Here is a 57,671-nt window from a genome sequence, read left to right on the forward strand (position 1 = left end):
ATTTGTCTTTACTTGCCTGATAATGGGAATCTTTCTTTTGTTTAACTATACCTCTAGTTCTACGGTTATTTCGAACCATCTGTTTTGGTTTGCTACTCTGTTCTATTTTATCTTTTTACTTCCGGTGTTCTCTATCCTTCGTGGAGAGAATATGCGGACGATGAGCCGGGGATTAGTATTCGTCATTATAACGAATAATTTTATCTATTTGCTTTCAGGAGCCTTATTCTTGCAGAATATGGGATTGTCTTTCAAAGCAAGCGGCTTGTTGAGCCTGTTTATCGCTCTTGTTAATTTAGGACTGGTTCTTTGGTTGTGGAAGAATAGGAAGGAATATAAATTCCTCGTGCATACCACGTTGGGGCTTGTGCTGACATTTGTCTCCATTACAGTTCCGATTCAACTGGACGGAAACTATATAACCTTGCTTTGGGCATCGGAAATGGTATTGCTGTTGTGGCTCTATGTTAAGTCGAAAATTAGAGTATATGAGTATGCGGCTAAAGTTCTGGTAGGACTCACTTTCGTTTCTTACTTGATGGATGTGTATAGTGTGATGTTTGAACATCATTCCTTAGATACAATTTTTCTGAATAGTTCATTTGCCACCTCTTTGTTTGTGGGATTAGCGACAGGAGCATTTGCTTTATTAATGGAATATTATCATTCCTTCTTCTCTACGGCACGCCGGTTGAAATACAGCTTCTGGAATCCTTTTATGCTTATCGTCTCCGTAATCATACTTTATTATACATTTATGATGGAATTCAATTTGTATTTTGAAGGGGCGACGAGAAGCGGAGCTATGTTCTTGTTTACAGCCATATCCATTTCGAGTGTTTGCTATGCTTTCAGAAAACGATTCCCGATAACGAAACATCTCACTTCTTATATCTTGACTATCGGGGCAAACGTACTTGTATATATTATAAATATATGGGGCGACCAGAGAATATGGACTTCCCCTCCTGTTGTACTACCATGGCTGACAGCTGTGTTCGTAATAGCGAATTTGTATTATGTAGCACGTATGTACTATACATCAATCGGCATAAAATCCCGTTTCACCGTATATCTGAATATTCTTGCCACGCTCCTTTGGCTGACAATGGTACGCTCTTTCCTTTGGCAAGTAGGAGTGGACGATTTCAGTGCCGGGCTGTCACTCTCATTAAGCATTGCCGGGTTCGTCCAAATGGGGTTGGGCATGCGCCTGCATCAGAAACTACTCCGTATGGTGAGCCTTGCGACTTTCGGATTAGTCCTGCTCAAACTCGTCTTTGATGATTTATGGGCTATGCCGACCATTGGCAAGATTATTGTATTTATCATTCTGGGATTGATATTGCTGATACTTTCATTCCTTTATCAGAAATTAAAGGATGTGTTGTTCAAGAATGACGAGGAAGAAACAAACTGAATCTTTGAAAAATATCCGATAAGAAAGGCTGCCTGTTCTACAAAAGAAGGGCAGCCTTTACCTTATAATTATGTTTATTCCCAGACGAAATCTTTTACTCTTGCGAGAAACGTTTCACCTGCTCTTCGATTAATTCCTTATCATCAAAATAATTAATCTTCATCGCCTTCTTCACGTCAGCCAAAGTCTCGGCAGCCGCAGCCCTTGCCACTTCGCAGCCTTGCTGAAGCATCTCGTAGATAGCAGGGATATCCTTGCTGAACTCCTTGCGACGATTGCGAATCGGTTCCAAAGTCTCCTGCATGATGGAATTTAGGAAACGTTTTACTTTCACGTCACCCAATCCGCCGCGTTGATAATGCGCTTTCAGTTCTGCCAGATTCGGATAATCCGGTAAATAACGTTCGAAATGTTCGGGGAGGCAGAAAGCATCTAGGTAAGTAAATACCGTATTACCTTCAATTTTTCCCGGATCTTGTACGCGGAGATGCCCCGGGTCGGTATACATACTCATGATTTTCTTTTGGATTTCTTCCGGTTCTTCCGAAAGGTAGATGCAGTTTCCGAGCGATTTACTCATTTTAGCTTTACCGTCAGTTCCCGGAAGACGCAGACAAGCTGCATTGTCCGGCAACAGGATTTCCGGTTCTACCAATGTCTCACCATATATATAGTTGAAACGGCGAACGATTTCGCGAGCCTGTTCGAGCATCGGTTCCTGGTCTTCACCCACAGGGACAGTCGTTGCGCGGAATGCTGTAATGTCTGCTGCCTGGCTGATGGGATAAGTGAAGAAACCTACGGGAATACTTGCTTCAAAGTTACGCATCTGGATTTCCGATTTCACGGTCGGGTTACGTTGCAGGCGGGATACGCTGACAAGATCCATATAATAGAAACTAAGTTCGCATAGTTCCGGTATTTGCGACTGGATGAAAATCGTAGCTTTAGTCGGATCAATACCACAAGCCAGATAATCAAGAGCAACTTCGATTACATTCTGACGCACCTTTTCCGGATTGTCTATATTGTCTGTCAATGCCTGTGAATCGGCAATGAAGATAAACATCTTACTATAATCACCTGCGTTTTGCAGGTCAACTCTGCGTTTCAACGAACCTACATAGTGACCGATATGAAGTCTTCCGGTAGGACGGTCGCCCGTCAATATGATTTTTTCTTTTCCCATATTTATTACCTTATTATATAATGGCGACAAAGATAAGGATAAAAACTGAAAGAAACATCAAAATGCAGTTACTTCATGATTTGTGCCTGCTTAAGATAAGAATGTAATCATTAAAAGCCAATGGAAAAACGACTGTTTCATTAACGCGGTAAATTATTTCAGTAAAAAAGTGAACATATCTTTTTGTCATGTGCAAAATATGTCGTTACTTTGCACAAATTTTGAAGTCAACAATGAATCAACAGGAAATTAGAAGCAAGTATTATTTACATTCGGATGTTTTTCATCCCGAAACGAAAGTCTTCTTCTCTTATTTCCAAAAACAATATTTTAGTTCTTTGGTAATGCGTTAATCCTTTTTTGAGGGTAACGCATTTTTTTTATGAACGGACTTAGAAATAACAACTTATTATAACAACAAAAGAAATGGAAAAGGAAATCAAGAAAGTTCTCGTTTTGGGTTCTGGAGCACTCAAAATCGGACAAGCCGGAGAGTTCGACTACTCAGGCTCACAAGCACTGAAAGCTTTGAAAGAAGAAGGTATCAGCTCAGTATTGGTAAACCCGAACATCGCAACCATTCAGACTTCTGAAGGTATTGCCGATAAAGTGTATTTCCTTCCCGTGAATACTTATTTCGTAGAAGAAATTATCAAGAAAGAACGTCCCGATGGTATCCTTTTGGCATTCGGCGGACAGACTGCATTGAACTGTGGTGCTGAACTTTACACACAAGGTGTTCTTGATAAATACGGAGTAAAGGTGCTCGGAACTTCAGTAGAAGCTATCATGTATACAGAAGACCGTGACCTGTTTGTGAAGAAACTGGACGAGATAGAAATGAAGACTCCGGTCAGCCAGGCAGTAGAAAACATGGAAGATGCCATTGCTGCTGCACGCAGAATTGGTTATCCTGTCATGGTGCGTTCTGCTTATGCACTGGGTGGTCTTGGTAGCGGTATCTGTGCCAATGAGGAAGAGTTCCTGAAATTGGCAGAGAGCTCATTTGCTTTCTCCAAACAAATTCTGGTAGAAGAGTCTTTGAAAGGCTGGAAAGAAATCGAATTTGAAGTGATCCGTGACGCTAACGACCATTGCTTCACAGTAGCCAGCATGGAAAACTTCGATCCGCTGGGTATTCATACCGGCGAATCAATTGTAGTAGCTCCCACCTGCTCGCTGGATGATAAAGAACTGGCTCTGTTGAAAGAACTTTCTACCAAATGTATCCGTCACCTCGGTATCGTGGGTGAATGTAACATTCAGTATGCTTTCAACTCTGAAACGGATGACTACCGTGTGATTGAAGTAAATGCCCGTTTGAGCCGTTCTTCTGCATTGGCTTCTAAGGCTACCGGTTATCCGTTGGCATTCGTAGCTGCTAAAGTGGCACTTGGTTACACACTCGACCAGATTGGCGAGATGGGAACCCCGAACTCTGCATACGTAGCTCCGCAACTTGACTACTATATCTGTAAAATCCCTCGTTGGGACTTGACGAAGTTTGCCGGTGTATCCCGTGAAATCGGTTCAAGCATGAAATCGGTAGGTGAAATCATGTCTATCGGTCGCTCTTTCGAAGAAATCATCCAGAAAGGCCTTCGTATGATCGGTCAGGGAATGCACGGTTTCGTAGGTAATGACGAACTGCACTTTGATGATCTTGATAAAGAGCTTTCTCGCCCGACTGACTTGCGTGTTTTCGCCATTGCACAAGCAATGGAAGAAGGTTACACCATCGAACGTATCCACGACCTGACAAAGATCGACCCATGGTTCCTTGGCAAACTGAAAAATATCGTAGACTACAAAGCGAAATTGTCTACTTATAATAAGGTAGAAGATATACCTGCCGATGTAATGCGTGAAGCTAAAGTGTTAGGTTTCTCTGACTTCCAGATTGCCCGTTTCGTACTGAATCCAACCGGAAACATGGAGAAAGAAAACCTGGCAGTGCGTGCTCATCGTAAGTCTATGGGTATCCTCCCGGCTGTAAAACGTATTAATACAGTTGCTTCCGAACATCCGGAACTAACTAACTATCTGTATATGACTTATGCAGTGGAAGGTTATGATGTAAACTATTATAAGAATGAAAAATCAGTAGTCGTACTAGGTTCGGGTGCTTACCGTATCGGCAGCTCTGTAGAATTTGACTGGTGCTCGGTGAATGCAGTTCAGACTGCCCGCAAACTGGGTTACAAGTCTATCATGATTAACTACAACCCTGAAACGGTTTCTACTGACTATGATATGTGCGACCGTCTCTACTTCGACGAACTTTCGTTCGAACGTGTACTTGACGTAATCGATCTCGAACAACCTCGTGGTGTGATCGTTTCGGTAGGCGGACAAATCCCGAACAACCTGGCTATGAAACTTTACCGTCAGTCGGTTCCTGTATTGGGTACTTCTCCGATTTCTATCGACCGTGCTGAAAACCGTAACAAGTTCTCTGCTATGCTCGACCAACTGGGTATCGACCAACCGGCTTGGATGGAACTGACCAGTCTTGAAGAAGTGAAGGGATTTGTAGAAAAAGTAGGCTACCCGGTATTGGTTCGTCCTTCTTACGTCCTTTCAGGAGCAGCAATGAATGTTTGCTATGACGATGAAGAATTGGAAAACTTCCTGAAGATGGCTGCCGAAGTTTCTAAAGAATATCCGGTTGTTGTTTCCCAGTTCCTTGAAAATACGAAAGAGATTGAATTTGATGCCGTTGCGCAGAATGGTGAAGTGGTAGAATACGCAATCTCCGAACACGTAGAGTTTGCCGGTGTTCACTCCGGTGATGCTACTTTGGTATTCCCGGCACAGAAGATTTACTTTGCAACAGCTCGTCGCATCAAGAAGATCAGCCGTCAGATTGCTAAAGAACTCAATATCTCCGGTCCGTTCAATATCCAGTTCCTGGCTCGTAACAACGAAGTGAAAGTAATCGAATGTAACTTGCGTGCTTCTCGTAGCTTCCCGTTTGTTTCTAAAGTTCTGAAACGTAACTTTATCGAAACTGCTACCCGCATCATGCTGGATGCTCCATACTCACGTCCGGATAAGTCGGCATTCGATATCGACTGGATTGGTGTAAAAGCTTCTCAATTCTCTTTCTCTCGTCTGCACAAGGCTGACCCGGTATTGGGCGTAGACATGTCTTCTACAGGTGAAGTGGGATGTATCGGTGACGATTTCTCTGAAGCATTGCTGAATTCAATGATTGCTACCGGATTCAAGATTCCTGAAAAAGCAGTGATGTTCTCTTCCGGTGCAATGAAGTCGAAAGTAGATTTGCTGGATGCCAGCCGTATGCTGTTTGCTAAGGGCTATCAGATTTACGCAACTGCCGGAACTGCTGCCTTCTTGAACGCTCACGGTGTAGAAACGACTCCAGTTTACTGGCCGGATGAAAAACCGGGTGCAGAGAACAACGTCATGAAGATGATTGCTGACCATAAGTTTGATTTGATCGTTAACATTCCGAAGAATCACAGCAAGCGTGAGTTGACGAACGGTTATCGTATCCGTCGCGGTGCAATCGATCATAACATTCCGTTGATTACCAATGCTCGTTTGGCAAGTGCCTTTATCGAAGCATTCTGCGAATTGAAACTGAATGATATTCAGATTAAGAGCTGGCAGGAATATAAATAAAAACAGCTTTAGCTGTCTATTAGATAAGGAGAACTCTCTCTTTGGTTTGTCCAAAGGGGGAGTTTCTTTTTTATTAGTAAATATAGCACATCAGAGTGTGTTCTATATAGGGAGTGTTTTGTTATTAATAAATGATTAAAGTTAATTATTGGTTGAAACTAAGTAGAATCTGTCTATCCATCAGCAAGAGAAGCGATTTATTTTTTATTTTTGTTTCTTGAAAAGATAAAATCAGATAAAACAATGTTAGTACTTCTATCTTGTGCCAAGACTATGAGTGAGACTTCAAAGGTGAAAGTACCTTTGACGACAGTTCCACGATTTCAAAAAGAAGCTTCCGGGATTGCTTTGCAGATGTCACAGTTTTCGGTGGATGAACTGGAACGTCTGTTGCGTATAAATGCTAAGATGGCGGTGGAGAATTATAAGCGTTATCAGGCTTTTCATGCAGAAGACACCTCGGAACTGCCCGCTTTGCTGGCTTATACCGGAATTGTATTCAAGCGACTGAATGCAAAAGATTTCTCGAAAGAAGAATTTGAATATGCGCAGGAACATCTGCGGTTGACTTCTTTCTGTTATGGGTTGTTGAGGCCTTTAGATGTCATTCGTTCCTACCGCTTGGAAGGAGATGTAGTGTTGCCGGAACCGGGTAATCAGACCATGTTCTCCTATTGGAAATCCTGTCTGACGGATGTTTTCATCGAAGATATAAAGAAAGCGGGAGGCATACTCTGCAATCTGGCTAGCGACGAGATGAAAAGTTTGTTCGATTGGAAGCGTGTGGAGAGAGAAGTACGTGTCGTTACTCCCGAATTTCAGGTGTGGAAGAACGGGAAATTAGCTTCGATAGTGATCTATATCAAGATGTCCCGTGGTGAAATGACGCGGTTCATTCTGAAGAACAGAATCGAAAATCCGGAGGATTTGAAAAGCTTCTCCTGGGAAGGATTCGAATTTAACGAATCTCTTTCGGATGAAAAGAAGTTTGTATTTACTAACGGTAAAGAAATATAAAGTATGACGGAAGTAGAAAAGATGCGTAGTACCCAGTTGGCTGATATGGCTGCGCCGGAATTGCAGGTGCGTTTTGAACATGCCAAGAAGCTGCTGGCGCGTATGCGGGGAATGAGCACTTATGATGCGGGGTATCGGGAATTATTGGAAGAACTGGTACCGGAGATTCCTGAAACTTCAATAATCTGCCCGCCTTTTCATTGCGATCATGGAGACGGAATCAAATTGGGTGAACATGTATTTGTGAATGCCAATTGCACTTTCCTGGATGGAGGATATATCACGATAGGCGCCCATACGCTGGTTGGACCTTGTGTGCAGATTTATACGCCGCATCATCCGATGGATTATCTGGAAAGAAGAGGCTCTAAGGAATATGCTTATCCGGTGACGATTGGCGAAGACTGCTGGATTGGTGGCGGTGCTATTATCTGTCCCGGCGTGACGATTGGCAATCGCTGTGTGATAGGGGCGGGGAGTGTTGTGACGAAAGATATTCCCGACGACAGTGTGGCAGTCGGGAATCCGGCACGTGTTGTTCGCAAACAGGTAGTTTAACGTTTGACCGGAAAAGTTATTTCCCGGATTTAAGCGTTCCTGCGTTACTATCTTTGTTGGGAATTCGTTTTCCTGCAGATTCTATTTTAATTATTAATGATAGAAAAAGAGGTGCGACTATCTTTATTTTGTTCTGTTTATTAGATGAACCGGAAGAAGTGAAAGTGACAAGAAAAAAGTTTTTATTATTATTTGCTGATAATCAGAGTGTTTCTTTATTTGATAAAAACTTTCTTGAAAAATAATACATGAAATGTTTGCAGAATTCAAAAAATGCCGTACCTTTGCATCGCTTTTGAAACGGAAGTGTACGGGCGTTTAGCTCAGCTGGTTCAGAGCATCTGCCTTACAAGCAGAGGGTCGGCGGTTCGAATCCGTCAACGCCCACACAAAAAATGAAACACTTCCGGCTCATTAACAAGGGCGTTTAGCTCAGCTGGTTCAGAGCATCTGCCTTACAAGCAGAGGGTCGGCGGTTCGAATCCGTCAACGCCCACACCAAAAAGGAAGTCTTACGAAGAAATTCGTGAGACTTTTTTTATTTCTTACCTCTTTTATACAAACTTTCTTTCTCCTTTTATCTTATAACTCAGGAAAAAGAGTTAATTTTGCAGTCTGATAATTATCTAAGAAAACGTATGGAACTTGATGTATTAACGGCCATATCCCCGATTGATGGTCGATATAGAGGCAAAACTAAAGCTTTGGCAGCTTATTTCTCTGAATTTGCACTGATTAAATACCGTGTACAGGTAGAGGTGGAGTATTTTATCACCTTGTGCGAACTTCCTTTGCCGCAATTGAAAGGAATCGATAGTAGCGTGTTTGAAACTTTACGGAATATCTACCGTAACTTCTCTGAAGCAGACGCACAACGCATTAAAGATATCGAAAGTGTAACTAACCACGATGTGAAAGCCGTAGAATACTTCCTGAAAGAAGAGTTTGACAAAATGGGCGGAATGGATGACTATAAAGAGTTTATCCACTTCGGACTGACTTCTCAGGATATTAACAATACGTCTGTTCCTCTTTCTATCAAAGAGGCATTGGAGCAGGTTTATTACCCGTTGATTGAAGAGCTGATTGCACAGTTGAAAACCTATGCGACAGAATGGGCTAACATTCCGATGCTTGCCAAAACTCACGGTCAGCCGGCTTCTCCTACCCGTCTGGGTAAAGAAGTGATGGTATTTGTTTACCGTCTCGAACGTCAGTTGGCTATGTTGAAAGCATGTCCGCTTACCGCTAAGTTTGGCGGTGCTACCGGGAACTACAATGCGCATCACGTGGCTTATCCTCAATATGACTGGAAACAATTCGGCAATCGGTTTGTTGCAGAAAAACTGGGACTGGAACGCGAAGAATATACAACGCAGATTTCGAACTATGATAACCTCTCTGCTGTTTTTGATGCTATGAAGCGTATCAATACCATTATGGTGGATATGAATCGTGACTTCTGGCAGTACATCTCTATGGAGTACTTCAAGCAGAAGATCAAAGCTGGAGAAGTAGGCTCGAGCGCCATGCCGCATAAAGTGAATCCGATTGACTTTGAAAATGCAGAAGGTAACTTGGGCATAGCAACGTCTATTCTGGAACATTTGGCTGTGAAGCTTCCTGTTTCCCGTTTGCAGCGTGACTTGACAGACTCAACAGTGTTGCGTAATGTCGGTGTACCTTTCGGTCATATCGTGATTGCCATCCAAAGTTCTTTGAAGGGATTGCGCAAACTGTTATTGAACGAACCGGCTATTTATCGTGATTTGGATAATTGTTGGAGTGTAGTGGCAGAAGCTATTCAGACCATCCTGCGCCGTGAGGCTTATCCGCATCCGTATGAAGCTTTGAAAGCGTTAACCCGCACCAACCAAGCTATTACAGAAAGTTCTATTAAAGAGTTTATCGAAGAATTGAATGTAAGCGAAGATATTAAAAAAGAGTTAAGAGCAATCACTCCCCATACATATACGGGGCTTTAATTGTTTACTTATATAATAAACGTGTTTTTTTAATAGGCCGTGAGGCCAAAGTCTAATTTTATTCGAATAAAAAAATGAGCACAGAAAACGAAGAATGGCGCGAAAATTCTTTCAATGAAGAGAATACAGGTGCCGGCCGTGATGGTAACAGGTCTTACAACAGAGAAGGTGGAGAACGTCCGTATCGTCCTTCTTACAACCGTGAAGGCGGGGATCGTCCGTATCGCCCGCGATTTAATGCCAACAATGAAGGAGGCGAACGCCCGCAGCGTTCGTACGGTGACCGCTCTTATGGCGACCGTCCCCAACGTCCTTCTTACAATCGTGAAGGTGGAGATCGTCCGTATCGTCCTCGCTTCAATAACAATAATGAAGGAGGTGAACGCCCGCAACGTCCTTACAACCGCGAAGGTGGTTCTTATGACCGTCCTCAACGTCCTTCTTACAACCGTGAAGGTGGTGACCGTCCTTACCGTCCCCGCTTCAATAGCGGCGAAGGTGGTGAGCGTCCGTCTTATGGCGATCGTCCTCAACGTCCTTCTTACAACCGTGAAGGTGGCGACCGTCCTTACCGTCCCCGCTTTAATAACGGCGAAGGTGGCGACCGTCCTCAACGTCCTTCTTACAACCGTGAAGGTGGTGATCGTCCGTATCGTCCCCGTTTCAATAACGGCGAAGGTGGCGGCTATCGCAGCAATAACGGCGGTGGAGGTTATCGTCCGAGATATAATAACGACCGTCAAGGAGGATATCGTCCTCGTCCGCGTACCGGCGATTATGATCCGAACGCTAAGTATAGCGTAAAGAAACAGATCGAGTACAAGGAACAGTTCGTTGATCCGAATGAACCGATTCGTCTGAATAAGTTCCTGGCTAACGCAGGTGTTTGTTCCCGTCGTGAGGCTGATGAATTTATCACAGCAGGTGTGGTTTCTGTAAACGGTGAAGTGGTAACGGAATTGGGTACGAAGATCAAACGTTCGGATGTGGTTAAGTTCCACGACGAACCGGTAAGCATCGAACGCAAGGTATACGTATTGCTGAATAAACCGAAAGATACCGTTACTACATCGGATGATCCGCAGGAACGCCGTACAGTAATGGATTTGGTGAAAGGCGCTTGCAACGAACGTATTTATCCGGTAGGACGTCTGGACCGTAACACGACTGGTGTACTGTTACTGACGAATGACGGTGATCTGGCTTCCAAGCTGACACACCCGAAATTCCTGAAGAAGAAAATTTATCATGTTCATCTGGACAAGAACCTGACTAAAGCAGATATGGAGCAGATTGCAGCTGGTATCCAGTTGGAAGATGGCGAAATCCATGCAGATGCGATCAGCTATACAGATGATTTCAAGAAAGACCAGGTAGGTATCGAAATTCACTCCGGTAAGAACCGTATCGTTCGCCGTATTTTCGAATCACTGGGTTATAAAGTAGTAAAACTCGACCGTGTATTCTTCGCTGGGCTGACCAAAAAAGGTCTGCGTCGCGGAGACTGGCGTTACCTGTCGGAAGCAGAAGTAAACTACCTCCGCATGGGATCTTTTGAATGAAGAATTAAGAATTAAGAACGAAGAATTAAGAATTGAAAATGAGGAATGGAACATGAAGAATTATCAGGGCGTGTTTGCATAGCACAGCCAAATTCTTCATTTTTCATTCTTCATTCTTCATTAATCAAAGTAAGTTAAATGGAAAAGATTGGTAGAACAAAAATTGTTGACCTGTTGAAGCGCACAGACATTGGCGCTATGGTCAATGTGAAAGGATGGGTTCGCACCCGTAGAGGTAGCAAACAAGTAAACTTTATCGCACTGAATGACGGTTCTACAATAAATAATTTGCAGATCGTAGTAGATTTGGCTAATTTCGATGAAGAGATGCTGAAACTGATTACTACCGGCGCTTGTATCAGCGTGAACGGAGAAATGGTAGAATCAGTAGGTTCCGGACAGAAAGTGGAAGTACAGGCTCGTGAAATCGAAGTGCTGGGTACTTGCGATAATACATATCCATTACAGAAGAAAGGCCACTCTATGGAATTCTTGCGCGAGATTGCTCACTTGCGTCCGCGTACCAATACATTCGGTGCAGTGTTCCGCATCCGTCACAACATGGCGATTGCTATTCACAAGTTCTTCCATGAAAAGGGCTTCTTCTATTTCCATACGCCGATCATTACGGCTTCCGATTGTGAAGGTGCCGGACAGATGTTCCAGGTGACTACCATGAACCTGTATGACTTGAAGAAAGACGAGAGAGGTTCTATCTCATATGAAGATGATTTCTTCGGTAAGCAGGCAAGTCTGACTGTTTCCGGTCAGCTGGAAGGTGAGTTGGCGGCTACTGCTTTGGGAGCTATCTACACATTCGGTCCTACGTTCCGTGCCGAAAACTCCAATACTCCCCGCCACTTGGCAGAGTTCTGGATGATTGAGCCGGAAGTGGCTTTCAACGACATTACAGACAACATGGACTTGGCAGAAGAGTTCATCAAATATTGTGTGAAATGGGCGTTGGATAACTGTGCGGATGATGTGAAGTTCCTGAACGATATGTTCGACAAAGGCTTGATTGAACGTCTGCAAGGTGTATTGAAAGATGATTTCGTACGTTTGCCTTATACAGACGGTATCAAGATTCTTGAAGAAGCTGTTGCGAAAGGACATAAGTTCGAATTCCCGGTTTACTGGGGAGTGGACCTGGCTTCCGAACACGAACGTTTCTTAGTGGAAGAACACTTCAAACGTCCGGTGATTCTGACTGACTATCCGAAGGAAATCAAGGCCTTCTATATGAAGCAGAACGAAGACGGTAAGACAGTACGTGCCATGGACGTTCTTTTCCCGAAAATTGGTGAAATTATCGGTGGTTCCGAACGTGAAGCCGACTATAACAAGCTGATGACCCGTATTGAAGAAATGCACATCCCGATGAAGGATATGTGGTGGTATCTGGATACCCGTAAGTTCGGTACTTGTCCTCACTCCGGTTTCGGATTAGGGTTCGAACGTCTGTTATTGTTTGTAACAGGTATGGCGAATATCCGTGACGTGATACCGTTCCCGCGTACACCAAGAAATGCTGATTTCTAATATTTCGGTATATTTATGTAAAACTCGCATAATCTTCAGGTTATGCGAGTTTTTTTATGCTCTGAATTGCTGTATTCTCAAAATAAATCTTTATATTTGGAAATACGCATTCGAGAGTGTTAACTAAAATAATACAACAATGAAAAAGCTCTATTTTTTTACCATGCTTTCAATAATGTTGTTAGCGGTAACAGGTGCGACGGCCCAGAAGAAAACCAAATTCAAAGCGGCTGATTTGAAAGGTATTTGGCAGCTCTGCCATTATGTATCCGAGTCTCCCGATGTTCCGGGAGCGTTGAAACCCAGTAATACATTTAAAGTATTGGGTGATGACGGACAAATCGTTAACTTTACCATTATTCCCGGTGCGGATGCGATTATTACTGGATACGGTACTTATAAACAACTCACGGACGATTCTTATAAGGAAAGTATCGAGAAGAACATTCATCTCCCGATGCTGGACAATCAGGACAATATTTTGGAATTTGAGATTAAGGACAATGATTATCTCCATCTGAAATATTTTATCAAGAATGATTTGAATGGAAATGAGTTGAACACCTGGTATTATGAAACCTGGAAGAGGGTGGAGATGCCGGCTAAATTCCCGGAAGATATTGTGAGATAATTTCCAACGCACATGTGCAGGAAGGGGATAAAACCGATATATAGAGGGGTGGCAGATAGATATTACTATGTAAATATCCACCTGCCACTTATTCTTTTAGTATGTGAGGTATGAGCTATCGGGAAAAAGGGAGGCAGTCCTAAAACCCTGTGGGTATATTAAATTTCTGTTGCTTATTGAACGGTTATTTTATTTTTTGTTCTTATGCTCTTCTGTCTGTATTAAATTCTCATTTAACTAAAAAGCGGTGTGGTTTTGAACTAATTGTGCCGAAAATTACCAAAGCCCCAATTAAGTTTAGTTTTTCTCATTCACATCCTTCACGGATGGTAACCATCTGTTTGATAGGTGTTTTCTGTGAACAAATAAAGAAAAGTCTTATCTTCACGCTCTTCACGCCTTCACAATCCCCACAGTTTACACTTTCACAGTCCGCAACCTTCGCATCGACATTGTCAATCTTAGCAAATTGAACAGCTTGCATCTAAGAAGCCGACTAGAGTTGTCCATCTAGTCGACTATTGTTGTCTAATCAGCCGACTATAGTCAGCCAGGCAGACAACTATAGTCGGCGATTAATAAATAGAAATAAAGTATACGAGAAGGCGGTAGTTTATCAGTAATAAGAAGGCTGATTCTTAATATTGGTAATGAATAAAAGATATTCATTACCGTGCAGACATGAATAAATTATTGTGATATAGGATGCCCTGAAGCACATTATCCAGACTTCCAAACTGTCTCCCCCGATTTTTTAGACTGATCCAACAATTGTTGCTTCAACCACTCCAGCAGTTCGTTCGGAAGCTGTGAGGTGTCGATGCCTTTCTCTTTGACAGGGATTACAATGCAAGGTATATTCTCGTCCGTGGATTTCAGTTTCTGCAGATAGACTTCTTCAATGAAGTTGTATTGAAGAACTTCAGAGATGAGTAGAAGACGTTCCATATCTATGTTTTTACTGTTGAAAATATGGTAGAGAGAAGTCCGTGCGCAATGAATTTGCCGGGCGAACTCTGCATAACTGATACCGCGTTCATCTACTTTCTGCTGTATGAGTTTTTCAATATAGATGTCTTTAAATTTAGATTCCACAGTTTGTGTGCTTGTAATGTGCCTGCACCTGTTCCCCTGTGGCAGCGGGCTTTCCATTGTTAAAAAAGCAAGCATTTAATGTCTGAGATTGATAATGCCATCAAGGAATGCGACCTGATGATAGACCGCATCATAGAAAGTGATGCCGAACTTAAGGAGAACTATGCTATCATCACTTCGATAAAAGGCGTTGCACGTCAAAACGGAGCCTGTTTGCTTATCTTCACCAACAACTTCAGACGTTTTGACCTGGACGCACGCAAAATAGCCTGTTATTATGGTGTTGCCCCGTTTGGAAAAGATTCAGGCACAAGTATCCACTCTCCGGCTAAAACAAGCCATTTCGCCAACAAGCTCATAAAATCCTTGCTGGGACAGGCTGCTCATTGTGCAAAAAAATTCAATCCAGAGATAAGAGAGTATTATAACCGACTAATTGGGCGTGGTAAAAAGCCACAAGTGGCTTTAAACAATGTCAAGAACAAACTCATCAGGATTATTGTGGCTCTTGTGCGAAAGAAGGTCTATTACGACCCAAAAACATACATGTTTTACAATGCTAAATTTACCGATGTTAAGCAAATGTTAAACTCATAAAATGACTTGGATAGAAACATAGAATACGTGGTATCGCCAAACACCAGACTGATAAATGAACTGAATAAACACCCCACGCTGATAGTATATATGTGTGCACCCTTTTGCAAGGGTGCACACACATACAACAACAGAAGCATCATACTGTTCCATCCTTTATCAGTCGAAATTTTGGCGATTTTCGTTTTTTAGGATGAAGCTGATAAGGCTTTCTTTTCTTATTTATAATAATGTATGCCTGTCCGGGAAGTTTGTCGCTTTTCCGTTCAGACTCTGCAAATATATAAAAGAAAACTGAACAGCATGATATAAAAGGGCGTTTATTCGTGCAAAAGGTATTAATTCTATCTTTACACTTGCCTCTAGGGAGAGGCTGTCTTTGGGTAGATGACAATAGTTCACCACAGAGGACGCGGAGGACACAGAGGTGAATTTTGCTCATGCGGGTACAGAAATGAATGAGAGTTTTTTTATCTTCCATAAACCTGAAAAATATAAAAACATTTGCCATCTGCAACATAAGCGTCTCCGCGATTTTCCCTCTGAAAGAGATACAAAGTAATCCGAAACTCAATGGAATGAATAATAACGGGTATTAAGAAGACTCTCAATAGAATAGGCGACTGGAAAAATATACAAAAATAGTTTGCCAATTCAAAGAAAAGCCGTACTTTTGCAAGCCGATTATTATCACAAAATGATAAGAGATTAATTCATAGCAAGTTAGTATTCCTTTGTCCGGGGAAGACTAATGAGTGGTGAAGAAATTTTTAGTAGTAACATTTAAAAAACAAAATTAGAGTGGATACTTTAAGTTACAAGACCATTTCTGCAAACAAAGCGACTGTAACCAAAGAATGGGTTATCGTTGACGCTACAGACCAAACATTAGGCCGTCTGGGAGCAAAAGTTGCAAAATTGCTGAGAGGAAAGTACAAACCAAACTTTACTCCTCACGTAGACTGCGGTGATAACGTTATCATCATCAATGCAGACAAAGTAAAACTGACTGGTAACAAATGGAATGACAGAGTTTATTTGTCATATACAGGTTATCCTGGTGGTCAGAGAGAAATGACTCCTGCCCGTTTGATCACAAAACCGAACGGTGAAGAGAGATTACTGAAAAAAGTAGTGAAGGGCATGCTTCCTAAGAATATCTTGGGAGCTAAATTGCTGAATAACTTGTATGTTTACGCTGGTAGCGAACACAAACAGGCTGCTCAGAACCCGAAAATGATTGATATTAATTCATATAAATAAGATATAATGGAAGTAGTAAATGCATTAGGCAGACGTAAACGTGCTATTGCACGCATATTCGTAAGCGAAGGTACAGGAAAGATTACTATTAACAAGAGAGACCTTGCAGAGTACTTTCCATCAACTATTCTTCAGTATGTTGTAAAACAACCATTGAACAAGCTGGGTGCTGCTGAGAAGTATGACATCAAGGTGAACTTGTGTGGTGGTGGTTTCACAGGTCAGTCTCAGGCATTGCGTTTGGCAATTGCTCGTGCACTGGTTAAGATGAACGCTGAAGATAAAGCTGCTCTTCGTGCAGAAGGCTTCATGACTCGTGACCCTCGTTCTGTTGAACGTAAGAAACCGGGACAGCCGAAAGCTCGTAGAAGATTCCAGTTCAGCAAGCGTTAATGTGCCGCCTGATAGAGGAATATGTTTAGTATCTAAACTACTGGGACTCTGCTCATAGACTACCCAGCGGTTGGTTTAGAAAAAACAAAAAAGAAAGTAAACGATTTAAAGAAAAAACAAGATGTCAAGAACAAATTTTGATACATTATTGGAGGCTGGTTGCCACTTCGGACACCTTAAGAGAAAGTGGAACCCTGCAATGGCTCCTTATATTTTCATGGAACGCAATGGTATTCATATCATTGACCTCCACAAAACAGTTGCAAAAGTAGACGAAGCTGCTGAAGCTTTGAAACAGATTGCCAAATCTGGCAAGAAAGTTCTTTTTGTTGCTACTAAAAAACAAGCTAAACAAGTTGTAGCTGAGAAAGCTCAATCTGTTAATATGCCTTATGTAATCGAACGCTGGCCGGGTGGTATGTTGACTAACTTCCCGACTATCCGTAAGGCTGTGAAGAAAATGGCTACTATCGATAAATTGACTAACGATGGTACTTACTCTAACCTTTCTAAGAGAGAAGTTCTTCAGATTTCTCGTCAACGTGCAAAATTGGACAAGACTTTGGGATCTATCGCTGACCTGACTCGTCTGCCGTCTGCATTGTTCGTTATCGACGTAATGAAAGAAAACATCGCAGTTCGCGAAGCTAACCGTCTGGGTATCCCTGTATTTGGTATCGTTGATACTAACTCTGATCCTTCAAACGTTGATTTCGTAATTCCTGCTAACGATGACGCTACTAAATCAGTAGAAGTTATCTTGGATGCTTGCTGCGCTGCAATGATCGAAGGTTTGGAAGAAAGAAAAGCTGAAAAGATCGATATGGAAGCTGCTGGTGAAGCTCCTGCTAACAAAGGCAAGAAGAAATCAGTGAAAGCTAGACTCGACAAGTCTGACGAAGAAGCTATCAACGCAGCTAAAGCTGCTGCTTTCATCAAGGAAGACGAAGAGGCTTAATATATAAAATGTGCCAATTTGCTAATGTGCAAGAGTATATTTATACGCTTGTATCTTGATTGGCAGATTGGCACATTTTTTTGTTTCGAAAATTATTATTCATTTAAATAAAGGAAATTATTATGGCTGTAAGTATGGCTGATATTACCAAGCTGCGCAAAATGACCGGAGCTGGTATGATGGATTGCAAAAACGCGTTGACTGAAGCTGAAGGCGATTTCGACAAGGCAATGGAAATTATCCGTAAGAAAGGACAAGCTGTTGCTGCTAAGCGTTCAGAACGTGAAGCTTCTGAAGGTTGCGTTTTGGCTAAAACTACCGGTGACCGTGCTGTTATCGTTGCTTTGAAGTGTGAAACTGACTTTGTGGCTCAGAATGCTGATTTCGTGAAACTGACTCAGGATATTCTTGATCTTGCTGTGGCTAATAAATGCGCTACTTTGGACGAAGTAAAAGCATTGCCGATGGGTAACGGTACTGTACAGGATGCAGTGACTGACCGTAGCGGTATCACAGGTGAGAAAATGGAACTGGATGGTTACATGACTGTAGAAGGTGTATGCACTGCTGTTTACAATCACATGAACAGAAATGGTCTTTGCACGATTGTTGCTTTCAACAAGGAAGTGAACGAGCAGTTGGCTAAGCAAATAGCTATGCAGATTGCTGCCATGAACCCGATTGCTATTGATGAAGATGGCGTTTCTGAAGAAGTAAAACAGAAAGAAATTGAAGTTGCTATTGAGAAGACAAAAGCAGAACAGGTACAGAAAGCTGTAGAGGCTGCTCTGAAGAAAGCTAACATCAACCCGGCTCATGTGGACAGCGAAGAACACATGGATAGCAACATGGCTAAAGGATGGATTACAGCTGAAGATGTAGCTAAAGCAAAAGAAATTATTGCTACTGTTTCTGCAGAGAAGGCTGCACACCTGCCTGAACAAATGATTCAGAACATCGCGAAAGGTCGTCTGGGCAAGTTCTTGAAAGAAGTTTGCTTATTGAACCAGGAAGATATCATGGACGGTAAGAAAACTGTAAGAGAAGTGTTGGCTGCTGCTGACCCTGAACTGAAGATTGTTGATTTCAAGCGTTTCACTTTGAAAGCTGAATAATCAATCAGATTCAAATTCTATGATGTGTCCTTAAAAACGGAACACGTTAACTTAATAGAGGTATTCATTAAGACTCTCTATTTGAAGATACAAGAAAGGCAACTAATTCATAACGAGTTAGTTGCCTTTTCTTTTGATTTGATCTTATCATTCCTTTCCTCAAGAAACTGCCATGTATAACATGAGGCACATTCTTGGGGAGGATTATTTCAATGCTTTGTCTATTTCCTTCATCAGCTTGTCCATTTCCTCTTTTTTATAACCGACAGTGGCGGATATCACTTTCCCGTCTTTGTTGATTAAGTAACTTCTGGGAATGTATTGACTGGCAAACTTACCTGTGACTTCCCGTTTCGGGTCCGGGTAGAGAGGAAATGTAAACCCTTTACGCTTGTTGTATTCCGTTAATTGATCGTCGGTATGTTCGCGCCCGATTACTAACATGCAGAAATCTTTGTTGTCCTTATATTTAGGCCAGAGTGTTTTTTGAACTTCAGCCAGTTCGCTTTGGCAAGGACCACACCAAGTAGCGAAAATATTGATTAATACAACTTTCCCTTTCAAGTCCTCGGAGTTTACAGTACCGTTCACTGTTGAATGAAGGGTGAAAGCAGGCATACTATCGCCTACCTTGACGATATCAGCATTGTTGTCTTGTGCAAATGACAACAGTGAGAATAACGCTGCTGCACAGAATAATGTTACTTTTCTCATATCTTTAAAATTTCTAGTTACAAAATGCTATTTAGTTTAACCTCCTATACCTTTTGTTTTAGAGTATCCTTCTTTAATGAGCAGCTCTATGATTTTGGTTTTGAAATCTCCTTGTACCATAATCTCTCCGTCTTTAGCCGATCCGCCTACTCCGCATTTGCTTTTCAGTAGCTTACCCAGCTCTTTCAAGTCGTTTTCTGTACCTATAAATCCGGTAATTAATGTGACCACTTTACCGCCCCGGTTCTTTTTGTCAATGGAAACTCGCAGGCTTTGTTTGTTTTTGTCGAGAGTAACTTGCTCTTCATCGTTATCCATTTCATAGCCGAAGTCCGGATTCGTGGAATATACTACGTTTAATCTATCTTTCCAATCATTATTTTTCATACTCGTCATTTTTAATCCTTTTCAAAAGTATTAAACTTATGGAAAAGAGCAAAATTTGAACCTCTTTTCATTGTTTTGTTTAATCTCTATTAAGGTTTTCTGTTATAGGGTTGTCAGTCTCAAAAAAGATTGTACTTTTGCAAAATACCAAATTTAGTAAGAAGTATGAGCACATCTATACGAAAAGAGGCGGATAAAGTGCCGGAGCCTACCTTGCGCAGACTTCCCTGGTATCTGTCCAACATAAAACTAATGAAAGAAAAAGGAGAACAGTACGTCTCTTCTACACAAATCTCTAAGGAAATAAATATTGATGCTTCTCAAATCGCCAAGGATTTATCCTACGTCAATATCTCCGGGCGCACGAGAGTAGGGTATAACATTGATGCGCTGATTGAAGTGTTGGAGAGTTTTCTTGGATTTACCAATATGCACAAAGCCTTCTTGTTTGGTGTAGGTAGCCTGGGGGCTGCTTTGCTTCGGGATTCAGGTTTGCATCATTTCGGGCTGGAGATTGTGGCAGCTTTTGATGTGAATCCGGAATTGGTGGGAAAAGACCTGAATGGTATTCCTATTTTTCACTCCGATGATTTTGAGGCAAAGATGAAAGAATACGATGTAAATATCGGTGTGTTGACCGTGCCTATTAATATTGCTCAGGAAATTACAGATAAGATGGTAGACGGAGGTATAAAAGCCGTATGGAACTTTACTCCTTTCCGAATCCGTGTACCCGAGAATATTGTGGTGCAGAATACGTCTTTATATGCTCATTTGGCTGTTATGTTTAACCGATTGAATTTTAACGAGAAATAATGAAGATTATTGCAGTAGGCATGAACTACGCCCAGCATAACAAAGAACTGGGACATACACAAGTAAATACGGAGCCGGTGATTTTTATGAAGCCTGATTCTGCTATTCTGAAAGATGGCAAACCGTTTTTCATCCCCGACTTTTCCAACGAGATACATTATGAAACGGAATTGGTAGTCCGTATCAACCGATTGGGGAAAAATATCGCTCCCCGTTTTGCTAACCGCTATTATGATGCTGTGACAGTCGGTATCGACTTTACAGCCCGTGACCTTCAACGAAAGTTCCGTGAACAGGGGAATCCCTGGGAGCTTTGTAAAGGTTTTGACTCATCGGCTGCTATTGGGACTTTTGTTCCGGTAGAGCATTATAAAGATATTCAAAATTTGAACTTCAATCTGTTGATCGACAGTAAAGAAGTACAGCGTGGCTGTACGGCAGATATGCTTTTCAAGATAGATGATATTATCGCTTATGTCAGTCGGTTTGTAACGTTGAAAATCGGAGATCTACTCTTTACGGGGACTCCTGTCGGTGTAGGTCCTGTTAGTATCGGACAGCGTTTGCAAGGTTATCTGGAAGAGGAAAAACTGCTGGATTTCTATATCCGTTGATCTTTTTTATTCATTAGTACTCATTTGTTATACAAAATATGAAGATAAGAGTAGGCTTTGGCTTTGACGTACATCAGCTGGTCGAAGGGCGTGAATTGTGGCTGGGTGGTATTCTTTTGGAACATACAAAAGGATTGTTGGGGCATTCGGATGCTGATGTATTGTTGCATGCGGTTTGCGATGCTTTGTTAGGGGCGGCGAATATGCGTGATATCGGCTATCACTTTCCCGATACGGCTGGAGAATTTAAAAACATAGATAGCAAAATTCTGCTGAAGAAAACAGTGGAATTGATTGCTACCAAAGGATATAAAGTGGGTAATATCGATGCAACCATTTGTGCCGAACGCCCGAAATTAAAGGCACACATTCCTTTGATGCAAGAGACGATGGCAACTGTCATGGGAATTGATGCGGATGATATTTCCATTAAGGCGACTACTACCGAGAAACTCGGTTTTACGGGTCGTGAAGAAGGTATATCAGCCTATGCTACCGTGCTGATAGAGAAGATTTCTTAACCCCTAAAACAAATAAATATGATTCGGCTCTTAAAAATTTACTTAACACTTACCTTTTTGTTGGTAACGACTTTTTGTATGGCTCAAAAGAGTGAACTGAAATTTAGTAAAGATGGTAAATTCAAAATTGTGCAATTTACCGATGTGCATTTTAAATACGGCAACCGGGCTTCTGATATCGCTTTGGAACGCATAAATCAGGTGCTTGATGATGAACGCCCGGATTTGGTAATTTTTACCGGCGATGTTGTTTATTCTGCTCCGGCAGATTCCGGAATGTTGCAGGTATTGGAACCGGTAGTTAAACGCAAACTGCCTTTCGTGGTCACTTTTGGTAATCATGACAATGAACAGGGAATGGCACGGGAACAGTTATATGATATTATCCGTAAAGTTCCCGGCAATTTATTGCCAGACCGGGGAACAGTCTTATCGCCGGACTATGTATTAACCGTGAAATCGTCTTCTAATGTAAAGAAGGATGCAGCTTTGCTTTATTGCATGGATTCTCATTCCTATTCTCCTTTGAAAGATGTGAAGGGATATGCATGGCTTACATTCGATCAGATAAATTGGTATCGCCAGCAGAGTGCTGCTTATAAAGCGCAAAATGGTGGACAGCCTTTGCCGGCTCTTGCCTTTTTCCATATTCCTCTTCCTGAATACAATGAAGCTGCCCGTTCAGAAAACGCGATTCTTCGCGGAACTCGTATGGAGGAAGCTTGTGCACCTAAATTGAATACGGGAATGTTTGCGGCAATGAAAGAAGCGGGTGATGTGATGGGTATGTTTGTAGGACACGATCATGATAATGATTATGCAGTGATGTGGAAGGGTATTCTTCTGGCTTATGGACGCTTCACCGGTGGAAATACGGAATATAATCATTTGCCTAACGGGGCCCGTATCATCGTATTAGATGAGGGTGCTCGTACATTTACGTCCTGGATTCGTCAGAAAGACGGAGTGGTGGATAAAATTTCCTATCCGGCAAGTTTTGTCAAGGACGATTGGACTAAACGTTGAGGCTTGCGAACTTCACATGGCTAAGGCGCGTGTACTTTGAACCATAGCTTTCGTATTGGCGTGATACTTTCGCCGATGCAATGTAGATAATATCTCCCAGTCGGTATTCATGTTCTATCCCTGATAGAGTGCATGAAACCGCACTGGGATTTTTTGATGGAATACTTATAATAACCAGGTTTCCACTGGCATCGGTTAAAGTCAGTATCTGCTTGACAAAAAACTGTGGGGTAGTGCCGTTCACTCTTGTTTTGTATGGATCGTCTTCCAGTCGTACGCGGGTGACTTTTAATTTTAAGTCAGTCAGTTTTTCCCCTAATTCTCCCAAATAGCGACTTGATGAACGTTTCTCTCTCGACTTTCTGATCATGATATCCAAATGTATGGAATGATAAGCCTGTGCTATTTTGACGAAACGTTCCTGTTTAGGTATTTTTGGGGTGAACTTGTAAGCTACCCAACTTAAATAGGCAGGATCTATCTTCAAAATTTCATGAAGAAAATGTCCCCGGTATTTTCCGAAAAAGATAAGGTCGTCACCGTTACTCTGCATTCTTTTCTCATTATAATCCATGAGAATAAGGCAACGCCTTGAATAGTAAAACATCGTACTGGCCATCCGGAGGGATTCGTTAATGTCCGGTGACAGGTCATGTATATAAAGAATGGATTGCTTTTCGGGCAAGGGAGAGTACAGCCAAAGGGAATAGTTTGGTTTCCCCGGTCGGGGCAACACCACCAAGTAGACTCCTGCCTCTTTAAAAGAGGCTCTGCCTCGGTTGTACTCATTCAATTTGGCATACAATAAGGCTTCTTCGTTTTCGGAAATGCCCGGTAATCTAGGGTTAGCCATAATTGTTCTCGCTTTTGGTATATTTCAAATATAAGGATTTTCTTTCAGAAAAGCAACTTTTCTCTTTGAAATCTCGTACATTTGTAACCATGTAAATTTTCAAAATTCGAATGGAAGAACGAAACAAGAGAGTATTGGTAGGTATGAGTGGTGGCATAGACAGCACCGCTACCTGCTTGATGCTGCAAGAACAAGGATATGAGATTGTAGGAGTTACCATGCGTGTGTGGGGAGATGAACCGCAGGACGCCAGGGAGTTAGCAGAACGGATGGGGATTGAACATTATGTGGCAGATGAGCGTATTCCTTTTAAAGAGACCATCGTAAAAAACTTCATAGACGAATATAAGCAGGGGCGTACACCGAATCCGTGTGTGATGTGCAATCCGTTGTTTAAGTTCCGTGTTCTGACGGAGTGGGCGGATAAGTTGAATTGTGCATGGGTAGCTACCGGACATTATTCGCGATTGGAAGAGAAAAACGGAAACATTTATATAGTAGCCGGAGACGATGATAAGAAAGACCAGTCGTATTTTCTCTGGAGATTGGGGCAGGATGTGCTGAAACGTTGCATTTTCCCGTTGGGAGATTATACGAAAGTAAAGGTCCGTGAGTATCTTGCGGAGAAAGGATATGAAGCAAAGTCGAAAGAAGGAGAAAGTATGGAAGTCTGCTTTATTAAGGGAGATTACCGTGATTTTCTTCGTGAACAGTGCCCCGAATTGGATAGTGAAATCGGACCGGGATGGTTTGTCAACTCTGAAGGAGTAAAACTGGGGAAACATAAAGGAGCACCTTATTATACGATTGGCCAACGAAAAGGACTGGAGATTGCTTTAGGAAAGCCTGCTTATGTGTTGAAAATCAATCCGCAGAAAAATACGGTGATGCTTGGAGATGCCGACCAATTGGAAACTGAATACATGTTGGCGGAGCAGGATAAGATTGTGGATGAACGGGAACTGTTCGGGGGTGAGAATCTGACAGTGCGGATTCGTTATCGCAGTCGTCCGATTCCCTGTCGGGTGAAAAGACTGGAAGACGGACGTTTGTTGGTCCGTTTCCTCGAAACGGCTTCAGCCATTGCTCCCGGACAATCTGCTGTGTTTTATAATGGAAGACGGGTGCTGGGAGGAGCTTTCATCGCTTCCCAAAGAGGAATCGGGCTGGTGATTATAGAAAATGAAGAATTATGATTGATTAAAATAGAAAGATAACTTATGAAGAAGTTTATAGTATTGATTCTCGCTCTAAATATGTATCTGGGGGTATCTGCCCAATTTACTCCGGGAGATACCTTAAAATACCGGATTAGTCTGAAAGACAAAGCGGCTACGGACTATTCTTTGCAGAAACCGGAAAAGTATTTGTCTAAGAAATCTATTGAGCGGAGAAAAAAACAGGGATTGCCCATTGATTCTACCGATTTACCGGTTTGCAGGACGTATGTAGATGCCATACGAAAAACTGGTGTTCATGTACTTGTGACCGGGAAATGGGATAATTTCGTTACTGTTTCTTGTAATGACAGTACCTTAATCAGCGAAATAGCTCAACTGCCTTTTGTACGTTCTACAGAAAGAGTGTGGAAAGGTATCACGCAAAGAGCATTTCAAAGAGACTCACTGATAAATAAAGCGTTGCGCACCGATAGCCTTTACGGTCCTGCAATCACGCAAGCGGCTATGAGCCGCGTCGATCTCCTGCATGATGCAGGCTTTAAGGGACAGGGAATGACCATTGCCGTGATTGATGCCGGCTTCCATAATGTGGATAAGATTGATGCCATGAAAAATATCCGTATTCTCGGTGTGCGTGACTTTGTGAATCCGGAGGCAGATATTTATGCAGAAAGCAGTCATGGAATGTCTGTATTGTCCTGTATGGCTATGAACCAGCCGCATGTGATGATTGGCACTGCTCCTGAAGCTTCTTATTGGTTGCTGCGTAGTGAAGACGAATATTCGGAAAATTTGGTAGAGCAGGATTATTGGGCGGCAGCCATCGAGTTTGCCGATAGTGTAGGAGTGGATTTAGTGAATACATCGCTTGGTTACTACTCATTTGATGATCCTGCGAAGAATTATAGATACCGTGACTTGAATGGTCATTATGCGCTGATGTCCCGGGAAGCTGCGAAGGCTGCCGATAAAGGAATGGTAGTTGTGTGCAGTGCCGGAAATTCGGGTGCCGGTTCGTGGAAGAAGATTACTCCTCCGGGAGATGCGGAGAATATCATAACTGTAGGAGCTGTAACAAAAAGAGGAGAACTGGCGCCGTTTTCTTCTGTAGGAAATACGGCTGACGGACGTGTGAAGCCGGACGTAGTGGCTGTCGGTTTAAATTCGGATGTGATGGGAACGGATGGAAATCTTCGTCGCGCCAATGGAACCTCTTTTGCTTCTCCGATTATGTGCGGTATGGTAGCTTGTTTGTGGCAGGCTTGTCCGAAGCTGACGGCAAAGCAGATTATTGATTTGGTGCGTCAGTCTGGTGACAGAGCTGATTTCCCGGATAATATATATGGATATGGTATTCCCGACTTGTGGAAGGCATATCAATCAACTCAACGTTAACTGTTCTTTTTTATGGATTCTCTTTCCCTTTTAGAACTGAATTCACTCGTCCGCCGTAGTCTGGAGCAATGCCTGCCTGATGAATATTGGATACAGACAGAGTTGAGCGATGTCCGTTCCAATACGACGGGGCATTGTTATCTGGAATTTGTGCAGAAAGATCCTCGCAGCAATAATCTCGTAGCCAAGGCACGCGGTATGATTTGGAATAATATCTACCGCTTGCTGAAACCCTACTTTGAGGAAAGCACCGGACAACTATTTACCTCCGGTATTAAAGTGCTGGTGAAAGTAACTGTTCAGTTTCATGAGTTATACGGTTACAGTCTGACGGTGCTTGATATTGATCCTGCTTACACGTTGGGAGATATGGCTCGCCGTCGTCGGGAAATATTATTGCAGTTGGAAGAGGAGGGAGTCTTGACGTTGAATAAAGAACTTGAAATGCCAGTTCTTCCCCAACGTGTTGCTGTCATTTCTTCGGCTACCGCAGCCGGATATGGAGATTTCTGCCATCAGTTACAGCACAATCCGGGCGGATTCTATTTTTATACAGAACTTTTTCCGGCTTTAATGCAAGGCAATCAAGTTGAAGAGTCTGTATTGGCGGCTTTAGACCGTATCAATGCCCGCATCAATGAATTTGACGTAGTGGTCATTATTCGTGGCGGTGGGGCTACTTCCGATTTATCCGGTTTTGATACTTATCTACTAGCAGCTGCATGTGCGCAATTTCCATTACCTATCATTACCGGTATTGGTCATGAACGCGATGATACAGTCCTTGACTCTGTAGCTCATACCCGGGTAAAGACTCCTACGGCTGCTGCCGAGCTTCTGATTCATCAGGTAACGGAAGTAGCAGAGCATCTGGAAGAATTATCTGTACGTCTTCAACAGGGAGCTTATATGCTTCTTGAGCAGGAACAACGAAGGTTGGAGGCGCTCCAAATCCGTATTCCCAATCTTGTTCACCGCAAACTTGCGGATGCTCGTTTTTCTTTGCTGGCAGCAAAGAAGGATTTGTCACAAGTGGCGAAAGCATTGTTGGCCCGTCAGTCTCACCGGTTGGAACTTTTACAACAGCGAATAGCAGACGCCTCTCCGGATAAACTCTTGAGCCGGGGATACAGTATTACAATCAAAGACGGGAAAGCGGTGACGGATGCATCTTCGCTGAAACCGGGAGATCGCTTGACAACCCGGTTGCTGAAAGGAGAAGTGCAATCTGTGGTGGAAAAGTAACTATCCGTCGACTGTTTATTTGTAAGAACATTCATCATTAACCATTAAATATCAATCATCGTGGCAGCAAAAAAAGAAACATATTCCCAAGCAATGGAACGTCTCGAAAAGATCGTTCGCCAGATAGATAATAACGAACTGGATATCGACATTTTGAGTGAGAAAATAAAAGAAGCCAATGAGATTATTGCCTTTTGCAAGGATAAACTGACAAAAGCCGACCGGGAAGTCGAAAAATTATTGCAAGAAAAGAGGCTATCTGAAGAATAAAAGTTATTTTTGCGTTTCAATGCAATAGAAAATAAACTAATACATAACAATATGAAAGAAATAGACTGGGCGAATCTGTCATTCGGATACATGAAGACAGATTACAATGTGAGAATTAACTTCCGTAATGGTGCATGGGGGGAATTAGAGGTTAGTAGTGATGAACACCTTAATTTGCACATGGCGGCAACCTGTTTACACTATGGTCAGGAAGCCTTTGAAGGGTTGAAAGCATTCCGTGGAAAGGATGGTAAAGTACGTATTTTCCGTTTGGAAGAAAACGCAGCCCGTCTGCAATCTACTTGCCAGGGAATTCTGATGGCAGAACTTCCGACAGAACGGTTTAAAGAAGCAATTTTGAAAGTCGTAAAACTGAATGAACGTTTTATCCCTCCTTATGAAACCGGTGCTTCTCTTTACATTCGTCCGCTGTTGATCGGAACAAGTGCCCAAGTAGGTGTACATCCTGCTGAAGAGTATATGTTTGTTGTGTTCGTAACTCCGGTAGGTCCATATTTCAAAGGTGGTTTCTCTACCAATCCGTACGTTATCATTCGTGAGTTCGATCGTGCCGCTCCTCATGGAACAGGTATTTATAAAGTAGGTGGCAACTATGCAGCCAGTCTTCGTGCTAACAAGAAAGCACACGATCTGGGGTATTCCTGCGAGTTCTATCTTGATGCGAAAGAAAAGAAATATATTGATGAATGTGGTGCTGCCAATTTCTTCGGTATTAAAGATAATACTTATATCACTCCGAAATCAACTTCTATTCTGCCTTCTATTACCAATAAAAGTTTGATGCAGTTGGCAGAAGACATGGGTATCAAGGTGGAACGCCGTCCGATACCGGAAGAAGAACTGGAAACATTTGAAGAAGCAGGTGCTTGTGGTACTGCCGCAGTAATCAGCCCGATTCAGCGTATCGATGATTTGGAAAACGGAAAATCATACGTTATCTCTAAAGACGGTAAGCCGGGACCTATCTGTACAAAATTGTACAATAAGCTGCGTGGAATTCAGTATGGCGACGAGCCGGATACACATGGCTGGGTGACGATTGTAGAATAACGATATATTATGAAATAACACATTTATCAATTAATATTATTCACTATGTTAAAACTAAACTCAGAACTGCGTGCTCAGGCGCGTGAGGCACTTCAAGGAAATTGGGTGATGGCGGCTGTAGCTGCCTTGATTTATTCGGCTATTGTCAGTGCAACAAGTTATTTACCTTTGGTAGGAACATTGCTTGTAGGATTGCCGGTGGCATACGGATTCACGATTCTCATGTTTAGCGTGATAAAAGGAGCAAAAGACATTGACTTGGGAATCTTGTTTGAAGGATTCAAAGACTACAGCCGAATCATGGGAACCGTAGTTTTAGTGTTTATTTATACTTTCTTGTGGTCGTTGCTACTAATTATTCCGGGCATCATTAAACACTATTCGTATGCGATGACACCGTATATTCTGAAGGAAGAACCCGAAATGAAAAACAATGCAGCTATCGAAAAGAGCATGGTTATGATGGATGGCAATAAGATGAAGTTGTTCATGCTTGATTTGAGTTTCATCGGTTGGGCTATCCTTTGCCTCTTTACTTTCGGTATCGGATTTTTCTTCTTGCAACCTTATATGCAGGCTTCTCATGCTGCTTTCTATGAAGATTTGAAAGCACAACAAGGTGGAAATGTAGAAGTAAACGTTGAGGTGAATGTTGAGATTTAATAACACGAATCATTCAATATTATAGAAGAATGGAGCATAGAGAAATCTGTGCTCCATTTCTTTTTGTCGGTTGCGTCAAAATCAGTACCTTTGCGACCTAATCAGGATTGATATGGGAAAGAATAAATTAGAAAAGTTTGCCGATATGGCGAGTTATCCACACGTGTTCGAATATCCTTATTCGGCAGTAGATAACGTGCCTTTTGACATGAAGGGGAAATGGCATGAGGAGTTTTTTAAAAACGATCATCCGATTGTGCTCGAACTAGGCTGCGGACGTGGTGAGTACACCGTCGGCTTGGGTAAAATGTTTCCCGAAAAGAACTTTATAGCAGTTGATATAAAAGGTGCCCGTATGTGGACGGGAGCAACGGAATCATTACAGGCCGGAATGAAGAATGTCGCTTTTCTGCGTACCAATATTGAAATCATTGAACGTTTTTTTGCCGAAGGCGAAGTAAGTGAAATATGGCTTACCTTCTCTGACCCGCAAATGAAGAAAGCAACCAAGCGATTGACTTCTACCTATTTTATGGAACGGTACCGTAAATTCTTGCAGCCGAATGGTATTATCCACCTGAAAACGGACAGCAACTTCATGTTTACCTATACAAAATACATGATTGAAGCAAACCGTCTTCCCGTTGAGTTTATGACCGAAGATTTATATCATTCCGATTTGGTAGATGATATTCTCGGTATCAAGACTTATTATGAACAACAATGGCTCGATCGTGGTTTAGCTATTAAGTATATCAAATTCCGGCTTCCGCAGGAAGGTCAATTGCAAGAACCGGATGTAGAAATAGAGCTCGATCCTTATCGTAGCTACAATCGTAGCAAACGTAGCGGATTAAGTACAAGTAAATAGTTTTGTGCAGTAACAATCGCCCTTAAAGTGAACTGACACTTAATCGAATGGTGATTTTAAATTGTAAATAGTAAATCGTCAAATAGTAAATAAAATGACTCTCTATCCTAAATTGATATTAGATGCATTGGCAACGGTGCGTTATCCCGGTACGGGAAAGAATCTGGTGGAAGCGGAGATGGTTGCCGATAATCTCCGTATTGATGGCATGACTGTCAGCTTCTCATTGATCTTTGAGAAACCGACTGATCCGTTTATGAAATCAATGTTGAAGGCTGCGGAAACAGCTATCCATACGTATGTCTCTCCTGATGTGCAGGTAACGATCACAGCGGAAAGTAAACAAGCTGCCCGTCCGGAAGTTGGCAAGCTCCTTCCGCAAGTGAAGAATATAGTCGGCATATCTTCCGGTAAAGGTGGAGTAGGCAAGTCTACGGTGTCTGCGAATCTGGCTGTTGCTTTGGCTAAATTAGGTTATAAAGTAGGTTTGCTTGATGCTGATATTTTTGGTCCTTCTATGCCGAAGATGTTTCAGGTGGAAGATGCACGCCCTTATGCTGAACGTATCGACGGTCGTGACATGATTATTCCGGTAGAAAAATATGGAGTGAAATTATTATCTATCGGTTTCTTTGTCGATCCGGATCAGGCAACTTTGTGGCGTGGTGGAATGGCTAGTAATGCGTTGAAACAGTTGATTGCTGATGCAGCTTGGGGAGAGTTGGATTATTTTCTGATAGACCTTCCTCCCGGAACCAGTGATATTCATTTGACAGTTGTTCAAACGCTGGCCATGACAGGGGCGATTGTTGTCAGCACTCCGCAGGCAGTGGCTTTGGCAGATGCCCGTAAGGGAATCAATATGTTTACCAATGATAAGGTAAATGTACCTATCCTTGGTTTGGTTGAAAATATGGCTTGGTTTACTCCTGCCGAACTTCCCGAAAATAAATACTATATCTTCGGAAAAGAAGGCGCAAAGAAACTGGCTGAAGAGATGAATGTTCCTTTGTTGGGACAGATACCTATCGTACAAAGCATTTGCGAAGGGGGAGATAATGGTACACCTGTTGCGTTGGATGAAGATTCCGTAACCGGACGTGCTTTCTTATCCCTGGCTGCCAGTGTCGTTCGCCAAGTAGATCGACGGAATGTAGAGATGGCGCCGACTCAAATCGTGGAAATGCATAAATAAGTGGAATCTGGAGTTGGATAGCTTTGCAGTAAGTTATCCATAGGATATAAAACGAGCCTCTGTAGTCTTTTCAAAGACTATGGAGGCTCGTTTATTTATTGATTTTTAGGATTACGTATTCTTGCAAAATAATCTTATATTATAATCCGCGTAATCCGTGCCTAAATATATTATATAAACTAATTATGATGACATACTTATGTAGCAATTGTTGTTGGCGGATTTTCCTCTACAAGATAGTGACGCTATCCGATAGAAATAGTGACGGTATCATTATCATATACCGTCACTATCCTAAGCATATACCGTCACTATCTTTTTAACGTTCGAGTTACTTATTCAAAGCTTTCATAAGCTCTTTTTTCATGGTGTCTACTCCGGGAAATCCAGTTTGCTTGAAAGTAATATTACCCTCCGGATCAACAATAAAATAAGTGGGAACTCCCCGGATATTGAAGCTGGACATCAGAAAACTCCATTGTTCATTTGTCACACGGAAATGCTCACCATGAATGTCGGTAATCATATTTTCCCAAGTGCCTTTGGGTGAAGTTTCGCCTGTGATGTAGAGGTAGATAATATCCTTGTCTTTTAATTCCTCTTTCATTGGAGTAATGGCTTTATTGGCTGTGCGACAAGGGCCACACCAAGTTGCCCAAAAATCGACTAACAACGTGTGTCCGCGGAATTTAGAGATAATGGATGGGAATAAGTCCTCATTGGAGACTTGTCCCGTCTCGTTTACAGTGAAGCCTGTCTTTCTTTTGTTTAATTCAATTTTCTTTATTATTTCTTTGTTCGTTTGAGTAAGCATCTCTGCGTATGCCGGGGAAGAAAAAGTTTTTAGTTCGGCATTCTGCTCTGCTGTTAACGGGGTAAAATCCTTTATGGATTGATACAGTTTATTAAATTTAATGTTATCGAATAAGGGTCCCTGTCCCGTTCCCAGTGTCTCTTTAAGTACATCTAAAGAATTTGGCAGAAAACTTATCAAGTATATTGTTGATGCGTAATATTTACCGTATAGCGCTTTCAGAGTGTTGATAGAAGTGAACTCTTTCAATATGTCATAGTATCCTGTAGGAATGTCAATGCGGGTATTGTAGAAATAGTCGTCAGTCTGTTCTTTATTCAGTTTATTAACAGCGATATATGCTGATTTTAGTTCTCTCTCCGTCATGGCGATTTTACCAGTCGCTGCCAGATCTACCTGAATATTTAATAGCTCTTTACACGCATTGCTGTATGGGGATTGTGCAATTTCTTTTCGAATGTATGGAAGACGCTCCAATACATAAGCCTTGTATTCATCTGCGCTTTTCCCGGCAATGTCGTTATACATATCCATGTAATAAACTCTTTTCAACACAATATCTATATCTACGGAAGCTAATTCTTGTTGCAGACTAGCCAGATAACCATTAAAGTATACAGGTTCTCCATACGTTTTATCCTTTTTTTGCAGATGCGCCTGTCTACGGCATAGTTCCTTTGTATTGATGATGAGCGATGTCTCTTCGTTGGGAGCTATCAGACACTCGATCCAGCCAAAAGGAAGTTCTAATGCTACACTTGTAACGGACGCTACTTTGACCTCCGCCTGAAAAGTGCCGTCTTCTTTGATCTTTATGATATTCTGTTCGTTGTGGACATTCAATGCAGGACTTTCTATATGCATCTTCATTTGTTGCATCATCTCTTTTTGATAGTCCAGTATTTTTCCTTTAAGTGTAGCAGTCCCATAAACCAACTTTGGAGTAGGCAATATCGCTTTCTTATTTATTTTGTGTACGACTGCTTCTTTGGGAAGTTTTTGTTTATAGAATGTATCTTTGTCTAATTGTATTCCCCATATCTTATAGGCCCCGTCGAAGTCTCCTTCCGAGAAATCCAGACTGGTTACATTTTCAGGTATTGGGGGAAATAAGAGTTGAAACTCCGCTTCTCCCGATTCCGGCATCCAGAATTCCTTATCCAATGTGATTCCAACTCCCTTTCGGATGGGATAAAGCATTCCATTATTATCTTTCAGAAAACTGCCCGTTGCTATTTTAATCCAGTATTTCGGACGATAAAAAGCCTTTATATACACTGTTGTCACGGTATCACTCATGACAATTTTATCAATCTCAATACTATTGGAGCTCCATGCTAGAAAAGGAGGCCGCTCGATAACTCTGTCTTTGGCTTGTATGGTGCAGATTGTGCAGAATATTAAACCGATAATCCATGCGAATCTTTTCATGTGAATAATGTTTTATTACACGAACAAATATAAGGATCTTTTTATAACTATCCTTGTAAAAAACGGAAAAAGAAATGACTTTTTTCAGCACCGGGGAAAGATACGTCCGGCACCGGGGAGGAGAGGGTTCCCCACCGATGAACGCCCCGTTCCTCACCGATGAGGAAAGGGAGCGGTATCGGGGAAGTTATTTATTGTAACCGGAACGTGATAGGGAGGGTATACTTAACAGGGACAGCCTGTCCTTTTTGCATTCCCGGTTCCCATTTAGGCATGTTTCCCACTACACGGATGGCTTCTGCATCCAGTGACGGAGATACGCTACGTAATACTTTTACGTTTGACAAACTACCGTCTGTTCCGATAATCATTTGTATGATTACCCTGCCTTGTTCTTTGTTTTTTTGAGCAATGACAGGATATTTGATACTTCTAGCAAGATAACGCATCAACCCGGCTTGTCCCTCCGGGAATTTGGGCATTGTTTCTACTACAGTGAAAGCCTGATCTGTGTTTTCTCCTTTCACACCTACTGCACCGGGAGTTGAATCTTCCTGTGGACCGTATCCCACTACAACTACTTCGTCCAGATCAGACTGTTTGATCTCTTCCGCCTTGGGTAGTTCTGGATCGGATAGTCTGAAAGCAACGGGAACTGTAAATCTTACATTTACTGCTTCCCCTCTTTGTTTGCCAGGTTGCCATTTAGGCATGGCAGCAATGACACGCATGGCTTCTTTGTCGAGATACGGATTGACACTTCGTTCTACTTTTGTGTCAGCTATACTTCCGTCCTTTTTAACAGTAAAGCTTACAATTACACGTCCTTGTGCACCGATTGCATGTGCTTCAGCCGGATATTTGACATTTTTAGACAAGTAATCCATCAATGCCTTCATCCCTCCCGGAAAATCCGGCATTTCTTCTACAACCTGAAAGACAACTGAATCCGGTACACTCTTGATTTGTGTTTCCGTTACTTCCTTTCCTTTTGTACCTTGCGGAAGGCTGATTTCTTGAATTTCTCTTGTAGAAAGTTCGGGAATATTTGTGGTTTCAGCTTGCATGGCAACTTCTTCCGTTACTTGTCCCATCATTTCTTTTGCAAATTTTTCAGTAGTACGTGCTACCATTTCGATGTTACTGACAATCATCAAGATGCCAGCTAAGGGAAGAAACATCAGATATTTGGTTCTTCCTATTTCTTTCGTTCTTCGTTTATTCATCATTTTAATACGATTTTTGAGTGGTAAAACATTGAAACTATTTGATAAATTTGCTGCAGCCTTGTGATGTGCCAGTCCCAATAAGTGGTACTGGTATGATTTACTATCATGTCCCGTTTCTAATACACGATGGTCTGCCATGTATTCGAGGTTTCCTCTGACCTCCCGTTTCATTAACCAGATAAATGGGTTGAACCAGCAGAATATACACATTATTTCGCTGAAAAGCACATCCACCGAGTGGTATTGTCGGGCATGGGTCTCTTCATGCGTAATGATTTCACTGATTTCAGATTCCGTATGTGATTGCGGGTGTATGAATATCCAGTGGAAGAAAGAAAAAGGACCTGTTTCTTTTTTTAATAGATGTACGCGTACTCCTTGTATATTGCTTTTTGAGCATTGGAAATGCAATCGGATGATGCTACCCAGTTGTACGAAGAAACGTGCGGTAAGTAATAACATTCCGCTCCAATAAATAATTTTAGCGAACTGCGTGATAACCTCTTGCCAATTTATGACAGTCGCTTGTGTAGGAGTCACAACTTGCTCCGGAAGCAGGATGGTTGCATAAAGATCTGCCATTGCCACCATTGGTTCGTGAGCTTTTATCCATCCCTGAATATTCAGTAAAGGATAAAGCATGGAGATGGCAAAGAAACATAGCAAAGCCATCCTACGCCAATGGAAGAAGGTGTCTTTATGGAAAAACAACCGATAGAATGCATAGAACAGAGCTATCGCTACATTTATCTTTAGAAAATAAGCTAGTTCCGGAGTCATGGTGATGAATGTTTTCTATTAATTTTCTTTTCCTTTTTCAATGAGTTCGATAATATCTTTGAGATCATCGGTCGAAATTTTCTGGTCTTTGGCAAAGAAAGAAACCATTTCTTTGTAAGAGTTCTCAAAGTAGTTACGAACTACGCCACTCATAAAATGGCGTTTATATTCATTTTCGCGAATGGCAGGAGTATATTGGTAGGTATTACCCACACGTTTCGGTGTGACATATCCTTTCCGCTCGAGGTTCTTTACGATAGATGCTACTGTGGTATAAGGAGGTGCCGGTTGCGTATACTTTGCAACAATGTCTTTTACGAAACAGCATTGTAACTCCCAAATGTAGATCATTACTTCTTCTTCTTGTATAGTTAACTTTTCCATGGAGATGTTGTTTAATTACGAATACTTCGCAAATCTACGAATATTTCGTAAACAAGCAATAGCTAGTCGGTTAATAATTGTAAATGTATAAATCTTGCAAGAATATTTTAATTGCATTGTTATTCGGAAATTATTTAAGCATAAAAAAAGACCGGATGAACATTATTTTTTTCTATATAGTCACTCTTTAATAACCTTTATGCAAAAAATAGACTATCAAGGATTTTTTTATATAAAATAAATGAAATATATTTGCGGCTACAAAACATACGTTAAATACGGAAGGGTGTGTTTCAATACTTTAATCGGTTGCGAATAATTCCCCACACTTCAAACAGAACTATTAACTAACAATGCCAACCAAAGGGAAGAGGAAGGCAAACTAAAAAATGAATGATATGAAAAAAGGTTTGATTTTTGTGCTATTTGCACTTGTTTCTATCGTTTCTTATTCTCAGATTTCTTGGAATGCCAAAGTTGGTATGAACATGAGTAACTTTACTGGGGATATGGATACTGACATGAGGATTGGATTCAATGTAGGCGTTGGCATGGAATATCAGTTCTCTGATATGTGGTCTATTCAACCTTCGTTGATGTTCACTCAAAAAGGTGCTAAACAGGATGAAGTGAAAATGAATCCAATGTATTTGGAGATTCCGGTATTGGCTGCTGCAAGATTTGCAATTGCTGATAACCAGAATATTGTAGTGAAAGCTGGTCCTTATTTTGCATTTGGTATTGCTGGTAAGTGTAAAATTGGTGATGAAAAAATTGATTTCTTTGGTGACGGTGATGATCAATTTGGAGCAAAAAGATTTGATGCAGGTCTCGGTGTAGGCGTTGCTTATGAAATTAATAAATTCTTTATTGACTTATCAGGAGAATTTGGTTTGGCTAAATTGGCTGATGGTGACGGTGCACCGAAGAACATGAACTTCTCTATTGGCGTAGGTTACAAGTTCTAAACTTATTATACTCTCTTTATAATATCTCTAAAATCCCTCGTTCTATACTCTCTTGGAACGGGGGATTTTTTTATATCCTTATTAATAAAAAGAAAAACGGCATATCCCATTGAAAGGATACACCGTTAATTCTCTCTCTTGTAATTCTTACTCATTAATCACTTATCTGCTTGGATAAGTTTGCTTTCTCTTTTAATTCTTTGTATCGCTCTATTGCATGTTTGCGGCTCATTAGTATTTGCCAGCGGTATACCCAACAGGTGGTAAGGAAATAAATGCCGGCTTGCAACCATAAAGCCTTATATTCAAAAGCTACTTCACTAAGAGTAGCTCCCATATTATTGATTTTTACAAAGCCGTTAATTCCAAAGGTAGAGGGGAAGATGTAAGATACATACTTCCAAAACGGGGGAATAGCTGCTCCCGGCCAAGAGATTCCGGAAATAAATAACAAGGGGACTGACGTGAATACAAAAATCAGCATACACGTTTCCCGGTTGCGAATGGCAATAGAAGCTGTCATCGCAAAGAAAATACAAGCCGCAAGATAGGGGACAACGAATAATATTAATGAACTGGGTTGCCCAATTTGGTTGAGGCTAAATAATCTTGGTACCACATAAAGTACGTAGAAAGCTACCAATATATAAACCAGGAAATAACTCAAGCCTTTTCCTAATACAATTCGCAGCGTTCCGTTGTAATGGCGGTTAATAGGCACGAGATCCTTAAACCTGTTATTTTCACGAGCTGTACCTGCAGCGAGACCGATGCCGAGTAATAATGTTTGTTGGATAATCAATACCAATACTGCAGGAATTAGGAAAGCGGCGAATCCGGCAGTCGGGTTGAAAATGGAAATCTCTTCATATTCGATCGGATAAGCGGTGATTTCATCCTGCCGGTCGGTTGTATTTCCACTGCGTGCAATCTTGATGTCCTTATTCATATTCAGAGAAACCGCTGTGTTGGCAAGAAGCATCGATTTATAATACAACAATCCGCTCATGTCGCAATAGATGCTCACTTGTGTCTGTTTTCCTTTGGCAATATTGTCACTAAAATCCGAAGGGATATAAATGATACCGTATGCACGCCGGTTTTTCAGCATTTGTTTAGCTTCTTCCATATCGGCACAGTAGGAGACGATTTGAATATCGGGTGTAGCATCTACCTTGCGGAGATATTCGCGGCTAAGAGATGAATGTGAATCATCTACAACAACAGCAGGAACTTCACGCACTACTTCGTTATCATAGATGAAACTATATAGCAACGGATAACCTAACGGGACGAGTATAAAGAATATCAGTACCCCCTGGTCGCGGAAAGTTGTCTGAAACTCCCGTTTCCAGATATAAAACAGGTCATTGATGCCTTGAGCTATCTTATCTTTTAATTTTATATCTTTCATTTAGGGTATATATTTATAGTAAACCAATGCTTCCTTCAGGCGGTGAACCACGAAGAAGGGGAGCATCATAAATATTAATAGTGCCATATAGTTGGTCCATGAGTAAGCCATACTATATCCGTTGAGCGCCTGATCCACGTAAATAAGGAAATAGTGCCGCAAAGGAAATAGATTGCTCAAAGCCTGTAAAACAGGATGCATAGCCATGACCGGGAATGAAAAACCGGAAATGGAGAACGATATGACTCCCCACAGGGAAGCAAAACTTAATCCGAGTCGTAGAGTCGGCAGGGTTCCTATCATGACAATACCACAACATTGGGATGCCAGTACAAGACAAAGCGTGGCAAATATCATCGGAAATATACCGCTGTTGCAAGGAAAATGCAGGAATCCATACAGGTATACGTTATAAAATATACCCATGATGAAAAAGACTACAGTGTGGGGAAGCAACTTCCCGGCCAATGCAATATAAATGGAGTTGTTACTCATTCGTAACCATTCGCGAGCCGTACGATCTTTGATTTCTACACCGATTGAATAGACAGTTACCATAAATATTAATAGCATGAGTACTCCCGGTATCAGTGTATTGCATAAGTATACCGAATAGTTCAGCCACGGATTATTCAGTGGGTGTGTATCGATAACAATCGGTTGCAGATATGCCATAGCCTGATCCTCTGTTGCACCTTTGGCATATAACATAGTCCTTGCAGCAGCTCCCGAAGTGAGTTCTCCCATCATTTTCATGTCTCTGAACAATAGGGAGCCTGCAATCAGGTAGGAGTAATTGGTGTAGAAGGAGATTGTCGGTTGTCGTTGGCTCTGTGCCTCTGCCGATAAACCTTTGGGAAGGTAGAAGAATCCGTAGATTTTTCCCTCTTGCATGGCAATGCGTGCATCTGTCACATTACTGTAATGAGCTACAACCCCTGTCTGTGAAAAAGCATCCAGGTTGCGGACAATATTGCGGGAGGTGGACGAATCATCCATGTCTACCACTCCTGCAGGAAGATCCTTGGGAAGTCCCGAATCCATTAAGGTGGTGAAGAATATATAGCAAAACAGTGGGGCAATGACCATACAGAAGAGGTAGAGCGGGCGTGAAACCAACCGCCGGCACTCTCTTTGCATGACCTGCCACAGGGCTATATATTTCTTTTCTCTCTCTCTCATGATTACTTGTCAATGATGACAGACATACCCGGACGGAGGTTTTCCACTTTCTCTATCGGAGAAGCTTTCACTTCGAATGTTTTCAGGTCGAATTGTCCGGTTGTTTTGGTTGCTTTCCAAGCGGCATAAGTCCCTAAGTCTTTCAGATAATATACTTTGAGTTTGATCTTTTTATTATCCAGAGCAGGAATGACTGCTTCGAATTCCGAACCCATTGTCAGATTTTTGAGCAGATCCTCGCGTACGTTGAATGTTACCCACATATCGTTGAGCTCGGCGATATTCATGATAGGAGCACCAGTACCTACCAATTCGCCTACCTTCGGGAAAATCTCTGAAACTTCTCCGGCAGCCGGAGCTATGAGATAAGTCTCCTTTATGTACGATTCTACTTCGGCAACAGCACCTTTTGCCCGGTTTACCAAAGCTTCCGCGGCCATCTTGTCTTCACGTTCCGCTCCGTTCTTTGCCATAGTATATTGCGCTTTGGCTGCTTTCTCTGTAGCAATGCTTGCATCCCGTTGCGCAGTGACTTCATCCAATTTCTGTGCAGGCATTACTCCCTGCTCATAGAGGTTCTTTACACGTTGATATGATTTTTCGGCAATGGTGACGCCTGCTTGGGCTTTTTGCCACATTTCGTATGCTGCCTGGATTTGTTCCTCACGCGCGCCTTTGATTGCTTTTGCGTTTTGTGCCTGTGCGGCAGCTTCGGCAGCACGTGCCTGTTCCATTTTTGCCACTACGTCAGGAGCTTCCAAAATAGCCAGCGTATCTCCGGCATTGACACTTTGTCCTTCTTTCACGCGAAATTCCAATATACGTCCCGGAACTTTGCTCGAAACGCGATACTCGGTAACTTCAGCCTGTCCCTGTATGATTTCAGGACCTTTGCGAAGCATGAAGAAGCCAACGACTGCAACGATTGCAATAACTCCCAGTAGAGTAAGGAATGCAAGCAGCATATTGCTGTTTTGTGATTTTATAGGTGCCATATGATTTATGAATTATGAATTATGATTTATGTTTTATGGATTGTGAGTTGGTTAGGGATTGGGTTGTTTCTGATTGGGTTCTTTACTTTATTTTTCTGCTTTTTATTTATTTCAGTGTTCCCAGAGATTTCTTCAGATAGATTTCTGTTAACTTCACATCTATTTGTGCGTCAATCTTTTCTGAATGAGCGGACAGCCATGCCGTTTGTGCTTCAAGAACATTACTGGTGGCAATCACTCCCTCTTTAAAACCAAGCGTTGCATAGCGCAGATTCTCTTCCGCTTTTTCCATGTTTTTGGAAGACATAACCAGTTTCTTACCTGCTTCTTTTACCTTGAAAGCGGCTTGATTGACTTGCAACTCTATTTTTTCGCGTGCGTCCTGAAGCTGGTATTGTGCAATGCGGGCTTCGGCTTTTGCCGCTCTCGTTTTATAAATACCTTCTCCCCAGTGCCATATAGGTATCTGTACCATCACTCCCACATTCCACATGCCTTTGAATTTGTTTTCAAAGCTGTTGAAGACAGAAGGGTTGGTTACCATATAATTCCCCATCAATGCGATAGAAGGAAGATGTTCGGCACGGGTTACGTTTACTTTCTGTTTATAAATCTGTGTCGCTAATTCGAGACTACGTATTTCCGGACGATTCTCATAAGCGGTAGATAAATCGAAATGAGGGTCTGTTGTCAGTAATGGAATATCTTCCATATTTTCATCTGCTAGCGTGATGGGGGAGCTAAGATCAATACCGCATAGTTGGCACAGCAACATTCGGGCAAGGCTCAATCCATCTTCCACTTTGGTGAGTGTCATTTCTGCTTCATTCACCTTGACGCGTACAGACAAGCCATCCGCTTTGGTGGCTACTCCTTCATTAATCATTTTTTTCACATCACCGTCCAGCTGTTGCAAGAGCTTTAAATAACCTTCCGCCAACTTCTTCTTATTAACCAGCGAAATAACTTGCCAATAAGCCTGGTCTGTACTCATGATTACTTCCTGCATGCCACCGTGGTGTTGTTCTTGAGCCAACTCTTCGGCATACTTTGTTATTTTGTTGTACGCCCGGATTTTTCCACCCATATATAAAGGCTGTGTCAATGTAAGAGCACCTGCATAGACATTCCTGGTGTCTGTGCGGAGCGCATCCACTAAAGAGTTTCCCGCTTGGTCGAGAGCAGGCAGAGCCGCTCCTAGTTTTCCGCTTAAGGAAGCAATAAGTGGTTTTAATTCAGGATGTGCTGTTGCAATCTCGGTTGCAGCCTGTTGGATAGGGCCTGCCAGATTAGTTCCTAGTCCTGAAAGCGCAGCTTTCTGGTCGTTGTTTAATAATGAAAACTCTTTCTGGTTTCTCATGTAAGCTCCGGTTGCCGAGAAATTGGGAAGATAATTCGTAAATGCAGCTTTCCGTTGATAATGGGCAGCATTTATCTTCTCATTGCTTATCAACAAATCTTTGTTGTTGGCAAGAGCTAATGCGCGGCAACTATCCAGACTTAGAAAGTTCTGCGCTTTTCCTATGAAAGTGAGACTTAGCAGAATTGTCAGAAGAAATACTTTTTTCATCGCATCTTGCATATTAATAAGGTGATACTTCTATATTTAATAACCCGGTTCTTATGTAATTTGTTTATTGAAGTAGTCTGTTTTTTTGAACTTGTTTACTTAAACAATAATTGCATAAACAACGATGCAAATGTATGAGCTTTACTTGAAAGTGCAAAATGAATTAGCTTTTTTTAAAATATAGTGGGGTAGGATTCTGTAGAAAAGAAAGAAGGCTGTTCCTCGTAGTGAAGAACAGCCTTTCTTGATATATAAAGTAAGGGGATTAATTACAGAGCACCTACTTCTTTCAAAGCAGCGTTCGTTCCGTGAACAGCTTTTGCGCTAGCTGCGAACTTAGCTTTTTCGTCTTCGTTCAGGTTCAGTTCAACGATCTTTTCGATACCGTTCTTGCCAAGGATTACAGGAACGCCGATGCAAAGATCTGATTCACCATATTCACCTTCCAATAATACAGAACAAGGAACCATCTTCTTTTGGTCATGAAGGATAGATTCAACTACGAATGCTCCTGCTGCACCTGGTGCATACCATGCAGAAGTACCCAGCAATTTAGTCAGTGTAGCACCACCTACCATTGTAGCAGCGGCTACTTCTTCCAGTTTTTCGGCAGAGATGAAGTTGGCTACAGGCATACCTTTGTAAGTAGCGAAACGAGTCAAAGGAATCATAGTAGTATCACCGTGACCACCGATAACCATACCTTCTACTTCGTTAGCGTTGCAACCGATAGCTTGAGACAAGAAATATTTGAAACGAGAGCTATCCAAAGCACCACCCATACCGATCACACGGTTTTTCGGCAAGCCCAAAGCTTTCAATGCCAAATAAGTCATTGTATCCATCGGGTTAGAGATAACAACGATGATAGCGTTAGGAGAATATTTCAACAGGTTTTCTGCTACCGATTTAACGATACCAGCGTTCACACCAATCAGCTCTTCACGAGTCATACCCGGTTTACGAGGAATACCTGAAGTAATCACAACAACGTCAGAGTTAGCGGTTTGAGCATAGTCGTTAGTGCAGCCTACCAATGTAGTGTCGAAACCCAGCAATTGAGCTGTCTGCATCATATCCATTGCTTTACCTTCTGAAACGCCTTCTTTAACGTCCAGCATTACTACTTCGTCTGCTACTTCATTAAAAGCAAGTACATTTGCACATGTAGCACCTACGTTACCTGCGCCTACTACGGTTACTTTTGACATAATACTATATATTTAAAAAGTTGATAATTTGTTTTATCTTTTAGCGCGACAAAATTACAACGATAATCCTGATTAAAGAAATTTTTCCGTAATAATTTTAGTTAAAGGTCTAAGTTCTACGGAATGGATGGCTATCATGAAAAAAAAGTGGTCGAACAAGCCGTTGGCAAGCGTGGAAGAGAAGCGGAGAATAAACAACGAAAACGATACAAAAACGAGGGTGTTCGGAGAGGGGGGTACAAAGCGCTGAAACGCCCGCCAGTAAAGGGGAAAAACCCAATGAAAACCAGTAGAGTAGAGAAGAGTAAAGTAAAGAAGAGTAAGTAAAAGTATTATTTCTGTTATAAACAATAGCAATAATACTGGGCAGAGAAGATGGCTTTGGCTGCTGCCGTTGTCGGTTTGGATCACTTCGTCGGTGTCGTTTCTGTTCTCGTGTCCCTCATGAACTGTTCGTCCGGCAGATGACCGCCTTTTGTCTGGTAGGTTATTGATGCTCGCCCGGTGGGTAACGGACATTCACACGGTAGATAACATACGTTTGTACGTTAGGTGAATTCTATATTATTTCTCGGGCTACCGCTTCACTAAAAAATAATTTCAATACTTGTTTGCTAAAGTACCATTTGCTTCAAAACTAGTACGTAAACAAGGTAAAAGTCGCAAATAAGGATACTTCGATCAGGTAATGTCAGTGGCCGCTTAGGATCATAAAGGAGAATCAGTCGGGGTACTTTGCGTCTGTCGGTTCGGCCTGGTTGACTGGTTAATAAATTAAAATTGCATAGATTAGTCGGGAGTTTTTCAAAAACTCTCACTTTTTATACTTGACTTCTGTTGCGAAATGATTACTTTTGCGCACGTTATCAATTCACAACTGAAACTATGAGTAAAAAAAGCCTTCTTATTGCGGCCGTGGCTATCTTGGTGATAGCTATTATTGGTATTACTTATTTATTGTTTACCGAAAAAAAAGCTAATCGGGAGTTAGTGCAGGAATTCCAATTGGATAAGGAAGATCTGGAAAACGAATATAGTCGTTTTGTGCAAGAATATGATGAATTGAAGTTTAAGGTTACTAATGACTCATTAGGAGTATTGTTAGAACAGGAACAGTTAAAGACCCAACGTCTATTAGAAGAACTTCGTACTGTGAAGAGTTCGAATGCAACAGAGATTCGTCGTTTAAAGAAAGAATTGGCTACTTTACGTAAAGTAATGGTTGGTTATATTAATCAGATTGATTCACTAAATAAACTGGCTGCACAGCAGAAACAGGTCATTGCAGAAGTAACACAAAAATATAATCAGGCTTCACAACAAATCAGTAACCTTTCCGAAGAAAAGAAAAATCTGGATAAGAAGGTGACGTTAGCCGCACAACTCGATGCAACTAATATTCGTATCGAACCACGCAATAAACGCGGTAAAGTGGCGAAGAAGGTGAAAGATGTGGTGAAATTGGCTATCAGTTTCACGGTCGTGAAGAATATAACTGCTGAAAACGGTGAACGTACCATTTATATACGTATTACCAAACCCGATAATGATGTACTGACCAAGAGTGCATCCAATACTTTCCCTTATGAAAACCGTACATTGGTTTATTCAATTAAGAAGTATATTGAGTATAACGGAGAAGAACAGAATATCAATGTGTTTTGGGATGTAGAAGAGTTTCTATATGCCGGAAATTACCGGGTAGATATTTTTGAAGGCGGGAACCTGATTGGTTCGCAGTCGTTTACATTAAATTAATATCGGGGTATTATTTTTCTCTATCGATATTTTATTTTTCTTCTATATTAACTAACCCGATGGTCTGTTTTTAATATTTCTTCGGGTAACAGCTGTTCTTTTATGGATGAACTGGGGAAAGAACTGCATAAATAATTGCAATAATATACAGAAAATAGGGTGAATGTAGCATGAATTTGCATACAATATGCGGCTTTTTAATCGTAGAAGCCTTCGTTGGATTAAAATCAACGAACTGTCCCTCACCGAGGAACTTATCCTTCCTCGGTGAGGGACAGTTCGTTTCTCGGTGAGGAAGTCATATGGGAATGATTGGAAGCAGTTTTTCTCTCTAGTTTGTATGCGAATAAAGATAAGGAGAAATTGATAAAATGAAGGACTGTTGTCTATAAAAGAATGATTTGCAAATGCAATCAGTATAATTTTAATCTTATTGAGTAAATATAGGGGGAAATCATGTTAATCTGATTTCTGAAGATAGTAAATCCCGGCCCTTTTTCTCTTTAGTTGGAATCTATACCCAATTTGTTGCATCCCCAACAACTTGAATGTCCCTTTTTTTAGAAGTTCTATTTTTAAGTACCGTATAGTTGAATCGGGTGGTGAGGAATAACGGTTGCATAATGTGAACTGTTTACCGTCTTCCGTCAGCTCCCCACATCATCTTGCTGCGGAGTGTATCGAAAAAAATGTGATTAAAACGTTTCACTACCTTTATGCTGTAATCTGCCCGACGGATGGTTAGTTGAGTCGTTTCTTTGCAAGTCTCGCTCCTCCCGTCGATGGCGACGAGGAAGTTGTGACTTCTGCTTTCTACATCTAATGTAATCTCCCAGTCATCCCGAATAACGATAGGGCGGACGTTGAGACTATGTGGAGCCACCGGAGTGATGGCAATAGTGTTGGAATGAGGGACGATGATCGGGCCTCCTACACTCAAAGAGTAGGCTGTGGAACCTGTTGGAGTGGCAATTACTAACCCGTCAGCTTGATAAGTATTCAGATATGCGCCATTAATAGCTGTCCGGATACTAATCATTGAGGAGCTGTCTCGTTTGAGAATAGCTATTTCGTTGAGGGCATAAGGAGAATCTTGGAGATGTTTGTCGTTGCAGATCAACTGAAGTACGCTCCGTTCCTCCACACTATATCTGCCGTTTTGGATTTCATCAAATGTTTCCTCCATTTCCTCCGGCGAAATATCTGCCAGAAATCCTAAACGTCCTGTGTTAATTCCCAAAATAGGAATCCCTTTTCTTCCTACGCGGCGGGCAGCTTTCAGAAATGTTCCGTCGCCTCCGATGCTGATTACCATATCGGCAGTAAAATCATCACCATCAAATAATTGATCTGCTTTAATATCCATATTTTCAGAAACTAGGAATTGATAAAATTCCCTGCACATACCAATCTTTGCTCCCTGTTTCTTTAAAAGTTTAAACAAGGTGACAGCATGAGAGGACTTTTTAGCCTGATAAGTATTTCCGAAAATGGCGAATTTCATAAGCAACATCATTAGTTCAGGATGCAAATTTGGCATTTTTTCTTGGATTTCTACTTTAAATAACCAAAAAAGAACCCATAATGCGTTTCGTATTATTAGGCAACTAATAATAATATTTGTATTTTTGCGGCAAATATAACGTAGAACTATGACTAAATTAAGTGTAAACATAAACAAGATTGCCACACTAAGGAATGCTCGCGGAGGAAATGTCCCCGATGTAGTAAAGGTAGCGCTTGATTGTGAATCTTTTGGTGCAGACGGTATCACTGTTCATCCTCGTCCCGATGAACGCCACATTCGTCGTTCAGATGTATATGATTTGCGCCCTTTGTTGCGCACGGAATTTAATATCGAAGGTTATCCCGCTCCGGAATTTATTGACCTGGTGTTGAAAGTCAAACCGCATCAGGTAACTCTGGTTCCCGACGATCCTTCACAGATTACTTCTAATTCCGGTTGGGACACCAAAGCAAATCTGGAATTCCTGACTGAAGTGCTTGATCAGTTTAACAGCGCCGGTATTCGTACTTCTGTTTTTGTGGCAGCCGATCCTGAAATGGTGGAATATGCAGCAAAAGCGGGAGCGGATCGTGTCGAACTGTATACCGAACCATACGCAACGAACTATCCGAAGAATCCGGAAGCTGCCATCGCTCCTTTTATCGAAGCCGCGAAGACTGCCCGTAAACTGGGTATCGGATTGAACGCCGGACACGACTTGAGTCTGGTTAATTTAAATTATTTCTATAAAAACATTCCTTGGGTGGATGAAGTCTCCATCGGACATGCGTTGATTAGCGATGCATTGTATCTGGGACTCGAACGTACCATTCAGGAATATAAAAACTGTCTACGCTCATGAATGCAATGATCTTGTTAGCCCAAGGGGCTATGAATATGGCCGACTCGCTGGCTACTGCCAACCCCGTATTGACGGAGGTGAACGCTCCTGAAATGAACATGCTTGATATGGCTATCAAGGGTGGATGGATTATGATTGTGCTGGGTGTATTGTCGGTTGTCTGTTTCTATATCCTGTTTGAACGTAACTACATGATTCGTAAGGCAGGAAAAGAGGACCCGATGTTTATGGAGCGGATTAAAGACTATATTCATAGCGGTGAGATCAAAGCGGCTATTAACTATTGCCGTACGATAAACACCCCTTCGGCACGTATGATAGAAAAAGGGATCAGCCGTTTAGGACGTCCTATTAACGATGTACAGGTAGCTATTGAGAATGTAGGTAATATTGAAGTGGCAAAGCTGGAAAAAGGATTGACTGTAATGGCAACTATTTCTGGAGGTGCTCCGATGCTTGGATTCCTCGGTACGGTGACCGGTATGGTGCGTGCATTCTACGAAATGGCGAATGCCGGAAGCGGAAACATTGATATCACTTTACTTTCCGGTGGTATCTATGAAGCTATGATTACTACGGTCGGTGGTCTGATTGTCGGTATCATTGCTATGTTTGCCTACAATTATCTGGTGATGCTGGTAGACCGTGTGGTAAATAAAATGGAATCTCGTACAATGGAGTTCATGGACTTGCTGAACGAGCCGGCTGGAAAGTGAATCGATATGCCAACCTATTAATCACTAACCCTTAATCACTAACAAAGTGGGATTAAAAAGAAGAAATAGAGTATCGCCCAATTTCAGCATGGCTTCCATGACGGACGTCATCTTCCTGTTGCTGATATTCTTTATGATAACCTCTACGGTGGTGTCGCCCAATGCTATCAAAGTCTTGTTGCCGCAAGGCAAGCAGCAGACTTCGGCCAAACCGCTGACAAGAGTGGTTATCGATAAAGACTTGAATTTCTATGCCGCTTTCGGCAATGAAAAAGAGCAGCCGGTGGCGCTGAACGACCTGACTTCATTCTTGCAGAGTTGCGCAGAGAAGGAGCCGGAAATGTACGTGGCATTGTATGCGGATGAATCGGTACCTTACCGTGAGATCGTAAGGGTATTGAACATTGCAAACGAGAATCATTTTAAGATGGTGCTGGCTACACGCCCGCCTGAAAACAAATAAGAAACAATGGACAGAAGAAAAAAGGGTGAATACATAGGAGCGCTGGGTGCACTGTTGGTGCATGTGGCAGTGATTGCTCTTTTGATTCTGGTGAGCTTTACTGTCCCTCAACCGGATGAAGATGCAGGCGGAGTGCCTGTAATGATGGGAAATGTAGACGCAGCAAGTGGCTTCGATGATCCCTCTCTGGTAGACGTGGATATCATGGATGAAGATGCGGCAGCACCCGCGGAAACAGCACCGGAACTTCCTTCGGAACAGGATTTATTGACGCAGACTGAAGAGGAAACAGTAACTCTGAAACCTAAGACGGAAGAACCGAAAAAAGAAACGGTGAAACCTAAAGAGGTGGTCAAGCCGAAAGAACCGGTGAAGAAGCCCGAAAAAACGGAAGCCGAAAAAGCTGCGGAAGCGAAACGGCTGGCAGAAGAAAAAGCGGAACGTGAACGTAAGGCTGCCGAAGAAGCTGCCAGAAAGAGGGTGTCCGGTGCGTTTGGAAAGGGAGCGCAAATGACAGGAAATAAAGGAACAGCGGCTAGTGGCACGGGAACCGAAGGTAGCAAGGAGGGAAATTCTTCTACCGGAGCGAAGACCGGAACCGGAGGTTATGGAACATTTGACCTTGGCGGACGTTCTTTAGGTACGGGCAGTTTGCCGAAGCCTGTATATAATGTGCAGGAAGAAGGACGTGTAGTGGTGAATATCACCGTGAATCCTGCAGGGCAAGTGATATCGACCAGTATTAGCCCTCAAACGAATACGGTAAATTCCGCTTTGCGTAAGGCGGCGGAGGATGCAGCGAAGAAAGCCCGTTTTAATACGATAGATGGGGTGAATAACCAGACAGGGACAATCACCTATTATTTTAACTTGAGATAGTATCATTAACCAAATATATAAAGGATTATGGGAACTGTATACGCTTTTTTTGCAGATGGTTTTGAAGAAATTGAAGCCTTTACTGCTATTGACACGTTGAGACGTGCCGGACTTAATGTAGAAATCGTATCCGTTACGCCGGATGAAATTGTAGTGGGAGCACATGACGTATCCGTCCTTTGCGATATCAACTTCGAGAATTGCGATTTCTTCGATGCTGAACTGCTGCTGTTGCCGGGAGGAATGCCGGGAGCTGCCACACTTGACAAGCACGAAGGGTTGCGTAAATTGATTCTTGATTTTGCCGCAAAAGGTAAACCTATTGCGGCCATTTGTGCTGCTCCGATGGTATTGGGTAAACTGGGACTGCTGAAAGGAAAGAAGGCTACCTGTTATCCGAGTTTTGAACAATATCTGGATGGTGCAGAATGTGTAAATGAACCTGTCGTACGTGATGGAAACATCATTACCGGTATGGGACCGGGTGCTGCCATGGAATTTGCTTTGACAATCGTTGACCTGTTGGTAGGTAAAGAAAAAGTAGACGAACTGGTAGAAGCGATGTGTGTTAAACGCTAAACCGTCCATGAAGAAATATGTAATCATTGTCGCCGGTGGAAAGGGCTTGCGAATGGGAAGTGACCTCCCGAAACAATTCCTTCCCATGGGTGATAAACCTGTGTTGATGCATACCCTGGAAGTATTCAGGAGATATGACGAAACACTTCAAATCATAGTAGTGCTTCCACGGGAACAGCAGGACTTTTGGAAGCAACTTTGCCAAAAACACAGCTTTGCGGTGGAACATACCCTTGCCGATGGAGGCGAAACACGTTTTTACTCTGTAAAGAACGGTCTGGCACTGGTGCAGGAGCCGGGACTGGTAGGGGTGCATGATGGCGTACGTCCGTTTGTGTCGGTAGAGGTGATTCGCCGTTGTTATGACTTGGCAAAAGTGCAGAAAGCAGTGATCCCTGTGGTGGATGTGGTAGAGACACTTCGCCATCTGACAAATGCCGGAAGTGAAACGGTCAGCCGGAATGATTACAAGCTGGTGCAAACACCGCAGGTATTTGATGTAGAGTTGTTGAAACAAGCATATACACAAGAATTTACTTCCTTCTTTACAGATGACGCTTCCGTTGTTGAAGCAATGGGAATACCTGTGTATCTGGCGGAAGGTAACCGTGAAAATATAAAAATAACGACTCCTTTCGATTTAAAAGTAGGGAGTGCTCTTTTATAAATGTTCGATTTAGCCACACGCGACATAAAATTCATCTCCGGTGTAGGCCCTCAAAAAGCCGCTGTATTAAATAAGGAGTTGGAAATCTACTCCTTGCACGATTTAATTTATTATTTCCCTTATAAATATATTGACCGGAGCCGCATCTATTACATTCACGAAATAGATGGCAATATGCCGTATATCCAGTTGAAAGGAGAAATTCTCGGTTTCGAAACCATTGGCGAAGGACGTCAACGTCGTTTGACGGCGCACTTTTCGGATGGTACGGGAGTCGTGGATTTGGTGTGGTTTCAAGGCATTAAGTATATCTTAGGCAAGTATAAGTTGCACGAAGAATATATCATCTTCGGTAAACCGACTGTTTTCAACGGACGTATCAATGTGGCGCATCCCGATGTAGACAAGCCGGAAGATTTGAAACTTTCTTCGGTGGGATTGCAACCTTATTATAATACGACGGAGAAGATGAAGCGCAGTTTCCTCAACTCTCACGCGATTGAGAAGATGATGGCAACGGTGATTCAACAAATACAGGAGCCTCTGCCTGAAACACTTTCTTCCAAATTGCTGGCGGAATATCATCTGATGCCTTTGACGGAAGCTCTCCGGAATATCCACTTTCCGACCAATCCCGATGTGCTTCGCAGGGCGCAATATCGCCTTAAGTTCGAAGAGCTGTTTTATGTTCAACTGAATATCCTCCGCTATGCCAAAGACAGACAAAAAAGATATCGTGGATATATCTTTGAGAAAGTGGGAGATGTGTTCAATACATTTTATACAAAGAATCTTCCTTTTCAACTGACAGGTGCACAGAAGCGGGTATTGAAGGAAATACGGAACGATGTCGGCAGTGGCAGGCAGATGAATCGCCTCTTGCAGGGAGATGTAGGAAGCGGGAAAACACTGGTTGCTTTGATGAGTATGCTGTTGGCGTTGGATAACGGTTATCAGGCTTGCATGATGGCGCCCACCGAAATCTTGGCAAACCAGCATTATGAAACGATCAAAGAACTGCTCTTTGGCATGGATATCCGTGTCGAACTGCTGACAGGCTCTATTAAAGGCAAAAGGCGGGAAGCGATTCTGACCGGATTGCTGACCGGAGATGTGAATATATTAATAGGAACGCATGCCGTTATTGAAGATACTGTCAATTTCTCTTCTTTAGGCTTCGTTGTTATCGACGAACAGCATCGCTTTGGCGTGGCACAACGCGCCCGTCTTTGGAGTAAGAATGTTCAACCTCCGCATGTGCTCGTGATGACTGCTACCCCGATCCCACGCACTTTGGCAATGACATTGTATGGTGATTTGGACGTATCTATTATCGACGAGCTTCCACCCGGAAGAAAACCGATTACTACCATCCACCAATTTGATAACCGCCGGGAAAGTATGTACCGTTCGGTGCGCAAACAAATTGAAGAAGGACGCCAGGTCTATATTGTTTATCCGCTGATTAAAGAAAGCGAAAAGATTGATTTGAAGAATCTTGAAGAAGGATATCAACATATTCTGGAAGAGTTTCCGAAATGTACGGTTTGTAAAGTGCATGGCAAAATGAAACCAGCCGAGAAGGATGAGCAAATGCAGCTTTTTGTTTCGGGCAAAGCGCAGATCATGGTGGCTACTACCGTCATTGAAGTCGGAGTGAACGTCCCGAATGCTTCGGTGATGATTATTGAAAATGCAGAACGTTTCGGGCTTTCGCAGTTGCATCAGTTGCGTGGCCGGGTAGGACGTGGAGCGGAACAGTCTTATTGTATTCTGGTGACGAATTACAAGTTGACGGAGGATACCCGGAAACGATTGGAAATCATGGTGCGCACCAATGATGGCTTTGAAATAGCAGAAGCCGATTTGAAATTGCGTGGTCCCGGTGATCTTGAAGGTACACAGCAAAGCGGTATCGCTTTCGATTTGAAGATCGCGGATATTGTCCGCGACGGTCAACTGTTGCAATACGTTCGTGCTATAGCTGAAAGTATTGTAGAACAAGACCCTGCAGCACAAAGTCCGGAGAACGAAATCTTATGGCGACAGCTTAAAGCCTTACGGAAAACGAATGTTAACTGGGCTGCCATAAGCTGAAAAACGGTTAAACATGCAGTTTATTTGCGCAAATGTGTTGCAAAACATATTTCGGCTCTATTCTCCCTATTTATAGGAGTTTAACGACCTGATTCCTCTTCCTTTTCGTTCTAAGCATCTGAAAAATAGTTAATAACTTCCTTGCCATTTCGTAGGAAAACACTATCTTTGGAAGAATTTTTTTAGTAAATGTATTGTTTAACCATTTGCAAAGTCGAGTATTATGCTTGAAAAAACGCTGGTCATTTTAAAACCATGTACCCTTCAACGGGGATTGGTTGGTGAGATTACTCATCTTTTTGAACGTAAAGGATTACGGTTGGCCGGCATGAAGATGATGCAACTGACTGATGAATTGTTAAGCGAACATTATGCCCACCTTAGCGGCAAACCTTTCTTTCAGCGTGTGAAAGATTCGATGATGACAACTCCTGTCATTGTTTGTTGTTTCGAAGGTGTGGATGCTATTCAAACAGTCCGTACGTTGGCGGGACCGACTAATGGACGTTTAGCTGCCCCAGGCACCATTCGCGGGGATTACAGTATGAGCTTTCAAGAGAATATCGTTCATACATCCGATTCTCCGGAGACTGCAGCTATTGAATTAACGAGATTTTTTAAACCGGAAGAAATATTCGATTACAAGCAGGCTACATTCGATTACCTGTACGCAAACGACGAATATTAATTGAATTGACAAAGAAGGAATGAATTTTAGCATTATTAAAACAGGATTGGTCGCTGTTGCGGCTATGGTCAGTCTGAGCTCTTTCTCACAAGACCTGATTGCCCGCCAAGCACCGATAGACAAGAAATTAAAATCAGTAGACTCTTTGGCCTTGCAGAAGCAAATCCGTGCCGAACAGTCCGAATATCCCGCCCTAAGTCTTTATCCAAACTGGAACAACCAGTATGTACATGCTTACGGAAATGCTATTATCCCTGATACGTATACAATCGACCTGACAGGTTTCCATATGCCAACTCCAAGTACAAAAATTACTTCGCCTTTCGGTCCTCGTTGGAGAAGAATGCATAATGGGTTGGACTTGAAAGTGAATATAGGTGATACTATCGTAGCTGCTTTTGACGGTAAAGTACGTATCGTAAAATATGAGCGTAGAGGATATGGAAAATATGTCGTTATCCGTCATGATAATGGATTGGAAACAGTGTATGGTCATTTATCAAAACAATTGGTTGAAGAAAACCAATTAGTGAAAGCCGGAGAAGTAATCGGTTTGGGTGGTAACACCGGACGCTCTACTGGTTCGCATCTTCATTTCGAAACCCGCTTCCTGGGGATTGCAATTAATCCGATTTATATGTTCGACTTCCCGAAACAAGATATCGTTGCCGATACTTATACGTTCCGCAAAGCAAAAGGCGTGAAGCGTGCTGGTTCTCATGATACTCAAGTGGCTGACGGTACCATCCGTTATCACAAGGTGAAGAGTGGCGATACATTGTCCCGCATTGCTAAATTGCGTGGCGTATCAGTCAGTACACTTTGCAAACTGAACCGTATCAAACCGACCACTACTTTGCGTATCGGACAGGTTTTGCGTTGTTCATAAAAAATATAGCTTATAAAACAGTAATACAATATCTTTAGGAGAGGGCACTTTAATATAATTTAGAGTGCCCTCTTTCTGTTTTTACTTAATTATTGTTACCTTTGCGCACTATTTGGAAGAAGATGAAAGATACCAAGCAACAATTTGAACATGTCATCGCTTTGTGCCGTGACTTATTTTCCAAGAAGCTGCACGATTACGGACCTGCATGGCGTATCCTGCGTCCGGCTTCGGTGACTGACCAGATTTTTATTAAAGCCAATCGGATTCGAAGTATTGAAACCAAAGGAGTAACCCTGATTGACGAGGGAATCCGTGCCGAGTTTATTGCGATTGTCAATTATGGCATCATCGGACTTATCCAGTTGGAACTGGGGTATGCCGAGTCTGCCGACATCAGCAATGAAGAAGCGATGGCTTTGTACGATAAGTATGCAAAAGAGGCATTAGAACTGATGCTTGCCAAGAATCATGATTATGATGAAGCCTGGCGGAGCATGCGTGTCAGCTCTTACACAGACTTGATTCTGATGAAAATCTACCGTACCAAGCAGATTGAGAGCTTGGCCGGCAATACATTGGTGTCAGAAGGTATTGATGCCAATTATATGGATATGATTAATTACTCTGTTTTCGGACTGATTAAGATAGAATTTGAAGGATAAGAACTTACATATCATTCAGGAGGTAGTGGCGAATATGTGTCGTTTTCTTTTGGCGGCATCGTTCATCTTTTCCGGATTTGTAAAGGCAGTTGATCCGCTGGGTTTCCAGTATAAGATACAGGATTATCTGACTGCATTCGGAATGGCTTCCTGGTTCCCTTCATTCTTCCCTTTATTGGGAGGTATCGTTTTATCTGCCGTTGAGTTTTTTATAGGTATCTCTTTGTTCTTTGCAACAAGAAGAACATTGGCTACCTCATTGGCTTTGATGCTGATGATTTTCATGACGCCACTGACCTTGTATCTTGCCATCTTTGATCCGGTTTCGGACTGCGGTTGTTTTGGTGATGCCTGGGTATTGACGAATTGGGAAACATTTGGAAAGAATATCATTCTGCTGTTTGCGGCAATAATGGCTTTCCGTCACAGGAGGATGCTGATTCGTTTTATCAGTGTGAAGATGGAGTGGCTGGTTTCTCTTTATACGCTGTTTTTTGTGTTTACTTTATCGTTCTATTGCCTGGACCGTTTGCCTGTTTTAGACTTTCGTCCTTACAAGATCGGAAAGAATATCCTAGAAGGAATGACAATGCCCGAAGGAGCCAAACCAAGCGTATATGAAAGCATCTTTATCCTGGAGAAGAACGGAGAGCAGAAAAAATTTACGTTGGATAACTATCCGGATAGTACCTGGACATTTGTCGATACGCGTACCATCCTTAAGGAAAAAGGATATGAACCGGCTATTCACGATTTCTCTATGATAGATCTGAATACGGGGGAAGATATAACAGACGATGTATTGACGGATATAGGATATACTTTCCTGTTGGTTGCCCATCGGATTGAAGAGGCGGATGATAGTAACATTGATTTGATTAATGAAATATATGACTATTCGGTGGAGCATGGCTACAAATTTTATTGCCTCACTTCTTCACCGGAGGAACAGATAGAACTGTGGAAGGACAAGACAGGAGCCGAATATCCTTTCTGCCAAATGGATGATATAACATTGAAGACGATGGTTCGCTCCAACCCGGGGTTGATGTTGATTAAGAACGGAACCATTCTGAATAAATGGAGCGATGAGGATATACCGGATGAATACGTACTGACGGACAAGCTGGAGAATCTGCCGCTAGGAAAGCAGAAAGTGAGCAGTGACGCTCATACGGTAGGATATGTTTTTCTGTGGTTTGTTATTCCGTTGTTGTTAGTGCTTGGGGTGGATGTGTTGGTCGTTCGCCGCCGGGAACGGAAAACTGCGAAGCGGAAGCAACAAGAAGAAGAGATAAAAAGCAAAGAACCGGAAACAAAGAATCAAGGAATAGAAGAACAAGAATAAGAAAAAATGATAACGAGCGACCCTCTGTAACGAACACTAACCTGAATCGTTCAATCGTCAATCGTCCAATCGTAAATTTATTAACCCTTTAAAATAAAAAAACAAAATGAGAAAGAACATTGTTGCAGGAAACTGGAAAATGAACAAAACCCTTCAAGAGGGTATCGCTTTGGCTAAAGAACTGAACGAAGCATTGGCTAACGAAAAGCCTAACTGTGATGTAATCATCTGTACTCCGTTCATCCACTTGGCTTCTGTTACTCCGTTGGTAGACGCTGCTAAGATTGGTGTAGGTGCTGAAAACTGTGCAGACAAAGCATCAGGTGCTTATACAGGTGAAGTTTCTGCTGAAATGGTTGCTTCTACTGGTGCAAAATATGTAATTCTGGGACACTCTGAACGTCGTGCATACTACGGTGAAACAGTTGCTATCCTTGAAGAAAAAGTAAAATTGGCTTTGGCTAACGGTCTGACTCCGATTTTCTGTATCGGTGAAGTGTTGGAAGAACGCGAAGCTAACAAGCAGAACGAAGTGGTAGCTGCACAAATGGAATCTGTATTCTCTCTGTCGGCTGAAGACTTCTCTAAGATTGTATTGGCTTACGAACCGGTTTGGGCTATCGGTACAGGTAAAACTGCTTCTCCTGAACAAGCACAGGAAATCCATGCCTTCATCCGTTCTATCGTAGCTGACAAGTATGGCAAAGAAATCGCAGACAATACTTCTATCCTTTACGGTGGTAGCTGCAAACCTTCTAACGCTAAAGAACTGTTCGCTAA

The 57,671-nt window shown here is 42.1% G+C and carries 55 protein-coding genes and 2 tRNA genes (2 of these 57 running past the window's edge); 42 read left to right on the forward strand and 15 right to left on the reverse strand.

The window, feature by feature from the left end:
• Positions 1 to 1,420: the 3' portion of a DUF2339 domain-containing protein gene (locus tag HMPREF9009_RS07390; protein ID WP_049701807.1), read on the forward strand. It extends 1,004 nt beyond the left edge of the window; only the last 1,420 of its 2,424 coding nucleotides appear in the window; its start codon lies off the left edge, out of view; it ends in the stop codon at positions 1,418 to 1,420.
• Positions 1,421 to 1,514: 94 nt separating this feature from the next.
• On the opposite strand, the gene trpS is transcribed toward HMPREF9009_RS07390, so the two are convergent.
• Positions 1,515 to 2,609, reverse strand: a complete 1,095-nt coding sequence (gene trpS, locus HMPREF9009_RS07395; RefSeq protein ID WP_004314379.1) for a tryptophan--tRNA ligase — start codon at positions 2,607 to 2,609, stop codon at positions 1,515 to 1,517.
• Positions 2,610 to 3,035: 426 nt separating this feature from the next.
• Here trpS and carB point away from each other — a divergent pair, with 426 nt between their 5' ends.
• The 9 genes from carB to HMPREF9009_RS07440 all read left to right on the forward strand — a co-directional run bounded on the left by carB (position 3,036) and on the right by HMPREF9009_RS07440 (position 13,552).
• Positions 3,036 to 6,257 carry a carbamoyl-phosphate synthase (glutamine-hydrolyzing) large subunit gene (gene carB / locus HMPREF9009_RS07400; protein ID WP_004314378.1) on the forward strand — a complete coding sequence of 1,074 codons (3,222 nt, stop codon included), beginning with the start codon at positions 3,036 to 3,038 and terminating at the stop codon, positions 6,255 to 6,257.
• Positions 6,258 to 6,500: 243 nt separating this feature from the next.
• Positions 6,501 to 7,274 carry a peroxide stress protein YaaA gene (gene yaaA, locus HMPREF9009_RS07405; RefSeq protein WP_049701808.1) on the forward strand — a complete coding sequence of 258 codons (774 nt, stop codon included), beginning with the start codon at positions 6,501 to 6,503 and terminating at the stop codon, positions 7,272 to 7,274.
• A 3-nt stretch (positions 7,275 to 7,277) separates the two neighbouring features.
• On the forward strand, positions 7,278 to 7,832 hold the full coding sequence (locus HMPREF9009_RS07410) for a sugar O-acetyltransferase (protein ID WP_049701809.1): 555 nt from the start codon (positions 7,278 to 7,280) through the stop codon (positions 7,830 to 7,832).
• 312 nt (positions 7,833 to 8,144) lie between these two features.
• Positions 8,145 to 8,219: transfer RNA gene (locus HMPREF9009_RS07415), tRNA-Val, on the forward strand.
• A 34-nt stretch (positions 8,220 to 8,253) separates the two neighbouring features.
• A tRNA-Val gene (locus tag HMPREF9009_RS07420) sits at positions 8,254 to 8,328 on the forward strand.
• A 142-nt stretch (positions 8,329 to 8,470) separates the two neighbouring features.
• Positions 8,471 to 9,817, forward strand: a complete 1,347-nt coding sequence (gene purB, locus HMPREF9009_RS07425; protein WP_049701810.1) for an adenylosuccinate lyase — start codon at positions 8,471 to 8,473, stop codon at positions 9,815 to 9,817.
• A 74-nt stretch (positions 9,818 to 9,891) separates the two neighbouring features.
• Positions 9,892 to 11,379 carry a pseudouridine synthase gene (locus tag HMPREF9009_RS07430; protein ID WP_008641865.1) on the forward strand — a complete coding sequence of 496 codons (1,488 nt, stop codon included), beginning with the start codon at positions 9,892 to 9,894 and terminating at the stop codon, positions 11,377 to 11,379.
• A 138-nt stretch (positions 11,380 to 11,517) separates the two neighbouring features.
• The gene (asnS, locus tag HMPREF9009_RS07435; protein ID WP_004297192.1) at positions 11,518 to 12,921 is read left to right on the forward strand and encodes an asparagine--tRNA ligase; all 1,404 of its coding nucleotides are present in this window, start codon (positions 11,518 to 11,520) and stop codon (positions 12,919 to 12,921) included.
• Between the two features lie 139 nt (positions 12,922 to 13,060).
• On the forward strand, positions 13,061 to 13,552 hold the full coding sequence (locus HMPREF9009_RS07440; protein WP_049701811.1) for a DUF4488 domain-containing protein: 492 nt from the start codon (positions 13,061 to 13,063) through the stop codon (positions 13,550 to 13,552).
• A gap of 307 nt (positions 13,553 to 13,859) precedes the next feature.
• On the opposite strand, the gene HMPREF9009_RS25705 is transcribed toward HMPREF9009_RS07440, so the two are convergent.
• On the reverse strand, positions 13,860 to 14,036 hold the full coding sequence (locus HMPREF9009_RS25705) for a hypothetical protein (protein WP_153882612.1): 177 nt from the start codon (positions 14,034 to 14,036) through the stop codon (positions 13,860 to 13,862).
• A gap of 236 nt (positions 14,037 to 14,272) precedes the next feature.
• The gene (locus tag HMPREF9009_RS25035) at positions 14,273 to 14,647 is read right to left on the reverse strand and encodes a helix-turn-helix domain-containing protein (RefSeq protein ID WP_049701812.1); all 375 of its coding nucleotides are present in this window, start codon (positions 14,645 to 14,647) and stop codon (positions 14,273 to 14,275) included.
• Positions 14,648 to 14,725: 78 nt separating this feature from the next.
• On the opposite strand from HMPREF9009_RS25035, the gene HMPREF9009_RS07450 reads away from it, so the two are divergent.
• From HMPREF9009_RS07450 to tsf, 5 genes are all read left to right on the forward strand, one after another.
• Positions 14,726 to 15,244 (forward strand): transposase, encoded by a 519-nt coding sequence (locus HMPREF9009_RS07450; RefSeq protein ID WP_225450273.1) that lies wholly within the window; start codon positions 14,726 to 14,728, stop codon positions 15,242 to 15,244.
• Between the two features lie 801 nt (positions 15,245 to 16,045).
• Positions 16,046 to 16,507, forward strand: a complete 462-nt coding sequence (gene rplM / locus HMPREF9009_RS07460; RefSeq protein ID WP_004297202.1) for a 50S ribosomal protein L13 — start codon at positions 16,046 to 16,048, stop codon at positions 16,505 to 16,507.
• Between the two features lie 6 nt (positions 16,508 to 16,513).
• Positions 16,514 to 16,900, forward strand: coding sequence for a 30S ribosomal protein S9 (gene rpsI, locus HMPREF9009_RS07465; RefSeq protein WP_004297203.1), 387 nt, complete (start codon positions 16,514 to 16,516; stop codon positions 16,898 to 16,900).
• A gap of 121 nt (positions 16,901 to 17,021) precedes the next feature.
• Positions 17,022 to 17,858 carry a 30S ribosomal protein S2 gene (gene rpsB / locus HMPREF9009_RS07470; protein WP_004297204.1) on the forward strand — a complete coding sequence of 279 codons (837 nt, stop codon included), beginning with the start codon at positions 17,022 to 17,024 and terminating at the stop codon, positions 17,856 to 17,858.
• A gap of 122 nt (positions 17,859 to 17,980) precedes the next feature.
• Positions 17,981 to 18,973: a translation elongation factor Ts gene (gene tsf / locus HMPREF9009_RS07475; RefSeq protein ID WP_004297205.1), complete on the forward strand. Its 993-nt coding sequence runs from the start codon at positions 17,981 to 17,983 to the stop codon at positions 18,971 to 18,973.
• Between the two features lie 204 nt (positions 18,974 to 19,177).
• Here the strand turns inward: tsf and HMPREF9009_RS07480 are convergent, their stop codons facing one another.
• Entirely contained in the window at positions 19,178 to 19,687 is a 510-nt protein-coding gene (locus tag HMPREF9009_RS07480) for a TlpA family protein disulfide reductase (protein WP_009038982.1), read from the reverse strand.
• Between the two features lie 36 nt (positions 19,688 to 19,723).
• Positions 19,724 to 20,074 carry a translation initiation factor gene (locus tag HMPREF9009_RS07485; protein ID WP_004314718.1) on the reverse strand — a complete coding sequence of 117 codons (351 nt, stop codon included), beginning with the start codon at positions 20,072 to 20,074 and terminating at the stop codon, positions 19,724 to 19,726.
• Positions 20,075 to 20,239: 165 nt separating this feature from the next.
• Between HMPREF9009_RS07485 and HMPREF9009_RS07490 the strand changes: the two genes are divergently transcribed.
• The 4 genes from HMPREF9009_RS07490 to HMPREF9009_RS07505 are packed head-to-tail and all read left to right on the forward strand — an operon-like array spanning position 20,240 to position 23,051.
• Positions 20,240 to 20,890 carry a redox-sensing transcriptional repressor Rex gene (locus HMPREF9009_RS07490; protein ID WP_004297208.1) on the forward strand — a complete coding sequence of 217 codons (651 nt, stop codon included), beginning with the start codon at positions 20,240 to 20,242 and terminating at the stop codon, positions 20,888 to 20,890.
• Positions 20,890 to 21,504, forward strand: coding sequence for a fumarylacetoacetate hydrolase family protein (locus HMPREF9009_RS07495; protein WP_004314720.1), 615 nt, complete (start codon positions 20,890 to 20,892; stop codon positions 21,502 to 21,504). The genes HMPREF9009_RS07490 and HMPREF9009_RS07495 overlap by 1 nt, the downstream gene beginning before the upstream one ends.
• 38 nt (positions 21,505 to 21,542) lie before the next feature.
• Positions 21,543 to 22,025: a 2-C-methyl-D-erythritol 2,4-cyclodiphosphate synthase gene (gene ispF / locus HMPREF9009_RS07500; RefSeq protein ID WP_004308656.1), complete on the forward strand. Its 483-nt coding sequence runs from the start codon at positions 21,543 to 21,545 to the stop codon at positions 22,023 to 22,025.
• Positions 22,026 to 22,043: 18 nt separating this feature from the next.
• On the forward strand, positions 22,044 to 23,051 hold the full coding sequence (locus HMPREF9009_RS07505; protein WP_049701814.1) for a metallophosphoesterase family protein: 1,008 nt from the start codon (positions 22,044 to 22,046) through the stop codon (positions 23,049 to 23,051).
• Here HMPREF9009_RS07505 and HMPREF9009_RS07510 read toward each other — a convergent pair.
• Entirely contained in the window at positions 23,041 to 23,904 is an 864-nt protein-coding gene (locus HMPREF9009_RS07510) for an exodeoxyribonuclease X C-terminal domain-containing protein (RefSeq protein ID WP_049701815.1), read from the reverse strand. The genes HMPREF9009_RS07505 and HMPREF9009_RS07510 overlap by 11 nt on opposite strands.
• A gap of 110 nt (positions 23,905 to 24,014) precedes the next feature.
• On the opposite strand from HMPREF9009_RS07510, the gene mnmA reads away from it, so the two are divergent.
• The 8 genes from mnmA to HMPREF9009_RS07550 all read left to right on the forward strand — a co-directional run bounded on the left by mnmA (position 24,015) and on the right by HMPREF9009_RS07550 (position 31,795).
• Positions 24,015 to 25,100 carry a tRNA 2-thiouridine(34) synthase MnmA gene (gene mnmA / locus HMPREF9009_RS07515; protein ID WP_049701816.1) on the forward strand — a complete coding sequence of 362 codons (1,086 nt, stop codon included), beginning with the start codon at positions 24,015 to 24,017 and terminating at the stop codon, positions 25,098 to 25,100.
• A 24-nt stretch (positions 25,101 to 25,124) separates the two neighbouring features.
• Positions 25,125 to 26,480 (forward strand): S8 family peptidase, encoded by a 1,356-nt coding sequence (locus HMPREF9009_RS07520; RefSeq protein ID WP_049701817.1) that lies wholly within the window; start codon positions 25,125 to 25,127, stop codon positions 26,478 to 26,480.
• 12 nt (positions 26,481 to 26,492) lie between these two features.
• Positions 26,493 to 27,725 (forward strand): exodeoxyribonuclease VII large subunit, encoded by a 1,233-nt coding sequence (gene xseA, locus HMPREF9009_RS07525; protein WP_049701818.1) that lies wholly within the window; start codon positions 26,493 to 26,495, stop codon positions 27,723 to 27,725.
• A gap of 60 nt (positions 27,726 to 27,785) precedes the next feature.
• A complete protein-coding gene (gene xseB, locus HMPREF9009_RS07530) occupies positions 27,786 to 27,995 on the forward strand; it encodes an exodeoxyribonuclease VII small subunit (RefSeq protein WP_004314727.1) in 210 nt (69 codons plus the stop codon).
• 39 nt (positions 27,996 to 28,034) lie between these two features.
• The gene (locus HMPREF9009_RS07535; protein ID WP_255344217.1) at positions 28,035 to 29,066 is read left to right on the forward strand and encodes a branched-chain amino acid aminotransferase; all 1,032 of its coding nucleotides are present in this window, start codon (positions 28,035 to 28,037) and stop codon (positions 29,064 to 29,066) included.
• A gap of 45 nt (positions 29,067 to 29,111) precedes the next feature.
• Positions 29,112 to 29,729: a DUF975 family protein gene (locus HMPREF9009_RS07540; protein WP_004309383.1), complete on the forward strand. Its 618-nt coding sequence runs from the start codon at positions 29,112 to 29,114 to the stop codon at positions 29,727 to 29,729.
• A gap of 112 nt (positions 29,730 to 29,841) precedes the next feature.
• A complete protein-coding gene (gene trmB, locus HMPREF9009_RS07545; RefSeq protein WP_004314730.1) occupies positions 29,842 to 30,600 on the forward strand; it encodes a tRNA (guanosine(46)-N7)-methyltransferase TrmB in 759 nt (252 codons plus the stop codon).
• Between the two features lie 94 nt (positions 30,601 to 30,694).
• Positions 30,695 to 31,795, forward strand: coding sequence for an Mrp/NBP35 family ATP-binding protein (locus HMPREF9009_RS07550; RefSeq protein ID WP_004309381.1), 1,101 nt, complete (start codon positions 30,695 to 30,697; stop codon positions 31,793 to 31,795).
• 331 nt (positions 31,796 to 32,126) lie between these two features.
• Here the strand turns inward: HMPREF9009_RS07550 and HMPREF9009_RS07555 are convergent, their stop codons facing one another.
• The 3 genes from HMPREF9009_RS07555 to HMPREF9009_RS07565 form a co-directional block, all read right to left on the reverse strand.
• Positions 32,127 to 34,040, reverse strand: a complete 1,914-nt coding sequence (locus tag HMPREF9009_RS07555; protein WP_049701819.1) for a TlpA family protein disulfide reductase — start codon at positions 34,038 to 34,040, stop codon at positions 32,127 to 32,129.
• Between the two features lie 191 nt (positions 34,041 to 34,231).
• A complete protein-coding gene (locus HMPREF9009_RS07560; RefSeq protein ID WP_049701820.1) occupies positions 34,232 to 36,049 on the reverse strand; it encodes a M56 family metallopeptidase in 1,818 nt (605 codons plus the stop codon).
• 18 nt (positions 36,050 to 36,067) lie between these two features.
• On the reverse strand, positions 36,068 to 36,433 hold the full coding sequence (locus tag HMPREF9009_RS07565; protein WP_004305524.1) for a BlaI/MecI/CopY family transcriptional regulator: 366 nt from the start codon (positions 36,431 to 36,433) through the stop codon (positions 36,068 to 36,070).
• 398 nt (positions 36,434 to 36,831) lie between these two features.
• Here HMPREF9009_RS07565 and HMPREF9009_RS07570 point away from each other — a divergent pair, with 398 nt between their 5' ends.
• Positions 36,832 to 37,401, forward strand: coding sequence for a porin family protein (locus HMPREF9009_RS07570; protein WP_004314733.1), 570 nt, complete (start codon positions 36,832 to 36,834; stop codon positions 37,399 to 37,401).
• Positions 37,402 to 37,555: 154 nt separating this feature from the next.
• On the opposite strand, the gene HMPREF9009_RS07575 is transcribed toward HMPREF9009_RS07570, so the two are convergent.
• The 5 genes from HMPREF9009_RS07575 to mdh all read right to left on the reverse strand — a co-directional run bounded on the left by HMPREF9009_RS07575 (position 37,556) and on the right by mdh (position 43,773).
• Complete coding sequence (locus tag HMPREF9009_RS07575) at positions 37,556 to 38,815, reverse strand: ABC transporter permease (RefSeq protein WP_049701821.1); 1,260 nt, start codon at positions 38,813 to 38,815, stop codon at positions 37,556 to 37,558.
• Entirely contained in the window at positions 38,816 to 39,997 is a 1,182-nt protein-coding gene (locus HMPREF9009_RS07580; RefSeq protein ID WP_049701822.1) for an ABC transporter permease, read from the reverse strand. It lies immediately after the preceding gene.
• Positions 39,998 to 39,999: 2 nt separating this feature from the next.
• Positions 40,000 to 40,992 (reverse strand): HlyD family secretion protein, encoded by a 993-nt coding sequence (locus HMPREF9009_RS07585; RefSeq protein ID WP_004315462.1) that lies wholly within the window; start codon positions 40,990 to 40,992, stop codon positions 40,000 to 40,002.
• A 106-nt stretch (positions 40,993 to 41,098) separates the two neighbouring features.
• Positions 41,099 to 42,562 carry a TolC family protein gene (locus HMPREF9009_RS07590; RefSeq protein ID WP_049702296.1) on the reverse strand — a complete coding sequence of 488 codons (1,464 nt, stop codon included), beginning with the start codon at positions 42,560 to 42,562 and terminating at the stop codon, positions 41,099 to 41,101.
• A 269-nt stretch (positions 42,563 to 42,831) separates the two neighbouring features.
• Entirely contained in the window at positions 42,832 to 43,773 is a 942-nt protein-coding gene (gene mdh / locus HMPREF9009_RS07595; protein WP_004297234.1) for a malate dehydrogenase, read from the reverse strand.
• 123 nt (positions 43,774 to 43,896) lie between these two features.
• On the opposite strand from mdh, the gene HMPREF9009_RS25905 reads away from it, so the two are divergent.
• The gene (locus HMPREF9009_RS25905) at positions 43,897 to 44,100 is read left to right on the forward strand and encodes a hypothetical protein (RefSeq protein ID WP_008020480.1); all 204 of its coding nucleotides are present in this window, start codon (positions 43,897 to 43,899) and stop codon (positions 44,098 to 44,100) included.
• A 558-nt stretch (positions 44,101 to 44,658) separates the two neighbouring features.
• Positions 44,659 to 45,531: a hypothetical protein gene (locus HMPREF9009_RS07605; protein ID WP_008776712.1), complete on the forward strand. Its 873-nt coding sequence runs from the start codon at positions 44,659 to 44,661 to the stop codon at positions 45,529 to 45,531.
• Positions 45,532 to 46,165: 634 nt separating this feature from the next.
• Here HMPREF9009_RS07605 and HMPREF9009_RS07610 read toward each other — a convergent pair.
• Positions 46,166 to 47,035, reverse strand: a complete 870-nt coding sequence (locus HMPREF9009_RS07610; protein ID WP_008020482.1) for an NAD kinase — start codon at positions 47,033 to 47,035, stop codon at positions 46,166 to 46,168.
• 148 nt (positions 47,036 to 47,183) lie between these two features.
• On the opposite strand from HMPREF9009_RS07610, the gene HMPREF9009_RS07615 reads away from it, so the two are divergent.
• From HMPREF9009_RS07615 to tpiA, 12 genes are all read left to right on the forward strand, one after another.
• Complete coding sequence (locus HMPREF9009_RS07615) at positions 47,184 to 47,900, forward strand: pyridoxine 5'-phosphate synthase (RefSeq protein WP_004307837.1); 717 nt, start codon at positions 47,184 to 47,186, stop codon at positions 47,898 to 47,900.
• Complete coding sequence (locus tag HMPREF9009_RS07620) at positions 47,897 to 48,616, forward strand: MotA/TolQ/ExbB proton channel family protein (protein WP_008020483.1); 720 nt, start codon at positions 47,897 to 47,899, stop codon at positions 48,614 to 48,616. The genes HMPREF9009_RS07615 and HMPREF9009_RS07620 overlap by 4 nt, the downstream gene beginning before the upstream one ends.
• 46 nt (positions 48,617 to 48,662) lie before the next feature.
• Positions 48,663 to 49,079: an ExbD/TolR family protein gene (locus tag HMPREF9009_RS07625; protein WP_004305499.1), complete on the forward strand. Its 417-nt coding sequence runs from the start codon at positions 48,663 to 48,665 to the stop codon at positions 49,077 to 49,079.
• 6 nt (positions 49,080 to 49,085) lie between these two features.
• Positions 49,086 to 49,958 (forward strand): cell envelope integrity protein TolA, encoded by an 873-nt coding sequence (locus HMPREF9009_RS07630; protein WP_015532306.1) that lies wholly within the window; start codon positions 49,086 to 49,088, stop codon positions 49,956 to 49,958.
• A gap of 27 nt (positions 49,959 to 49,985) precedes the next feature.
• Positions 49,986 to 50,537 carry a DJ-1 family glyoxalase III gene (locus HMPREF9009_RS07635; protein ID WP_008020485.1) on the forward strand — a complete coding sequence of 184 codons (552 nt, stop codon included), beginning with the start codon at positions 49,986 to 49,988 and terminating at the stop codon, positions 50,535 to 50,537.
• A 7-nt stretch (positions 50,538 to 50,544) separates the two neighbouring features.
• Positions 50,545 to 51,204: a 2-C-methyl-D-erythritol 4-phosphate cytidylyltransferase gene (locus tag HMPREF9009_RS07640; protein WP_049701823.1), complete on the forward strand. Its 660-nt coding sequence runs from the start codon at positions 50,545 to 50,547 to the stop codon at positions 51,202 to 51,204.
• Positions 51,205 to 53,301 (forward strand): ATP-dependent DNA helicase RecG, encoded by a 2,097-nt coding sequence (gene recG, locus HMPREF9009_RS07645; protein WP_049701824.1) that lies wholly within the window; start codon positions 51,205 to 51,207, stop codon positions 53,299 to 53,301. It begins immediately after the preceding gene.
• Positions 53,302 to 53,524: 223 nt separating this feature from the next.
• Positions 53,525 to 53,989 (forward strand): nucleoside-diphosphate kinase, encoded by a 465-nt coding sequence (gene ndk / locus HMPREF9009_RS07650; RefSeq protein WP_004307843.1) that lies wholly within the window; start codon positions 53,525 to 53,527, stop codon positions 53,987 to 53,989.
• Between the two features lie 19 nt (positions 53,990 to 54,008).
• Positions 54,009 to 54,878, forward strand: coding sequence for a peptidoglycan DD-metalloendopeptidase family protein (locus HMPREF9009_RS07655; protein WP_004307844.1), 870 nt, complete (start codon positions 54,009 to 54,011; stop codon positions 54,876 to 54,878).
• Between the two features lie 122 nt (positions 54,879 to 55,000).
• Positions 55,001 to 55,543: a DUF1599 domain-containing protein gene (locus HMPREF9009_RS07660; RefSeq protein ID WP_004307845.1), complete on the forward strand. Its 543-nt coding sequence runs from the start codon at positions 55,001 to 55,003 to the stop codon at positions 55,541 to 55,543.
• Positions 55,533 to 56,891, forward strand: a complete 1,359-nt coding sequence (locus tag HMPREF9009_RS07665) for a BT_3928 family protein (protein ID WP_004307846.1) — start codon at positions 55,533 to 55,535, stop codon at positions 56,889 to 56,891. Before HMPREF9009_RS07660 ends, HMPREF9009_RS07665 begins: the two co-directional genes overlap by 11 nt.
• A gap of 106 nt (positions 56,892 to 56,997) precedes the next feature.
• Positions 56,998 to 57,671, forward strand: the 5' portion of a protein-coding gene (gene tpiA, locus HMPREF9009_RS07670; RefSeq protein ID WP_004307847.1) for a triose-phosphate isomerase. Its footprint extends 85 nt past the window's final position; 674 of the gene's 759 nt are visible here — the first part of the coding sequence; its start codon is at positions 56,998 to 57,000; the stop codon falls past the right edge of the window.

Origin of the sequence: Bacteroides sp. 3_1_13, assembly GCF_001185845.1 — a bacterium.
Lineage (GTDB): Bacteria > Bacteroidota > Bacteroidia > Bacteroidales > Bacteroidaceae > Bacteroides > Bacteroides xylanisolvens.

What these genes read in the sequence shown, in the direction of transcription:
- trpS (WP_004314379.1), bottom strand. Translation starts at nt 2,609, where the DNA reads ATGGGAAAAGAAAAAATCATATTGACGGGCGACCGTCCTACCGGAAGA.
- carB (WP_004314378.1), top strand. Translation starts at nt 3,036, where the DNA reads ATGGAAAAGGAAATCAAGAAAGTTCTCGTTTTGGGTTCTGGAGCACTC.
- yaaA (WP_049701808.1), top strand. Translation starts at nt 6,501, where the DNA reads ATGTTAGTACTTCTATCTTGTGCCAAGACTATGAGTGAGACTTCAAAG.
- HMPREF9009_RS07410 (WP_049701809.1), top strand. Translation starts at nt 7,278, where the DNA reads ATGACGGAAGTAGAAAAGATGCGTAGTACCCAGTTGGCTGATATGGCT.
- purB (WP_049701810.1), top strand. Translation starts at nt 8,471, where the DNA reads ATGGAACTTGATGTATTAACGGCCATATCCCCGATTGATGGTCGATAT.
- HMPREF9009_RS07430 (WP_008641865.1), top strand. Translation starts at nt 9,892, where the DNA reads ATGAGCACAGAAAACGAAGAATGGCGCGAAAATTCTTTCAATGAAGAG.
- asnS (WP_004297192.1), top strand. Translation starts at nt 11,518, where the DNA reads ATGGAAAAGATTGGTAGAACAAAAATTGTTGACCTGTTGAAGCGCACA.
- HMPREF9009_RS07440 (WP_049701811.1), top strand. Translation starts at nt 13,061, where the DNA reads ATGAAAAAGCTCTATTTTTTTACCATGCTTTCAATAATGTTGTTAGCG.
- HMPREF9009_RS25705 (WP_153882612.1), bottom strand. Translation starts at nt 14,036, where the DNA reads ATGCAAGCTGTTCAATTTGCTAAGATTGACAATGTCGATGCGAAGGTT.
- HMPREF9009_RS07450 (WP_225450273.1), top strand. Translation starts at nt 14,726, where the DNA reads ATGTCTGAGATTGATAATGCCATCAAGGAATGCGACCTGATGATAGAC.
- rpsI (WP_004297203.1), top strand. Translation starts at nt 16,514, where the DNA reads ATGGAAGTAGTAAATGCATTAGGCAGACGTAAACGTGCTATTGCACGC.
- rpsB (WP_004297204.1), top strand. Translation starts at nt 17,022, where the DNA reads ATGTCAAGAACAAATTTTGATACATTATTGGAGGCTGGTTGCCACTTC.
- tsf (WP_004297205.1), top strand. Translation starts at nt 17,981, where the DNA reads ATGGCTGTAAGTATGGCTGATATTACCAAGCTGCGCAAAATGACCGGA.
- HMPREF9009_RS07480 (WP_009038982.1), bottom strand. Translation starts at nt 19,687, where the DNA reads ATGAGAAAAGTAACATTATTCTGTGCAGCAGCGTTATTCTCACTGTTG.
- HMPREF9009_RS07485 (WP_004314718.1), bottom strand. Translation starts at nt 20,074, where the DNA reads ATGAAAAATAATGATTGGAAAGATAGATTAAACGTAGTATATTCCACG.
- HMPREF9009_RS07490 (WP_004297208.1), top strand. Translation starts at nt 20,240, where the DNA reads ATGAGCACATCTATACGAAAAGAGGCGGATAAAGTGCCGGAGCCTACC.
- HMPREF9009_RS07495 (WP_004314720.1), top strand. Translation starts at nt 20,890, where the DNA reads ATGAAGATTATTGCAGTAGGCATGAACTACGCCCAGCATAACAAAGAA.
- ispF (WP_004308656.1), top strand. Translation starts at nt 21,543, where the DNA reads ATGAAGATAAGAGTAGGCTTTGGCTTTGACGTACATCAGCTGGTCGAA.
- HMPREF9009_RS07505 (WP_049701814.1), top strand. Translation starts at nt 22,044, where the DNA reads ATGATTCGGCTCTTAAAAATTTACTTAACACTTACCTTTTTGTTGGTA.
- HMPREF9009_RS07510 (WP_049701815.1), bottom strand. Translation starts at nt 23,904, where the DNA reads ATGGCTAACCCTAGATTACCGGGCATTTCCGAAAACGAAGAAGCCTTA.
- mnmA (WP_049701816.1), top strand. Translation starts at nt 24,015, where the DNA reads ATGGAAGAACGAAACAAGAGAGTATTGGTAGGTATGAGTGGTGGCATA.
- HMPREF9009_RS07520 (WP_049701817.1), top strand. Translation starts at nt 25,125, where the DNA reads ATGAAGAAGTTTATAGTATTGATTCTCGCTCTAAATATGTATCTGGGG.
- xseA (WP_049701818.1), top strand. Translation starts at nt 26,493, where the DNA reads ATGGATTCTCTTTCCCTTTTAGAACTGAATTCACTCGTCCGCCGTAGT.
- HMPREF9009_RS07540 (WP_004309383.1), top strand. Translation starts at nt 29,112, where the DNA reads ATGTTAAAACTAAACTCAGAACTGCGTGCTCAGGCGCGTGAGGCACTT.
- trmB (WP_004314730.1), top strand. Translation starts at nt 29,842, where the DNA reads ATGGGAAAGAATAAATTAGAAAAGTTTGCCGATATGGCGAGTTATCCA.
- HMPREF9009_RS07550 (WP_004309381.1), top strand. Translation starts at nt 30,695, where the DNA reads ATGACTCTCTATCCTAAATTGATATTAGATGCATTGGCAACGGTGCGT.
- HMPREF9009_RS07555 (WP_049701819.1), bottom strand. Translation starts at nt 34,040, where the DNA reads ATGAAAAGATTCGCATGGATTATCGGTTTAATATTCTGCACAATCTGC.
- HMPREF9009_RS07560 (WP_049701820.1), bottom strand. Translation starts at nt 36,049, where the DNA reads ATGACTCCGGAACTAGCTTATTTTCTAAAGATAAATGTAGCGATAGCT.
- HMPREF9009_RS07565 (WP_004305524.1), bottom strand. Translation starts at nt 36,433, where the DNA reads ATGGAAAAGTTAACTATACAAGAAGAAGAAGTAATGATCTACATTTGG.
- HMPREF9009_RS07570 (WP_004314733.1), top strand. Translation starts at nt 36,832, where the DNA reads ATGAAAAAAGGTTTGATTTTTGTGCTATTTGCACTTGTTTCTATCGTT.
- HMPREF9009_RS07575 (WP_049701821.1), bottom strand. Translation starts at nt 38,815, where the DNA reads ATGAAAGATATAAAATTAAAAGATAAGATAGCTCAAGGCATCAATGAC.
- HMPREF9009_RS07580 (WP_049701822.1), bottom strand. Translation starts at nt 39,997, where the DNA reads ATGAGAGAGAGAGAAAAGAAATATATAGCCCTGTGGCAGGTCATGCAA.
- HMPREF9009_RS07585 (WP_004315462.1), bottom strand. Translation starts at nt 40,992, where the DNA reads ATGGCACCTATAAAATCACAAAACAGCAATATGCTGCTTGCATTCCTT.
- HMPREF9009_RS07590 (WP_049702296.1), bottom strand. Translation starts at nt 42,562, where the DNA reads ATGAAAAAAGTATTTCTTCTGACAATTCTGCTAAGTCTCACTTTCATA.
- mdh (WP_004297234.1), bottom strand. Translation starts at nt 43,773, where the DNA reads ATGTCAAAAGTAACCGTAGTAGGCGCAGGTAACGTAGGTGCTACATGT.
- HMPREF9009_RS25905 (WP_008020480.1), top strand. Translation starts at nt 43,897, where the DNA reads ATGGATGGCTATCATGAAAAAAAAGTGGTCGAACAAGCCGTTGGCAAG.
- HMPREF9009_RS07605 (WP_008776712.1), top strand. Translation starts at nt 44,659, where the DNA reads ATGAGTAAAAAAAGCCTTCTTATTGCGGCCGTGGCTATCTTGGTGATA.
- HMPREF9009_RS07610 (WP_008020482.1), bottom strand. Translation starts at nt 47,035, where the DNA reads ATGAAATTCGCCATTTTCGGAAATACTTATCAGGCTAAAAAGTCCTCT.
- HMPREF9009_RS07615 (WP_004307837.1), top strand. Translation starts at nt 47,184, where the DNA reads ATGACTAAATTAAGTGTAAACATAAACAAGATTGCCACACTAAGGAAT.
- HMPREF9009_RS07620 (WP_008020483.1), top strand. Translation starts at nt 47,897, where the DNA reads ATGAATGCAATGATCTTGTTAGCCCAAGGGGCTATGAATATGGCCGAC.
- HMPREF9009_RS07630 (WP_015532306.1), top strand. Translation starts at nt 49,086, where the DNA reads ATGGACAGAAGAAAAAAGGGTGAATACATAGGAGCGCTGGGTGCACTG.
- HMPREF9009_RS07635 (WP_008020485.1), top strand. Translation starts at nt 49,986, where the DNA reads ATGGGAACTGTATACGCTTTTTTTGCAGATGGTTTTGAAGAAATTGAA.
- HMPREF9009_RS07640 (WP_049701823.1), top strand. Translation starts at nt 50,545, where the DNA reads ATGAAGAAATATGTAATCATTGTCGCCGGTGGAAAGGGCTTGCGAATG.
- recG (WP_049701824.1), top strand. Translation starts at nt 51,205, where the DNA reads ATGTTCGATTTAGCCACACGCGACATAAAATTCATCTCCGGTGTAGGC.
- ndk (WP_004307843.1), top strand. Translation starts at nt 53,525, where the DNA reads ATGCTTGAAAAAACGCTGGTCATTTTAAAACCATGTACCCTTCAACGG.
- HMPREF9009_RS07655 (WP_004307844.1), top strand. Translation starts at nt 54,009, where the DNA reads ATGAATTTTAGCATTATTAAAACAGGATTGGTCGCTGTTGCGGCTATG.
- HMPREF9009_RS07660 (WP_004307845.1), top strand. Translation starts at nt 55,001, where the DNA reads ATGAAAGATACCAAGCAACAATTTGAACATGTCATCGCTTTGTGCCGT.